Origin of the sequence: Gordonia sp. SCSIO 19800 (genome assembly GCF_018132775.1) — a bacterium.
Lineage (GTDB): Bacteria > Actinomycetota > Actinomycetes > Mycobacteriales > Mycobacteriaceae > Gordonia > Gordonia hongkongensis.
Genome location: NZ_JAGRQM010000022.1, coordinates 1 through 57,207 on the forward strand (window position 1 = coordinate 1; position 57,207 = coordinate 57,207).

Consider the following 57,207-nt stretch of genomic DNA (forward strand, 5'->3'; position numbering starts at 1 on the left):
CGCAAACACGCTGCCGGTGCACTCATCAACCCAGCCTACCGAACAACGAGCTAGACAATTGCGAGACACACCACTAGCTCGGCCCCGATCGAGGCCGACGCGATCCGCGGCGCGATCGAAGAGGCCGGCTACCACCTGGCGCAGTAGCCGACGAGGGGCTGAAGTGTCTGCCCCACTGGCGACTTCAGCCTCTCCCGGGCGGCGTGGGTGTCGCCACCACCGATGACAGGAATCCAGCGATGAATGTTCCAACCAAGCTCGGCGTCTTCGCCGCGGCCCTGCTGATAGTTTTCGCTGCGGCGTACGCCATCGCCGCTGGTGTCGCTCCCGACAGGGCGTCGACCTCCCCGGCTGAGTCCGCCCATGCCGATCACAATGCTGCACCACAGTCGCGAACATCCGCCTCGTCTCCGGGGGCCGATCAGGTTCGCGGAGTTTCGATGGCAGCAGCCGGCTTCATCCTGGGGAATGTGGTGGCACCCCATGCGTCCGGGGTGCAGGCACCGCTGAGCTTTGAGATCCTCGACGCCGCCGGGGCCGCGGTCACCGACTTCGCCGCCGAGCACGACAAGCAGCTGCACCTGATCGTCGTCCGCGCGGATGGCACCCACTTCCGACACGTGCACCCCACTCTCTCGCCCGAAGGGCGCTGGACGCTGCCCTGGCAGTGGGCGACGGGAGGCAGCTACCGGATCTACGCCGACTTCGTGCCCGCCGCCACCGGCCAACCCCTCACCCTCACCAGCACCGTCGAAGTCAGCGGTGACTACCAGCCGGCCCCACCCGCCGCCGAATCACGACAGTCATCCGTCGACGGGTTCGACATCGGGCTGGCCGGTCATCTGCGCGCGGGCGTCGAGTCCGAACTGACCGTCACCGTGCGCCGAGCAGGACAACCGGTCACCACCCTGCAGCCGTATCTGGGCGCTTTCGGTCACTTGGTGGCCCTGCGACAGGGTGACCTGGCCTACCTGCATGTTCACCCTGAGGGCGCGGCACCGACTGCCGGTCAACTCGCGGGACCACAGGTCCGCTTCGCCACCACCGCCCCCACCCCGGGCCGCTATCTGCTCTACCTCGACTTCCAGGTCCAGGGCGCTGTGCATACCGCCACCTTCGTTCTCGACGTCCCCACCGGCGCCCCGGCCCCGACACCTGACTCCACGGCCCCCTCGGCCGATCCGCACGCCGGACACTAACTCGCTGACCAGCGCCACCCCGGGGCATTGCGCCGAGGCATTCACCCAACGAGGAACTCCCCCATGACCACCTCAGCTCCGATCCACCCACCTGCGGCCACCGCCGAGCAGACAGGCGCCGTCGATGTCGAACTCGCCGTGTCGGGCATGACGTGTGCATCGTGCGCGGCACGCATCGAACGCACACTGAACAAACTCGACGGAGTGAGCGCCTCGGTGAACTACGCCACCGAAAAAGCTCACGTCAGCGCACCCGCCGGTGTCGACCCACACCTGCTGATCGAGACCATCGAACAGGCCGGATACCACGCTGCGCTGCCCGCCACTCCCACCAAAGGTGCCGCCCCCGACGATGACCCTTCGGACGACGACGGGGAGCTCGTGGCCTTGCGTCACCGACTGATCGGTGCGGTGGTTCTCTCGGTACCGGTGATCGCGCTGGCAATGGTCCCGGCGTGGCAGTTCACCTACTGGCAGTGGGCGTCGTTGACGTTGGCCGCGCCAGTGATCGTGTGGGCGGCATGGCCGTTTCATCGCGCCGCGTTGCTCAACCTGCGCCACGGTGCGGCCACCATGGACACCCTCATCTCGGTCGGCACCACCGCGGCGCTGTTGTGGTCGTTGTATGCGTTGTTCTTCGGCACCGCCGGACAACCAGGCATGACCCACGGATTCACCCTGACGGTCAGCGCTTCTGACGGTGCAGGCAACATCTACCTTGAGGTAGCCGCGGGGGTCACGATGTTCGTCCTGGCCGGCCGATACTTCGAGAAGCGGTCCAAACGGCGCGCCGGTGCGGCGTTGCGGGCCTTGTTGGAGCTGGGCGCCAAAGACGTCACAGTGATCAGGGACGGCCACCAGCATCGGATCCCGATCGGCGAGCTCGCCATTGACGACGAGTTCAATGTGCGCCCCGGCGAGAAGATCGCCAGCGACGGTGTGGTGGTGTCCGGGACCTCGGCAGTCGATGCCAGCATGGTCACCGGCGAGTCGATGCCAGTCCAGGTCGCCCCCGCCGACACCGTGACCGGCGGAACGGTCAACGCCGGCGGGCACCTGCGGGTGCGGGCGACCCGCGTGGGAGCGGACACCCAACTCGCGCAAATGGCCGCGATGGTCGAACGCGCCCAGACCGGCAAAGCCCACGCCCAGCGACTGGCCGACCGGATCTCAAGTGTCTTCGTGCCGGTGGTCATCGCCGTCGCCATCGCTGTCCTCGGCGCGTGGATCGGCGCCGGCTATCCCCTGCAAGCGGCGTTCACCGCCGCGGTCGCTGTGCTGATCATCGCCTGCCCCTGCGCTCTGGGACTGGCCACCCCGACCGCACTTCTGGTCGGTACCGGCCGCGGAGCCCAACTCGGCATCGTGATCAAAGGCCCCGAAGTCCTCGAATCCACCCGAACCGTCGACACCGTTGTCCTCGACAAAACCGGCACGGTCACCACGGGACAGATGACACTCGTCCAGGTCACCACTGCTCCCTCCACCACTCGCGAAGACGTGCTCGCCCTCGCGGGGGCGGTGGAGAATGCCTCCGAGCACCCCGTCGCGGCCGCCATCGCTGCTGGTGCAGCCGCCGAAGTCGGGCCGCTCGACCAGGTCGACGACTTCCGCAACTTCGAAGGTCGAGGCGTGCGCGGTCTGGTCCAGGGACGTGTGGTCACCGTCGGGCGTCCGACGCTGCTGGCCGAACACCACATCGCCGTTGATGACCCCCACCTCAACGAGGCGCAGACCGCCGCCGAAGAAGCCGGACAGACCGCCGTACTCGTCGCCTGGGACGGCCGCGCCCATGCGGTCCTGGCGGTCGCCGATGCGATCAAACCCACCAGCGCACACGCCATCGCCCGGCTCGCCGCACTGGGTATGACGCCCATCCTGTTGACCGGCGACAACCAGACCGTCGCCGATGCCGTGGCCGCTGAGGTCGGTATCGACACCGTCATCGCTAACGTCTTGCCGGCCGACAAAGCCGCCGTCATCACCGACCTGCAATCCGACGGCAAGGTTGTGGCCATGATCGGCGACGGCGTCAACGACGCCGCTGCCCTGGCCCACGCCGATCTCGGGCTGGCGATGGGCACCGGCACCGACGCCGCCATGCATGCCGCTGACATCACCCTGGTCCGCGGCGACCTCAACGCTGCCGCCGACGCGATCGCCTTGGCACGCACCACTCTGAAAACGATCAAAATGAACCTGTTCTGGGCATTCGCCTACAACGTCGCCGCGATACCGCTGGCCGCGCTGGGACTGCTCAACCCCATGCTGGCCGGGGCCGCCATGGCGTTGTCCAGCGTGTTCGTCGTCAGCAACAGCCTGCGGCTGCGCGCCTTCACCAGCCCGCCCCACTCATCGTCCACAGTTCCACCCACCAACCCCTCGACGTATACCCCCAAGGGGTATAAGGTAGCGGCATGAACGAGCACTCTTCCCCTGAGCACGTCGGTCACGACGCCGCCGATGAACGCCACCACGGCCAACTCGCCGCAGCGTCACACAACCACCACGATCACCATGCTGAGCGCGCCCGCGCAGACCATGATCACGCTGGGCATGGGGGGCATGGTGATCACGCCGGGCAGTTCCGGCGGCTGTTCTGGATCATGGGTGCCCTGGCTGTGCCGGTCGTGGCCTTTTCGCCCATGTTCGCGATGCTCATCGGCTATGACCTACCCGATGGTGAAGTGTTGAAGTGGGTCTCACCGGTGCTGGGTACGGTGATGTACTGCTGGGGTGGGCGGCCGTTCCTGGTAGGCGCCTATTCAGAACTGCGGTCGCGTGCACCGGGAATGATGCTGTTGATCGCCTTGGCGATCACGGTGGCCTTCGTGGCGTCCTGGGGTGCGAGCATCGGTGTGTTGCACCACGAACTGGACTTCTGGTGGGAACTGGCGCTGCTCATCGTGATCATGCTGTTGGGGCATTGGATCGAGATGCGGTCGCTGGCCCAGACGACCTCGGCCCTGGACTCGCTGGCCGCGCTGCTGCCCGATGAGGCCGAACGCGTCGATGGCGACCAGATCACCACGGTTGCTCCCAGTGAGCTGCAGGTCGGAGATGTGGTGATCGTGCGCCCGGGGGCCAGCGTGCCGGCCGACGGTCGCGTCGTAGACGGCTCGGCCGAGCTCGATGAATCCATGGTCACCGGAGAATCGCGCACGGTGCGCCGCGGCATCGGCGATCAGGTGGTGGCCGGCACGGTGGCCACCGACTCGGGGCTGCGGGTCCAGATCACCGCCACCGGCGACGACACGGCGCTGGCCGGGATTCAGCGCCTGGTGGCAGACGCGCAGAACTCCACCTCCCGCGCCCAGCGGCTGGCCGATTCCGCTGCAGCGCTGCTGTTCTGGTTCGCGCTCGGCTCAGCGATCATCACCGCCATCGTGTGGACGGTCATCGGCCAACCCGACCAGGCGGTGATTCGAACCATCACCGTGCTGGTCATCGCCTGCCCACACGCACTCGGCTTGGCTATCCCCCTGGTGGTGGCCATTGCCACCGAACGCGCCGCCCGCGGCGGCGTGCTGGTCAAAGACCGGTTGGCACTTGAGGCCATGCGCACTGTGGATGCGGTGCTGTTCGACAAGACCGGAACCCTGACCAAGGGTGAGCCCACGGTCATCGAGATCGCGGCCGCCGACGGCGTCGATGAGGACACCGTGCTCACCCTGGCCGCCAGCGCCGAAGCCGACAGTGAGCACCCGCTGGCGCGAGCAATTGTCGCAGCTGCCGGAGACCGCGCGCGGCCGGTGCCGGCGGCCACCGACTTCACCTCGTCACCGGCGGTCGGTGTGACCGCTCGCGTCGAGGGCGCCACAGTGCGGGTGGGCGGGCCCCGCATGCTCGAGGAACAGGGCCATCAGGAACTGGCCATCGCTGATCGCTGGCGCGCCGACGGCGCAATCATCCTGCATGTCACCCGCGACACTGAGCTGATCGGAGCTCTCAAACTTGCTGATGAGGTGCGCGGGGAATCCCGCCAAGCCGTCGAGGCGCTGCACGCCCGCGGGGTCGAGGTTGTGATGATCACCGGCGACGCCGAAGCAGTGGCGCACACCGTCGCTCACGACCTCGGTATCGACCGGGTGTTCGCCGGTGTACGGCCGGAAGACAAAGCCAGCAAGGTGGCCGAACTGCAGCACGAAGGCCGCAAGGTGGCGATGGTGGGCGACGGCGTCAACGACGCCCCCGCCCTGGCCCAGGCCGATGTGGGCATCGCGATCGGGGCCGGCACCGACGTCGCGATCGCCTCGGCCGGGGTCATCCTCGCCAGCGACGACCCCCGCTCGGTGCTGTCGGTCATCGAGCTGTCGGACGCCAGCTACCGAAAAATGAAGCAGAACCTGTGGTGGGCAGCGGGATACAACCTGATCTCTGTACCGCTGGCCGCCGGAATTCTCGCGCCCATCGGGTTCGTCCTGCCGATGTCGGTCGGAGCGATTCTGATGTCAGCCTCGACGGTCGTGGTCGCACTCAACGCGCAACTGTTACGCCGACTCGACCTGCAGCCAGGCGCGAGTACAGTGCGTGCACTGCAGCACAACCGACCGAGATCCATTGAGAAGGTGAGTCCATGACCGCTGCGTCCGCACCGGGACAATCCTCCACCCCGGAAGAATCCTCTGCCTCGGAACACTCTTCCCACGGTTACATCAGCGACAAGGGCAAATACCTGGCCCGCCTCAAGCGCATCGAGGGGCAATCCCGAGGTATCTATCGGATGGTCGACGAGGAGCAGTACTGCATCGACATCCTGACCCAGATTTCGGCGCTGACCAAGGCACTGGAGGGGGTCGCGCTGGGTTTGCTCGACGACCATCTCACCCACTGTGTGCTCGATGCCGCCCACGCCGGCGGGGACGAGGCGCAGGAGAAGATCGCTGAAGCCTCGGCGGCCATCGCTCGCCTCGTTCGTTCCTGAGCCACCCACCACGCCGGGTTCGTCACAGGCGTCGTTCGCCGACCCACTGCGGCACCACCGGCCCCGGCGCGCGGGCGTCTGCATCAGCGGCCATCGCCAGAACCACCCCGCGATCGGCCAGCCACTGTGCCGGATCGACGTTGACTCCCGTCGGGTCGAGAACCTCGAAATGCAGATGCGGGCCGGTCGAGACCCCACGGTTGCCCACTGTGGCGATCGATTGGCCCATCCGTACTCGCGCGCCCTGCTCGAGCAGATTCTCGTCGTTGTGGCCGTAGGTGGTGATCGTGCCGTCATCGTGCCGGATCCGCATCCACAACCCGAACCCCTCGGCAGGTCCGGAGGTGATGACCTCCCCGTCAGCTACCGCGACAATCGGCGCGCCCAGATCATTGCCGATATCAATGCCCTGATGGCCCCGTCCGTCACCGAAGGTGGACGTGATCTCGCCCGCAGTCGGCGCCACCGCACCGCCACTACCGGGCAGCAGCGGTGTCGGCGTTCCGGGTTCCTGCGGCTGGGGGCCATGCGGCTCGTTCGGATCGTGCGGCACGATTGCGGCGATCAGGGTGGCTACCAGCCGAGCCAGCGGTAACGCGTCGATGATCCGGAACCCGTCTATCGGATCAATGAGCGAAAACGTGCCGAAGCACTGCAGTGCGGCTGCACTGCCCGCATCGCCGACGCTGCCCGACTGGGCCTGAGCGCCCAGGCAGGACGCCGTCTGCGTGATCGGCTTCCCCAAATTCGCAGCCGCGGCACCACCCAAAGCGGCCTTCACCGAGTCCTGCACGATCGCGATCAGCTCCCCGGCCACATGTCCATCGGTCGAGGCCGCCGCCGGTGCGGTGGCAATCACAGGCGCAACACCCACACACACCGCCGCTGCCACCCCCAGCGCTTTGGGGCCCCACTGCTGCCCCGCCTTGACCCGTAGCGATGTCAACACCATCTGCATGCGGTCGGACCTTTCCCGCGGACGTCGTAGACCCACGCACGAGTGCCATGCGTGTACCCGCGAGATCACACCACAAGTCACTTGTGCCCCACCAGTCACACGCGGCTCCACTACGAAGCGAACTAATCGGGCATTGGTGGCTTTGTTTGCGCAGTTCACCGCCCGTTTTGTGGGTGCGGGCAGGCGACTAACTACTATCGGTGTTAGTAGAATTGTTATCGAAGCGCCGCCGGGCGGTGGCGAAGTATCACTCTTGAGGAGGAGATCGATGAGAGTCACACGAACCGGTGTCGTCGTTGCTGCCGCGGCGGCTGTTCTGACAGTGGTGGCCGCGTGTTCGGACACCTCGACTGAGGATCATTCCTCGATGTCGGGGATGGGTACCAGCACGGTCAGTACCGAATCGTCAGCGGCGGCCTCTGCCGAACACAACAGCGCGGACATCTCGTTCGCCCAGCAGATGATCCCGCACCACACCCAGGCGATCATGATGAGCGGCATCCTGTTGGAGAAGGACAACATCAACCCCCAGGTCGTCAGTCTGGCCCAGCAGATCAAAGACGCTCAGCAGCCTGAGATCGAGCAGATGCAGTCGTGGCTGAAGCAATGGGGAGCCCCACTCGAGGGCCAGGGACACAACATGGACATGGGTACGTCGATGGCGCCGGGTTCCTCCCCGATGCCGTCGATGATGGGCATGATGTCGCCAGAACAGATGCAGCAGCTACGCGACGCGCAAGGAGCCGAGGCGTCGCGCCTGTTCCTGACGCAGATGATCGAACACCATCGCGGCGCCATCGCCATGGCCAAGACCGAGATTCAAGACGGCCAATCGCCCGAGGCGATCGCTCTGGCACGTCAGATCGTCACTGATCAGGAGAGCGAAATTGCGAGGATGCAGCAGCTTCTCAACAACCCCTAGCGGTCGGACCTGCCCGGGTCGGTCTCGGCTACACACACATCGCGATCACCATCGCCGAGACGACACCGGACACCGCTAGCGTGGTCGGCACCGCCACCACACCAGCCACCGCCGCGGCAGCACCCACATGATTACGTCGCGACCGGCACCGGTGACCGGAGTCCAAGCGGCTCAACCGAGGCCCCACCGACGACGAATCGCTGATCGACAACACACCCACCGGGCCCGCTACAGGTCCCGAACGGGCCAACGTTCCCAACGCCGAGCAGACCGCCCGCGCACCCACCAGCTGGGCCGCGCGGGCATCGGCGGCTTGCTCGACCAAGCCGGCGACCTCACGGCCCGCGCGGCTGAACAACGGAATCAGCGGGAACGCACGCCCGAGAGCGCGGGCCGCCAACACCACGGTGTGATGACGTTGCCGCCGGTGTGCGCGCTCATGAGCAACGACGGCATCGAGTTCCTCACCGGACAACGCCGCCTGCAACCCGGTCGTGGCGGCAATGCCGGCATCCTTGCCCGGCAGACAAAACGCCATCGGCCGCCCGTCGGCGAGCCACCACACATCGGGATAGCGCTCACTGCGGGCGCCCACCAACCGCAACGACTGAAGATACTCCTCACGAGCACCACGCATCCGCACCGCCGATCGCACCGCGATCGTCACCGCTCGGACAATCGCTGCCACGGTCACCACCGCCAGCACGCCACCAGAGATCGCTTCCACCCGCGGGGATGCGCCGTGTGACAACACCCGCAGACACGACACCACCTCAGACAACGAATGGATGCCGAAATGACCGGGAACCGCCAGCGTCACAACAGCTCCCACCCACAACAACGCAAACACGACCTGCGCGGCCGGCCAGGCCACCAACACCCAACGAGCATCGATACGGCCCTGCACCCGAACCATCCATCGAGGCCACAGCCAGCCCAGCACACCTGCGGCAACAACTAACACCACCGCTGCACTCATGGATGCTCACCCATCGTTCGCCTCGATCCTCGACGCCCGCCGTCGTGCTCGCTGAGACCCACGCTCAATACACCTTCCCGGCGGTCCGCCACCTGCACCACCAGCCAGTATGCCCCAGGGGCTCGTCCGTGACGCCGCAACTCCAGCACCCACCGCGCCGCCAATTACTAGGCCCTATAGTAGTTAGATGACGCGGGTTGACCCAGCCTGCGCGTACTAGTTCGAGGGATGCGCTGTGACCGAGAACCCGAGGGGGACGCACTCGCCCCCGGACGACCACCGTCGTCAGTATCTGCATGCCATGCGCGACGTCTACCGGGCACCCACGCCATACTCGGCCCACCAGTTCTTCCACCGCGCCCATCACTTCAGCGTCACCTCGAACCGACGCCGCCACCTCGCCGCACACATCGGTCTCGTCCGCCACCTCGCTGCGATCGGCGACCTCGCCGGGGCGCGTCACCACCTCGGTACCGTCCTTGCCTCCCTCGTCCTCCAAAGACATTGCGGCCAACAACCTTCGCAGGCTTCCATCCCCATCCAGAAGTCGTGACCACGACCACGACGCCCCAGAGGGCCAGGGTGGCTCTCTACCGACCCTCGATCCCGGTCTCGCCGCCACACCGAGCACACCATCCAGCGCCGCCACCACCGAACACGGCCCTATCCACACGAAAGTCCTAGCCGCTTGCCTGTCTCGAGCCTGTCCATCCGCACTGTTGCGGTCGTAGTCATCGCCACGCTGACTGTGCTGAGCGGTTGTGCCACCCAGGAACAACCCACATCCCCACCCCCGCCGGCAACCTCACCAGAGATAGTCGCAACACTGACCCCAGAACTCGACCACCTCCACGCCCTACACATCCGCGCCGACGGCACCATCCTCGCCGGAACTCACACCGGCGTAGTCGCCCTCACCGCAGACGGAACCACCAGCCGGGTCGGCGCCTCCGACGACGACTTCATGGGACTGACCGGGGTACCCGGCTCTGACCGGCTCTTCGCCTCCGGCCATCCCAGCCCGCGGAGCTCGGCACCCAACCCGCTGGGACTCGTCGCCAGCGAAGATGGCGGGCAGACATGGACACCGAGATCGGTGGCCGGCCAAATCGACTTCCACGCGCTCGCCACCAACGGACAACTACTCGTAGGCTTCGACGGAATCAACCGCCTGCTCGTATCGACCGACGACGGGACAAGCTGGAACACCGGCGCGTCCCTGGCCGCAGCAGCACTCACGATCACCGACCACGGCGTCTGGGCGACCACCCCCGCAGGGCTGCAACACAGCACCGACGACGCCCAGACCTTCACAATCGTCCCCGATGCGCCGGCCCTAGCCCTCCTGGCGGCCGCACCCGATGGCACGCTCTGGGGCATTGACACCGCCAACACCGTCTGGCGCAGCCCAGACGGCACACACTGGGAACAACGCAGCACCATCAGCAGTGTCACCGCGCTGGTCGCCAGAGACGCCGAAACTGCATACGCCGCAAACGGGCAATCGCTATACACGCTCAGCTAACGGACTCGTGGGGAGCAACGAAGGAAGGAGGCGACTGAGATCCGGAAGAGCGTTTAGATCTCGCCCACTCCTCGCGAGAACCGCCTAGGTCGCCCGGGCACCCCCCTCTGTCAGATCGCCTTGGGCGGGGACGGCCATCGAAGGCCCCGCCAATCGGCTGTCCTGGTAGCTGCAGTGATGACATAACGTAAAATCGGCGATGAACAAGGACGAGTGAAAACAGATGCGAGTCAGCACCTTTGGGTTCTGACCGTTCCCCCGATGCTAAGCAAAGATCACTACCCTGGGTTGGAGTGGCGCCACGTCAGTGGTTGCCGCCTGGCTCCCGAGTCCGTTGTCAGCTGGAACTCACACTGGGCGGGTTCTAGTCCGTAACGTACGGACTGAGCCTGTCTAGGCCCGCCCCCTGTTACTCGTCATACTTCAACACGTCTCGCTACCGGCTGAATGACGCAGGGGGAGAACACCTCTCACGGTGATGTGACATAAGTGTTGCCACTCACGTACCCCTAACCGTTGAAGGGTGGAAGGCCGAAATGTCGAAGCGCAATGAGGGTTGCGATGATCTCCACGATGGCGATGAGAAGCGCCGAGATCGCAATGCCAGCGCCGCGTTCGTACGGCCGTCTTTGGACTTCGGAGAACGCAATGAACGCGAACACAACAGTGACCGGGATCAGGCCCAGGAGCGCGGCGAACAGTGCGAGGCAGGCACAAAGGTTCGTCGTTTCTTCAGGTTTGGGCAAGTGGACTGGGTCCGCGGTGAGGGTGACGCGCGAGCCTTCGCGACGAGTTACGGGCACGCTACTGAGCCGTCCAATCGCCAAACGGCAGACCAACACTGAATAGCAACACGACCACAACCGCTATCTCAACGACAGCGATGACGATGGCAGCGACGGCTAAGCCGAAGCCTTGCTCGTGCGGTCGTCGTGCTGTCTCGCGGATCGCAATCCACGCGAGAACGATCGCGGCCGGCACAATTCCCGCGAGTGCCGCGAATAGTGCTGCGATGGCGCAACCGTTCGTCGTTTCATCAGGGTGATGGCCGTACGGGGTCACCTGCGTGCGTCCACGCGTCAGAGTGCTGCTCATGCGTATGCCGTCAGTGCAGCCGAAGTAGTTCGTCGTGGCGTTGTCATCGACACATAAAAGGGCACGTCTGAGTGTAGGTGCACCGCGCTGAGCCGCAGTACGTCGGATATACAACTCCTCGGCGTGCCGGTGCTTCTCGGCGTACATCGAACAGTTCTAGTTGGGACTGTGTCAGCTGGAGTGGTGGACGAATACCCTCCTGACTTCAGTGTGCCAAGGTCGTACCCCGTCCGACCATCCGCGCCTGGCTTGCCGGTGTCGGCATTCACCACCAGCGCTGCGAGGGAAGGCTCCCCCGCGTGATTGCACTCATCCGACAACGCGTCGAGGACGCGCGGCAACCTATTGCGTAGCTCGACTCCACTCATGCCGATCGCCGTTCCGAGCTCTTTATAAGTCAGCAACGTTCTACGCATTGCCGCGACAGTAAGCGCAGCTCGTGCTCGCGCGACCTCATCTTTCCAGTCTTTAGCCATTCCCCCAATGTAGGGCTGCGGCTAGCTGTGTGTACCGCGTCGGCGACGTCATCCAATGATCCGTGTCCCACCACGGCCCGGCCGGACCTTACACGACCGGTCGCGCGCGGGGCTAAGTTACTCGCCCTACATCAACACGTCCCGTTACCAATTAAGCAGCCAAGGTGCCGGACCTCCGCTGAACCTCGAAGCTGCGACGCGACCCATGTCGTCGTCCGACGAACGCATCGGCAACGACCTTGCCTCACGTTCCGATGAGTTCCTACTTTTACAGCGCAGCGGGCCGGCGTGATGAACATCCAGACGTCTCGTGCGCCGTCCAGTCGGCCGACAGGCGTGACGAACAATTTGGCGTCTTGTCCGCCGAACCCGACGCTAGCCGCTCTTAGGCCGATTCCTTGCCTATGTCGTCAACATGACCGCATGTTGTCTTTCGTCACGTGTGACGAAACGCATGTGTGGCCGCGCGTTGCGGCGAACCACCCGACAGGCTTTGTCGGAGTACAGCATCCGGAGTCTGTCGAGCGATGTGACAGTCGGCGACCAGGATGACCTACCATGCCTGTGGTCGGTCTGGTTCACCGTTCGCCCCGTCCGCCGGGCGTGTGCCCGCACACGAACCCGAATTCCGTTGAAATCAAACGACTGCTGCCGTCAGCAGTCGCCAACGCCACCGGTTCCGACGGTGAGTTTTCGCTGCCGAACCCACAGGGAGGGTAATTCCTATGCCGCACAATGAGTCACGGTCCGACCGGTCGTCGGTGGCGGACAGGGTCGCCCAGACCACCGGGGAAGCCATCCGCGCGGCGCGCGCCCACGACTCCGAGGCGTTCGGTGCCGCGACCGACCTTCTCGCGTTGCACCCCGAGTCACGGGAGGTGCATGCGCTCATGCTGCGCGAACTCCTCGAGACCGTGTTCCCCGATGGGCTGACCGGCGATGATGTGTCCGAGGTGATGACCAGCACCAGCCGTGCCGCCGCCTCGTGGACTTCCGCCGTCAGTCCCACAGCGGTAGCCCTCGTGCTGACCGGCGCGTTGGGAGTGGGCGACACCGCCGACCCCGATGCGCTGCCGTCCGCCGGCCTACTGGACGCCGAGACCACCGCCGCTGCCCTCGTGGTCATCACCGACCTCACGGCACGTGCCGATGTCGACCCGATGGAGTACGTGACCCGAGCTGTGGACGAGATTCGTCGCACCCAGACAATGGAGATGCCTTGATCGGTGGTCACACGGTGACCGCGAGCCGCCTGTCGTGTTGGATGACGACCTGCACGCGGGACCGACTGCGAGGGCCCAGCGGGGTCGAACGCACCTACGTGCAGAGGCGAACCTCGACTAGATGACCTGTGCTGTCATCAGCTCGCGACGCGTATGACGACCTTGCCGCGCACGTGACCGGACTGGCTCCGCTCGTGCGCGTCGGAGGCATCAGCGAGATCGAACACCTCCGCGATCTCCGGCGTGAGATCGCCTGCGTCGGCGAGTCGGGCGAGTTCGGCAAGATCCGCGGGGTCGGGACGCACCCAGACGCAGTGGCCGCCGAACTCGTCGCGCGCCCGCGCGTCGGTGATCGAGGCGACCGTGCCGCCGTCGCGCAACACGTCCTCGACCGAGTCGAGTGCGTCGCCGCCCACGTAGTCGAGGATGACGTCGACACCCTGGGGCTCGAGTGCCCGTACCCGGTCGGTGAGGCCCTCGCCATACGTCGTGGGCTCGGCGCCCAGACTGCGGAGATAGTCGTGGTTCGACTCCGAGGCCGTCCCGATCACGCGTGCGCCCAGGGACCGGGCGATCTGCACGGCGAACGTTCCGACTCCGCCCGCGGCGGCGTGAACCAGCACGGTGTTTCCGGACTGAACTCCTGCCCGGCGGATGGTCTGCAGAGCGGTGAGACCGGCCAGCGGGAGCGCCGCAGCCTCTTCGAAGGACCAGTTCGACGGCTTGTGTGCCAGGGTGCGCACCGGGGCGGCGACGAACTCGGCGAACGTCCCGCCCGCCACTTCCCCACCGACGACGTCCTTACGGACGTAACCGAACACTTCGTCGCCGACCTGGAACTCAGGTGTGTCCAGGCCGACCTGCTCGACCACTCCCGCGACGTCCCAGCCCGGGACCACCGGGAAGACGGTGTCCATGATCTCGGCGAGATAGCCCTCGCGAACCTTCCAGTCCACGGGATTCACACTGGAGGCGCGGACGCGCACCAGCACGGAGTCGGGTCCGACTTTGGGCGTGGGCAGGTCGGTCAGTTCCAGGACGTCGGGACCGCCGAAGCGGTCATAAGTGATTGCTCGCATGGTGGCACCAACGGGACGCTCGTCGGAATGATTCCAACAGCTCGGCGATGTCTGCTGACGTCCCATCGTCGTGATGCGTACCGAATGCGCCCGTTATCCGGCAGGCCGGGACGTGGTCCATCGCGGGAACAACCAGCGCAATCCCGGCCCGAGCCTGCTGGACGAAGCCCGGTCGCAGCATGAAAAACATTGTGCCGTAGTGTTTTCACCCGTGAATTTCGCTGCTGCCGACGCCATCGTGACCGACTCCACTACCCACGCCTGCGTGTGGTGCTCATCCAGCGACGACATCGCCGAACTCCGCGGCGAACCGCGGTGCGGGCGCTGCCGCGCGGCAGAACAGACCATAGCGGCGGCCCGCGAGTTCGTCGGCTTCTATGGTCTGCGACCCTTGGGCGCGTCAATGACGTCGGACGACGACGAAGAACGCGAACACCGGGTGGCGGCCCGTGACGCCTGGGCAGTGCTGAATCGGACCCGCACACAGCCCCCACCGCGCGTCCGGTCCGGCCGGCGCGGTGTCACACGATCCGCGTCCACCACCACAAACAAGGACGGCAGCACAACGGCTCGCAAAGCCAAGAACGTCGGGGCCGGAAGCGCCCGCCCTGCGGACGTCTCCCGACCCGACCACGAGGAGCTCATGAGCCGCGCGCAGTCCTTGCTGGCGCAGCTCGCCGAGATCGAGGAACGGCTGGCAGTCGCGCAGACGGACCCCGGACTGAGCGGCAAGGCCAAGGCGAGCGACTTGACCGCCAAGCGCGATTCGGTGCTGCGTACGCTCGCCGCTCTGGAAAAGGCCAAGCGGGCCCTGGAGCCGGCCTGAGTTCTCACGTGCCAGGACGGTTGTGATCCGAAAGGCGATGAACCGTTCCCCGATCCTCCTCACGGAGTAGCGAACGGGAAAGCGCGGTCCACAGCGATTCCACCGTCACCGCCACAGCGACACGATCAGGACGAGGGTGAGCAGCTTCAGGGCCCAATCCCCGAGGTGTACAGCTGCCGCGGACAGGGCCGTTCCCTCGTGGAAGACCGCGCCCGCGAACAGTACCAACGGGATGAGGAACAGCCCCGCGGCGAGCAGAAGTGCACCGGTGGCATCCGGATCGAGTTGCGCGACCAGACCGGCGACGAGGAGTACGAGCAGTGCGTTGCGGATGAGTTCGACAACCGGCGTCGCCCAGGTCGGTCGGTGTACTTCCGCCGCGGCGGGTGCACCCACGACGCCGTAGTACACACCGCTCACCAGGAACGCGGCGACCGCTGCGGCCACGCACGCCAGTACGTTCACGCTGCCCAATGTCTCATCCGATCGGTAGGTGCAGGGTCTGACACCACCCCGATACAACACTCATCGGTGGTAGAAGTGTTGCCCCGACCCAAAGCCCACGCGTGCGTCGGCTTCTCAGTCGGCACCGACTCCGGAGAAGAACGTCCGGACGGCGACATCGGCGGCGCGGCGACGCGACATCACCCCGCCGGCGATCGAGACCGCACCGACAAAACAGAGTGAATAGAACACCCCGGCCAGCCATCTCGTTTCGAGATCACCGGCGATGGCACCGTCTTTCTGCGCCCGAGAAAGGACCTCCGGAAGCATCTGGTCCTCTTCCTCAGCCCACTCCGGGTGGCCGTCGAACCGGTGTGGGTCGGCGAACAGGAACACGATGACGTCGTCGATGCCGATGATCACCCGCATCAGCGATTCGAGTGCTGCGCGAGCCGATTCGCACCCGTCGACCGCTTCGCTCGCCTGCCGCTCGAGAACGCTCCTCGCCTCGACGAGCGCCGCATCGACGAGAGACTGACGGTCGGGGAAGTGGCGGTGCAAGGTGCTGCGGCTGACGTCCGCCCGGTCGGCGATGTCGCCCAGGGACGTCGAGAAATCAGTTGCCCACGCCGCGATGGCGGCTGACACTATGGCCTGTCGGGTGCGCAGGCGCACGCCCGAGACGGCAGCCGGTTCCGGCGCATCGTTCACCTGGCCGAGACTATCCACCACACTCGGGTCTCTGCAACACACTTGATTGAAAATGGGACATCGATGTGTCATTGTAGAGCTTGCATGTTCCGCTCGGGAGGGCTCACACCATGACGACTTCGACAACCGCGGCCGATCCCGGGCAGACCCCGGATATGCCCATGCGCGCCAAACTCGTGATCCTCTGGGACTACATACGCCCCTACCGGGGCGTCCTTGCCGTGGGCGTCGTCCTCGGGTTGCTCGGCACCGCTGCCGAACTCGCGACCCCGCTGGTCACGAAGTGGGTGCTCGACGGTCTTGCCGTGTCGGAATCTCTGGCGGCGCCGATCACCGTGTTGGCCGTGTTGCTCGTCGCCGGGTCGGTGATCGGTCTGATCCAGACGATCATGCTGGGGACCCTGGCCGAACGCATCATCCTCGCCACCCGCACCGGACTGATCGGTCACCTGCTCCGCGTCGAGGTCCCCGAGCTCGCCCGTAGGTCGAGCGGCGAGATGGTCGCGCGCGTCACCTCCGACACCCTGCTGATCCGCGAAGCGACGACGTCGAGCATTGTCAACGGTGTCAACGGTTTCGTCGGTATGGTCGGCGCGCTGGTACTGATGGCGTTTCTGGACCTCCCGCTGTTCGCGACCACGATGGTCGTCGTGGTCATGGTCGGGATCGCCGCCGCCGTACTGATGCCGGGGTTGGCGAAGGCGCAGCAGGACGCGCAGGCCGAGATCGGTTTCCTGGGTGGCCGATTGGAGGGGATTCTTCGATCGATTCGCACCGTCAAGGCGAGTCGGGCCGAGGCGCGGGAATCCGACCGGATCGGAGAGTTTGCGCACCGGTCGGCGAGCAAGGGAATCCGGGCCGTGCGTATCGAAGCATGGGCCTGGACGATCACCGGGTCCGGGATCAATCTGGCGGTGATGGTCGTCCTGGCGTTCGGGGCCTGGCGCGTCGCCGACGGTTCGATGGCCGTCAGTACTCTGATCGCATTCCTGCTCTACGGATTCCAACTGATGATGCCTGTCTCGCTGCTCACCCAGAGTGTCACGGCCTTACAGTCGGGATTGGCCGCGGCTGCGCGGATTGCCGAGATCTCCGACCTGCGAACCGAATCCGACGACGAGGTGGTGGCGAATCGCACGTCGGCTCGGGTCGACCGGACCGCGTCCGCACTCGAACTGCGCGACGTGGTGTACCGATACGCACCAGACTCCCCCGCTGCGCTCAACGGCATTGACCTGACGATCCCGCGCCGCGGACACACTGCCATCGTCGGACCGTCGGGTGCCGGGAAGACGACCATCTTCTCCCTCTTCCTGAAGTTCCTACGACCGGATCGCGGCGAGATCGTGCTCGACGGCCGGGCGCTCGACCAGTGGACACTCCACGACCTGCGAGCACGCATCGCCTACGTGGAGCAGGACACCCCTCTGGTCCCCGGAACGGTCCGCGACAACCTCGTCTACGCGGCGCCCGAGGCGACAGACGACGAGGTGTGGCGTGCCCTGTCGGCCGTACGGATGGATGAGCGTGTCCATTCCATGCCCGACGGCCTACTCACCGACGTGACCACGTCAACGCTGTCGGGCGGGGAACGGCAACGGATCGCGCTCGCCCGCGCGCTGGTGGTCGACCCAGAACTCCTCCTGCTCGACGAGGTGACCGCGCAACTCGACGGGTTGACCGAGGCGGCTGTGGCCGAGGGCATCCGTCGACAGGCCACTCGCGGAGCCGTCGTCACCATCGCGCATCGGCTCTCGACGATCATGGACGCCGACCAGATCGTCGTCCTCGAAGCCGGTCGGGTGCGGGCGGTCGGCAACCATCGGAGCCTGCTCGCCACCGATGAGCTCTACCGAGAACTGGTGGCCGCCATGCGTATCGACACCGACGTGGACGCTGCCGAGCTGAATTGATCCGACACCCGCCCACCCGGCACAGGCCGGGTGGGCGGGTGTCGGGCCGGCGGGTCGGGTCAGAACCGCCCGACGACCACGTTGGTGGTCTGGACCCGTGCCCGGCAGTCGCCGTCGGTGAATCGGACCCGGGTGAACACCTCGTCAGCACCGTCCCGGTCCTCGTTGAGAACCGAGCTCGGAACGACGAACTCCCGGAGATACTCGAGCCCGCGGTCGGAAGCCCGGAGGAACCCTTCGGTCCCGACCGAGGTGCCCGGGAAGTTGCGGTCGTAGAGGTACTGCTCCCGGCCGTCGTCGCCCAGCACGATGTAGTGCATTCCACCGCAACCCCGATCGTTGATGTGGGTGACGAATCCGACCGCGTCCGCTCGTGTCATCGGATACAGGCCCTGGATGATGATGCGGTTCTTGCCGGCACCGGTGATGTTCTGGTCGACGATCGTCAGCGTCGCGCCCGGTGTGCGCGCGGGTGCTGCCGAAGCCGTCGTCGCAAGCGGCGCGGCGACGCCGATGACCGCGGCGATCGACAGTGTCGCGCCGAGGCGAGCGATGACCTTGCCACGACTCCGGGGCGCGCTCATGACCGCACCGCCTCGACGACGCGGTACTCCCAGTCGATGGAGATCCCGCCGGGGACCGGTTGCTGCCGAGACTCGGCGAGGGAGATCAGATCGGCACGCAGTGCGTGCTTGCCGCCCTCGTCGAGCTTCGACGCCGCGGAGAACGTCGGACCGTAGTAGCCGAGGAACAGGTCCGCGAAAGCGGCCGCGTCGACGAACCGAACGGTCAGCACGGCGGTGTGCGAATCGACCGAGTGCACACGATCGCCGAACAGCGATGCGACGTACTGCTGATCGCCCCACCGGGTGGCGGGACGCGCGCCCGGCGGCGGCGTCACGTGGCGGCCGACCGCGGCGAGCATTCCACCGACGAAACCGTCTGCGGTCCAACTCGTGACCACGATCTTTCCGGCCGGGCGGACGACTCGGGTCAGTTCGCGCGCGGCCTGCTCGTGATCGGCGGCGAACATGATGCCGATCGACGAGATACCGGTGTCGAACGCGGCGTTGCCGAACGGCAGGACCTCGGCCGGGGCTTCCACGAAGTCGACGTCGAGATGTTCTGCGGCTGCCCGACCCCGGGCGATGTCGAGTAGTGCCGGCACGTAGTCGATCGCGGTGACGTCGCCACCCTGGCGGGCAGCGGCGAGCGCGGAGTGGCCGGTGCCGGTCGCGACGTCGAGGACGCGTTCGCCGGGGATGACCGATGCCGCGACCACGGTCGCTTCATTGACCGGCACGGTCAGCGCGGCGATACGGTTGTAATCGCCGCTGCGCCAGACCTTCTGCTGCTTCTCCCGCAGCGATACCAGGTCTGGTGAGAGAGATGTCGTCATCGGATTGTCCATTTCTGTGTGGTGGGACGACTGGCCGTCGGTGACCGTTGTCGGTACCGGCGCACCACAACAGTCGGTCACCGGGCGTACGGACGGCATCGGTGAGGACCTCCCATCTTTCGCCGAACGTCCTTCCCATGAATGGGTAGACCCACCTATTCGAGCGTCGGGCGGCCTACACTCGGACGGTGCGATTGTTGGAGAGAACCGAGCAGTTGTCGCAGATCAGCGCGGCATTTGACCGGTTGCCGGTGGGTTCGGCATTCTCCATCGCCGGCGAGAGCGGTGCAGGCAAGACGACGCTGATCGCGCAGGTGTGTGCGACCGCCCGGGACGTGCGTGTGCTGCGGGTGGCCTGCGATCCACTCGACACACCACGTCCACTGGGTCCCGTCAAAGACCTGGGCATCGGTGTGCAACCGATGATGCTCGCCGACGTGTGCGAAGCCGCCTTCGCTCATCTGGAGGCTGAACCGACGCTTCTCGTGGTCGAGGATCTGCACTGGGTCGACGCCGCGTCGACCGATGTGCTGAGGTTCATGTGTCGACGCATCGAGTCGATGCCGCTCGTTCTGCTCCTGACGCATCGAGAGCTCGAGCCCCAGGCGGCAGCGCGTGCCCTGCTCGCCGAGGGCGTGTGCCGGATAGAGCTGCCGCCGCTCAGTGTCGAGGCGATCGCGGAATTGGTCGAGGGTACGGGTCTCGATCCCGTGCGGGTCCATGCCGCGACCGGAGGTAACCCCTACTTCGCGACCGAGGTCTCCCGCGAACCCGACCTGCCGATCCCGTCGTCGGTGCGCGATGCGGTCCTGGCGCGGACGACCAAGGTCAGCGCGGCCGATTTCGAAGCCCTCCAACTGATTGCGGCGTCGCCGGAACGGGTGTCGGACACCGCGCTGCCGGTCCTGCGGATCGGTTACCCCACTCTGCAGCGTCTCGCCGACACGGGACTTCTGGAATGGGGGCCCGACGGCATCCTCTTCCGACACGAATTGGCCCGTCGGGCAATCGAATCCACGATTCCGCCGGGTGGGGTGGCCCATCTGCACGCGCAGCTCCTGGACGCACTCGAGCAGCTGGGCACCGTGCACCCGTCGGTGTTGACCCACCACGCCGTCGCCGCCCGGGACTCCGACCGCGCCGTCCGTCATGCCTGCGCCGCAGCCGAGGACGCCATCCGCGGCGGAGCGCACACCGAGGCCGTCGCGTACTACGAGATCGCCAAGCAGCACCAAGTCAATGCTCCGGCTCGCGAGCGTGCCGAACTGTTGTTGGCGCTGGCCAACGAGCAGTACATGGTCAGCCGACTGCGCGATGCGATAGCCAGTGTGAACGAGACCTTCCCGTTGTGGACCGAACTGGGTGACGACACCGGGTTGGCCACGGCACATGTGGCCGTCGGGGTCTACGAGTACTACAGCGCGAACCGGCAGAGCGCGGAATCGCACCTGGGCCGTGCAGCGGAGATCGCCTACGGGACAGGGGCGTCGACGGTGTACAGCGAGGCCCAGATCCACCGCGCGTTTCTCGCGTTCATGCGGGGCGACGTGTCGGGAACGGCGTCCCTGCTGGCCGACACCGCGTCGGCATCCGACGAGGAACTGCGGCTGTGGAACAAGGTCGTCTCGGACTCGGCTGCGCTGTCCACCGGCGAAGTCGACTCTCGCAGAAGACTTCTCGATCACATGGAAACCGCCCGCACCCTCGGCTTCGACGAACTCGCCTCAACCGTCTATTCACAGGTGGCCAGTCTCGATGTCGAACAGGGAAGGTACCGGGCCGCCGACCGGATCCTCGACGCGGGTCTCCCGTTCACGGTGGAGCGGGACATCCAGATCTGTCGCCACTGGCAGACCGCGGTGCGGAGTCGCCTGCATCTGACCCGCGGGCACTGGAACGGAGCCCTCGAGGACGCCGGGGCGGTCATCGACGCCGACGGGATGCCGATCGCCACGCTGTGGCCGCTCCTGGTCACCGTGCTGGTGCCGCTCCGATGCGGCGCGTCGTTCGACATCGACGAGATCGAGGACGCCTGGACTCTCGCCAACCAGATCGACGAACCCCTCCGACGGCTCGCGGTCCTGACCGCCCTGGCGGAGATCAGTTGGATGACCGGGGCCGAGGACGCCCGGGTCACCGCGGCGCACACCCTCGACGATGACGGAACAGAATGGGGCACAGGGAGCCTCGCCGTCTGGCGTGCGAGGCTCGGGTTGTCGACGCAGACCGGGCCGATCGCGGCGCCGTACCGGTTGTCGCTCGACGGTCGGCACGCCGATGCCGCGCGCTGGTGGTCGGACGCGGGTGACCCGTTCGCATCGGCGATGTGCTGGTTGGATTCCGACGAACCAGCCCGTGGTGTGACGATGCTCGACGGACTCGGCGCCGCGGGTACCGCCGATCGTGCGCGTGCGTTGATGCGCGAACGGGGTTGCGCCACCGTCCCGCAGCGACCTCGGCCCACGACACGCGTGAACCCCGGTGGCCTGACGAACAGGCAACTCGAGGTCGCCCGCCTGGTGGCGGAGGGACTGTCGAATTCGGAGATCGCCAAGCGGCTGTACATCTCGTCGAAAACCGCGGACCATCACGTGTCCGCGGTCCTGGCGAAGCTGGGTATGACGTCGCGTCGTGAGGTGCTCGCGCAGGGCGCCGCGTTGGGGCTCCGGTAGCGCGAACCCGCGGAAGAAAAAGGAGTGGTGGGCATCGCCGGACGGTGTTAGCGTGAGCCGCGCTGTCCGGAGGGGGCAGCACGAGACCTGGAGGTGAGTCGATGGTTGCCGTCGAGATCGCTGGCATCGTCAGCATCCGAACCATCCCTGTTCCTCCAGCCCGTTGCTGATCCTCGAACACCGTTCTCGCACAACCGACTGAGCTGCGAGTCGGATGACACCTGGGGTCGCGGGCATTCCTCGAAAGTCCCCAACAGTGAATTCTGCAAGTAATTCGTCCTTCCCCGTCGAGCTCGCCGCTCTCGGCTGGGACGAGCATTTCTCGGCCCTGTACACCGACCGCGCGTCCGACGACGAGCTGCCTGCTCGCGTCGTGCGGGTGGATCGCGGAGGGTGCGACACCATCACCGCATCAGGTCCGGTCCGCGCCATCCGCGGTGTCGGGCGGACTGCGGAGCGCGAACAGTCCGTGTGCACCGGCGATTGGGTGGTGCTGCGCCGAGACGACGGGCAGGCCCGGATCGTGCACCTGTTGCCGCGCCGGACGGCGATCGCGCGCGCGAGTTCGGATCGGACATCGGAACGGCAGGTACTCGCCGCCAACGTCGACACGGTGATCATCGCGGTGTCGGTCGCGGACAGGGTGAATGCCGGTCGCATCGAACGCCTGCTGACGTTGGCCTACGACGCCGGCACCCGGCCGATCATCGCGTTGACCAAGTCGGATCTGGTTGACGATCCTCTCCCGGGTGAGGCGATGGTCGCCGCGGTCGCTCCGGGCGCCGACATCGTGACGACGAGCACGATCACCGGCGCAGGCGTTGATCTCCTCGAGTCCACCATGACCGGCACCGCCGTCCTGCTGGGCTCGTCCGGCGCCGGCAAGTCGAGCCTGGCCAACGCATTGCTCGGTCGTGAACAGATGGCGGCCAACGAGATTCGTGCGGTCGACGGAAAGGGTCGGCACACGACGGCGCACCGCGAGCTGCTGCTCCTGCCGGGAGGCAAGGTACTCATCGACACACCTGGCCTGCGTGGGATCGGGGTGCAGGATGTCGCTGAGGCGGCCGGACGAACGTTCGCCGACATCGAAGAGCTGGCTCGTGAGTGCGCGTTTCGCGATTGCGAACACCGCAGTGAGCCGAGATGTGCCGTACAGGAGGCGTTCCGGGACCGCCGACTCGACGCCGGCCGGCTGGAACGCTATCGCAAGCTGCTGAGGGAAAGTGAGTGGTCGGCCGCTCGGGGCGACGCCCGACAGGCGAGCAAACGGAGCAAGCGGGACAAAGCGATCACGCGAGACATTCGCGCGATGTACCGGTTCCGGGACCGGCAGGCCTGACGGGGCCCTTCGTGACGCGCCCTCCGCAAGCTCCGGGCGCTCCTCAGGGAGCAGGGTGGGTCGCCCTCCGCAAGCTCCGGGCGCTCCTCAGGGAGCAGGGTGGGTCGCCCTCCGCAAGCTCCGGGCGCTCCTCAGGGAGCAGGGTGGGTCGCCCTCCGCAAGCTCCGGGCGCTCCTCAGGGAGCAGGGTGGGTCGCCCTCCGCAAGCTCCGGGCGCTCCTCAGGGAGCAGGGTGGGTCGCCCTCCGCAAGCTCCGGGCGCTCCTCAGGGAGCAGGGGGTCGCCCTCGCAAGCTCCGGGCGCTCCTCAGCGAGCGAGGCCGCGCTGGTCGTCGACGGACCCGTCGAGGTTGGCCAGCGCGGCCCGCGCGGCTTCGAGTTCCTGACTGAGTTCGTCGATGCGGCGTTGCGCGGCCGTTCGGGCCGATTCGATGACGGCGTCGACCGCGGCGATCGCGGTCTCGTCATCGAGCTCCCGCATCGCCCGGGCCACCCGGTCGGCGGTGATCTCGACGGGTTTCGCCAGCTTTCTGGTTCCGACCGCAACCGACAGCGTCCACATGCTCTCCCCTGCCGCGGTGATGGTGACCGTGGTCGGCGCGGTCGCCGTCTTCGCCTTTCGCGACGACCTGGTCGTCGCAGGAGCCGGCGCCGACTCCGCCGCCCTCGGCGGGGCATCCGTCGCAGGACGCGCCTTTCGGGACGGGCGGGCGGAATTCGATTCCTCGACATCTGTTTTCGATGACGACGTCGGTTGTGGCTTCGGGGGCGCCGGTTCCGTTGTGCGTCGACGAACCGCAGCGGTCGCAGTGGTTGCGGCCGCCGGTCGGTTACGTCGCAGTTCGTCGGCTTCGAAGGGCAACTGGTCGTCGACGCCCCTCGGGCTCACCGTCACTGTCGTACCGTCGATCGACACGACTCGCGCCGAGGCGCCGGCCTCCAGGTTCAGCGATGGCATCGCATCGCGCAGATAGACCGTGGCTCGCTTACCGGCCGCGAGTGCCGCGGACAGCGACTCCAGGTCGTCGGGACTCAAGCCGGCCCTCGTCTGTGAACTCACCGCGCCATTGTCGCACATGCGTGCGAATCCGCGTTACCCATCACTGCGTCGCGCCATTGGCGCTTCGCCGTTTGCGCAGTTCAAACCTAGTAGCTATGACCGTTATCGTTTCGTGACCCTTCGCATCGGTGTGGCCTCGAACGTCGCCGCCGGGTCTCTGCGAAACGTTCGCGGCCCTAATGTTCTCGGGGAAGGTAACGGGTCTTCGGAGGGACAACTTGTGACAGAGGCCAGCACCCCGACACGCACATCGTCGGTCAAGGCACGCGAGACCCCGATTGCCGATCACGCGTATGCAGGCGTCACGATCGCGGCGCTGCTGTGCGCGACCTCGGCAGCGACATTCCTGACGCTCTTCCCCTGAACCTGCCGTCCCTCAGACCTCAAGTGGAAAGCACCACAAGTGCTCATTGCCGGTGTGTCACCTGCGTCGACTTCGGTCCGCAGGTGGCACACACCACTTGACGATCGCACATCGGCGCCAGGAGGCCCGTCTTCAGCCCGCTGTCACCCGGGTGAGCTGTTCAGACATCGCCCACAGACGCGATGCCGCTTCGCGATCACGGAACGGTTGCCAGGGTTGCCGTAATCCGGGCGGCCCGCCGGCGTCACCGGGCCACCGTGGTCCGAAGAACGCATCATCGGGCGTCTCCGGCTGCGTCGCCGCCATCAGTGCTGGGAGGGCAGCGGTTTCGACGGTGCCCACACCGACGCCGTGCCGCGACATCCACTCGATCACCCGCCGGCCGCTCGTCGGCGCGGTCCTGCCGACCTCAGGACGAGCGGCGAGAAGGCTGGTCGGGGCGACGCCCGGATGGGAGATCACGCTCGTCACATCCCAACCGGCAGCGCGACTTCGGCGTCCGAGTTCGAGTCCGAACAGCGCGCACGCGATCTTGGACTGGCGGTAGGCCTTCATTGCGTCGTAGTGGCGCTCCCAGTTCAGATCATCCCAATTGATCGAGCCTCGTTTTGCCGCGATGCTCGTCTGCGAGACCACCCGTGCCTTCCCGGACCGGAGCAGCGGAAGCACCGCGACGGTCAGGGCGAAGTGTCCTAGGTGGTTGGTGCCGAACTGGACCTCGAATCCATCGCCTGTGGTCAGGCGTTTCGGCGGAGTCATGATCCCGGCGTTGTTGATCAGGATGTCGATCGGTGTGCCGTCCGCCCGGAGCCTGCCGGCAAGCGCCTCGACCGATGCCATCGATGACAGGTCGACTTCCTCCATCGTGAGTGTGGCGGCGGGGTGACGATCACGAATGCGCTCGACCGCCCTCGCCCCCTTGTTCGGATCACGCACCGGCACGACCACTTCCGCACCGGCGCCGGCGAGCGCATTCGCGATCTCCCACCCGATGCCGTCACTCGCGCCGGTCACGACCGCTCGACGGCCCGTGAGATCGGGGATGGACAGGCTGTATCTGCTGTTTCGTGTCATGCGGAGCTCCTGACGGACTCGGAATGTTCTCGCTTCCAGTCTTGTGGCGGGTCGCACCGTTATCCACGGCCTGTCGATCCGTGGCTCCGCGGTTCCGGGCGCGCAAGAATGGCCGAATGATCGATCGACCCGGTCTCGCTGGCTTCCTTCGGGTGAGGCGTGCCGCCCTTCAGCCCGAAGACGTCGGACTGCCTCGCGGGCAGCGCCGTCGCACAGGTGGACTCCGTCGCGAAGAGGTGGCTGCCCTGTGTCACATGTCCGCCGACTACTACTCACGACTCGAACGCGAGCGCGGCCCGCAACCGTCGCCACAGATGGTGGCCGCCATCGCACAGGGCCTCCACCTCTCCGTCGAGGAGCGAGACCACCTGTTCCACCTCGCCGGCCACCGGCCGCCCGTGCGCGGACCCGACCGCGAGCACATCTCCCCGGGCATGATGCGGATCTTCGACCGACTCGCCGACACCCCGGCCGAGATCGTCACCGAACTCGGCGAGACGTTGCGCCAGAACCGACTCGGGGCGGCACTGGTCGGCGACCTCATGCGGTTCGACGGGCCGGCGCGGAGCATCGGCTATCGGTGGTTCACCGATCCGCGGGCTCGCCAATTGCATCCGTCCGACGACCACGACTTCTACTCACGAATGTACGTATCCGGACTACGAGGAGTGGCTGCGCTACGAGGCCCGCAGTCGTATGCGGCGTCGCTCGCGGAACGGCTCACAGGCGAGAGCGAAGAGTTCCGCGAGATCTGGGCACGGCACGAAGTGGGTATAGCGCCTCGCGAGATCAAGAGGCACGTGCACCCCGACGTGGGATTGCTCGAGCTGAATTGCCAGATCTTGGTCGACCCGCGGTGTTCGCATTCGCTGCTCGTCTACACCGCGACCCCGGGCAGTGCGAGTGCCGAGAAGCTCCGGTTGCTGTCCGTCGTCGCGGCACCCACGGCGACCTGACACCCGGCAAGCGAAGCCGAGTCACGCGGAGGGCGGCCGCTCAGAACCCCCCGAAGTCGCCACCGCCGAAGTCGGCTCCCCCGCCGAAGTCGCCGCCACCGAAATCTCCCCCGCCGAAGTCGCCGGAGTCACCACCGCCGAAGTCGCCGGAGTCACCGCCTTCCAGGGCGCCACCGTCGGAACCGTCGCCGGCGCCACTCTCGAAGGACTGCGCGTCATAGGGGACGCCCGCCATGCCGGAGAACATCGCCGAGAACAGGAACATCGATCCGAGTCCCCAGGCGCCGGCGACCAGAGCCGGTTTCCACCACGGCTCGGAGTACCAGCCGGCGGGTACCGGCCTGCCGGCGACGCGGCCGCCGGGATAGTAGTTGGGCGTCTGCTCCGACGGGTTGGGCGATGCGGCGACCTTTCGTCCCTCGAACTCCACGGTCCGGTCCTCGGTGACCGCACCGGCACTCTTCTGCCCGTCGAGCTCGGGTATCGCCGGACCGGGGTCGAGGTCCATGGCGGCCCGAGCCGCACGGATGTAGTAGAGCCCCTCGATCGCAGTCTGTTTGGCCAGCCGCGCCTGAACCGGCGAATTGGCCTGCTCGATCTGAGACCCCGCCGCGGTGTATCGCTCCCCCGCGTCGGCCAGCGCCTGTTTCGATGCCGGGCCGTCGCCGACCAGCATGAACACCTGGCCGCCCAGACGTTCGATCACCTGTCGTGCGTCGGCTTTCGCGTCCTCGAGGGTGCGGGCCGCGGTGGCGCCGGAACGCTGTTGGGCGAACACCACCACCCCGACGACGATCACGACGATGACGGCGATCAGGATCAGTGCTTCCATGCTTCCATGCTTCCCTCCGGTTTCGCGAGTCCGCAGCCCGGTGGCGGTGAGTCAGGCCGACAAAACGGACACCACCGAGCGTACCGATGCCCGCCGACCCGATGCGTGTCGACAGATGGCGAGGACCTCCGGCCTCGTCCATTCTCCGCGAGGCCGGCGGTGGCCGCGGAGTTTCTGCGGTGCCGCACGCGCAGCCGCAGACCGTCATCGGTCACCCTGGGTGGGTGACCGGTCGACACGCGGTACGAATTCAACCTTCGCAGAACTCCCACCTTGTGGCCGAGCTCCGCTGGGAGTGGGCGTACGAAGATGATCGCTCCGTAGGGCCGTGGCTTGGCGATACCGCCTTCGCCGCCGCAGTTGCGAGTTGGTTGGACGATGGGCGACGAACGGTCTGGACCGCGGGCATGGACGACATGACCGTGGGAATGGTGTGCTTGACCGAACACGCCCGGATGCCGAGTCCCCGACAGGGCGCCGGCGGACGATGGGGTTATCTCGGTCATCTGTACGTCCGCCCGGCGTTCCGCGGTTCCGGGATCGGACGTGAGCTGGTCCGGCATACCGTCGCGACCGCGGACGGCCGTGGATACGCGAAGGTGGTGCTCAACCCGACCGAAGCATCGACAGACCTGTACAAGCAAAGCGGTTTCACAGCCGAGAACGACCTCTTGGTCCGCCGCCCGTGATCGACTACCGCGGCGCGTGACCGGCCGCCGCGAGCCGCGAACTCTACGATGGCGGCGTGTTCTTCTTGTTCGGATATGGCCGTAGGCAGAAGCATCTCGGTGCGGGTCAGACCCGCACCTGTCCCCGCTGCCACAACACCACCCAGTGGGCGCGGATGCGTGAATACAGCCAGTTCAGCGTGTTCTTCATCCCGATCGCCCGGTGGAATCGGCGCAACTTCGAGGCCTGCGGCATCTGCGGCGCGGCGCTGGCGGCCTGATCGCCGTCCGGGGTGAGTGAGGTGGACACTCCTCCCTCGCCCCTTCTGCGCCGCCGGTTTGCCGGTCCGGAAACTGGTTACCCTCGAAGGGTGTCCGTCTCTCCCGATACTCCCGCCCGCACGAGTGCTGCGATCACCGGCTTCGAGCGCACCTTCGTCGACGAGCTGACGCCCTTCACCGTGCCGTGGCAGGGTGCCGAGACGCCTGACCCCCGACTGCTCGTCGTCAACGAGTCACTCGCCGACGACCTGGGCCTCGACATCGCGGCACTGACATCCGACGACGGTGTCGCACTTCTGTCGGGTGCGGCCGCGCCCGCCGATGCCGTCCCTGTCGCCACCGCGTACTCGGGGCATCAATTCGGCGGGTACACACCGCTTCTCGGGGACGGCCGGGCGTTGCTGCTCGGGGAGCTGATCGACCGCGGCGGTCGACGAGTCGACCTACAGCTCAAGGGTTCCGGGCGTACTCCGTTCTCCCGAGGTGGCGACGGATTCGCGGTGGTCGGGCCGATGCTGCGCGAGTATCTGATCAGCGAGGCCATGCACGCCCTGGGGATCCCGACCACGCGTTCGCTGTCGGTCGTGGCCACGGGGCGAGACATCCAGCGCACCGGGGCCGAGCCCGGCGCGGTGTTGGCGCGGATCGCCGCCAGCCATCTTCGTGTCGGCACCTTCGAGTACGCAATCCGGAACACCGACCTGACGCAACAACTCGCCGACTACGCGATCAGCCGTCACTACCCGGAGCTCGCGAAAGCGTCGGAGGCCGGCGACGGTAACCGGTATCTCGCGTTCTTCGAAGCCGTACTCGAACGTCAGGCCGCACTGGTGGCCCAGTGGATGCTGGTGGGGTTCGTGCACGGTGTGATGAACACCGACAACACGACGATCTCGGGTGAGACCATCGACTACGGGCCCTGCGCGTTCCTCGACTCCTTCGACCCGTCGGCGGTGTTCAGCTCGATCGACCACGCGGGCCGATACGCATACGGAAATCAGCCCGCCGTCCTGAAGTGGAATCTGGCGCGGTTCGCCGAAACCCTGCTCAGGCTCATGGCCCCGACACCCGATGAGGCGATCGCTGCGGCGTCGGACGTGCTCGCCACCTACGAGGCGCGGTACGAACACCATTTCGCCACCGGCATGGCGTCGAAAATCGCTCTGACAGAATCGCTTTCCGAACCCGAACTGGTCGCCGACCTGTTGACCCTGATGCGTGATCATCGCGCGGACTGGACAGGCACCTTCCGGGCACTGGCCGACGAACTCCGCGGAGATCAGGTCCCGATCATCAGCCTCATGCCGCGCGAGCAGATCGGTCCGTGGCTGGAACGATGGCGCCGTGAACTCGCCCGTCTCGGTCGCGAGCCGGCTGCGGTCGCCGAGACGATGGATACCGTGAACCCGGTGTACATCCCGCGCAACCATCAGGTCGACGCCGCTTTGCGCGCCGCGACCGACGGCGATCTGGAACCGTTCACGCGGCTGATGGATCCCGTCACGCATCCGTTCGAACGCCGCACCGAATGGGCTCACTACGCGGCGCCGGCCCCGCAGGCGTTCAGCGACAGCTTCCAGACCTTCTGCGGCACCTGAGCGAGACGACGTCGGTGGGCCCACGGTGACCTCGAGCCAGGACGACGAGTCGCGGGATGCGCTGCTCGCAGAACGGGAACGAACCGCCGCGCTGATCGAATCGTTGTCGTCCCGGCTGGCCGCGGTGCTCGAGGCGACGAGCGACGCGGCGGCCGACGACGAGCACGACCCGGAGGGTTCGACTCTCGCGGTGGAACGCGGCCATCTGGTTGCGCAGCTGGAACGGTCGCGAGTCCGGCTCGACGAGATCGGTGCCGCCCTGGACCGGGTCGGCGCGGGTGCCTACGGCCGGTGCGAGGACTGTGGCGAACCCATCGGTGCCGAGCGCCTCGAAGTCCTGCCGGCCACCCGGCAGTGTGTGCGGTGCGCCGCTCGGAATCAGTCGCGACGATGGTGACCCGGAGTCGCAGCGTTGTCCGGTCCACCCGTACTCCAGAGTGCATCCGGTCCTCTTCCGCCTCCGGTTGTCGTCTCGGCTGATTGACTCTGCCCCAAGATGTTTGATGCACCCGACACGCCGCGACATCGAACTCCGTGGTCCGTCCCGGCTTCTGATCGGCTAGTCCACCTGTGCCGCGGTTCAGCAGGAATTCGCGTCTGGTTTCCCGCCGACGTATGCGCGTATCGCCATACGCGGGTAGACCGGAGGGCGGGAGAGCACGCAAACGACTCGAACCGAGAGGTGTCCGGCATGAAAGCCATCCAGATCGTCAAGCCAGGAAGTCCGCCCGAGCTCCGCGAGGTCGACAAGCCGACACCCGGCCCCGGCCAGGTGTTGTTGAAGGTGACTGCCGCCGGTGCGTGCCATTCCGACGATTTCGTGCTCAACATGCCCGCCGAGGGTTTTCCCTATCCGTTACCCATGACGCTCGGGCACGAGGGAGCCGGTGTGGTCGCCGAGATCGGCAGTGGTGTGACGTCGCTGACCGAGGGAACCGCGGTGGCGGTCTACGGCCCCTGGGGTTGCGGGACCTGTCACTTCTGCTCACGTGGGTTCGAGAACTACTGCAGTCGTGCGGCCGAACTCGGCATCACTCCACCCGGGCTCGGCAACGAAGGTGCGATGGCCGACTACATGATCGTCGACGACGCCCGGCACCTCGTTCCGCTCGGCGACCTCGACCCGATCGCAGCGGTGCCGCTCACCGACGCGGGGCTCACGCCGTATCACGCGATCAAACCGTCGCTGCCGAAGCTCGTCGGCGGCACCACGGCCGTCGTCATCGGTGCGGGCGGATTGGGGCACATCGGGATTCAGCTGTTGCGCCATCTGACCCCGGCGCGCATCATCGCCCTCGACCTCAGCGAGGACAAGCTTGCGTTCGCACGCGAGGTGGGCGCCCACGAGACCGTTCTCAGCGATGCCGACGCCGTGGCGAATGTCCGGAAGATCACCGGAAACGACGGCGCCACCGCGGTATTCGACTTCGTCGGCTTGCAGCCGACCATCGACACCGCGATGGGAATCGTCGGCACATTGGGCGACGTCGTGATCGTCGGCATCGGCGACGGTGTCGCCGCGGCGAAGGTCGGCTTCTTCACCCAGCCCTACGAGGTGTCGGTCCGGGCGCCGTACTGGGGCGCGCGGCACGAACTGATCGAGGTCCTCGACCTCGCACGCGACGGTGTCCTGGAGGTCGCCGTCGAGAAGTTCTCCCTCGACGACGGGCTCGAGGCCTACCGGCGGTTGGCCTCGAACGAACTGCGTGGCCGGGCGGTCGTCGTCCCCGATTGACCTCGGAGCTGTTACCCGGGCTGTCATGCGGAGTCCCGTTGCGGCACCGCGGCCTCGCAACCTACGGTACCGTAACTTAGGTGAAGGTCGAGCTGTCCGAGGCACAGGCGGTATACGAGCACTACCTGACCCATCAGCAGGACCGGGCCCGGGCGCGAATGATGTACGCCGTGCTGGCCGCCCGCATCAGGCCGGTAGTCCGCTTCCGGTCGCGGGACCGGCTCGCGGACCTCGTCCGCGCTGGTGTGCCGCTGCTCATCGCGGCAAACCACGTCTCCGAACGGGACCCACTGGTACTGGCAGCGGCGGGCTTCCGGTCACCGCTGCGGCGCCGGATAGGCAGCCTGCGTGTCCTCGCGAAGGACGAGCTGTTCCAAGACGCGGAGCAGCGGAAGAAGATCGACACTCTGGGCGGGATCCCGGTGTTTCGCAGCAAGGACCACGGAGTGCGAGCTGCGGCCGACGCCGGGCGTCAGATGATCGCCGTCTGCGTCGAACGAATGGCGCGCGGGGACAGCATCGCGGTGTTTCCGGAGGGGACCTGCAACGAGGGCGACCCGACGGAGGTTCAGCGGCTCGGCACCGGGATCGGCCACATCGCCCATCGAGCCCTGCGTGACGGTGTCGGACTGTGGTTGGTCTCCGCCGGGATCGCCTACCCGGCCGGTGGTGGCCGGCCCGTTGTCGCTCTGGGCGAACCGGTGGACCTCGGCGCCCATCGAGACGACACACCCGCCGCCGTGACCCGGTGGATCCAGCGAGATCTGCAGGGCGCGGTCGACGACGCCTGCGGCCACGTGCGCTGACCCCACAGGTGACGGGTGCGCCGACGTCGGCCGGGTTTGGCTTGCGCGTTCGCCGGTTAAGCGTAGGGGATGAAACGAGATGACGCCGCTGAACGAGCTGACAAGGAACCCGCCTCAGCTGAACCGGACGTTCGCGACGACCCCGGATCCGCCGACCCCGATGACCCGCGCAAGCCGGACTCCCCCACGGACCTGACCAAGCCGTCGCTCCTTTTCGTGCTGAAGAAGACCGCGCGGGAGTTCTCGCGCGATCAGTGCACCGATCTGGCAGCGGCGCTCACCTACTACTCCGTGCTCTCACTGTTCCCGGCGCTCCTCGCGCTGGTCTCGCTGCTCGGTGTGTTCGGTCAGGGCGAGAAGACGACCGACGCCGTCCTGCAGATGGTCGACGACCTCGGACCGTCGTCGGCCGTGGACACGTTGCGGGGCCCCGTCGAACAACTCGTGGCCGCCCCCAGCGCCGGTTTCGCCCTCGTACTCGGTCTGCTCGGCGCGCTCTGGTCCGCGTCGGGTTACGTGGGGGCGTTCGGACGCGCGATGAACCGGATGTACGAGATCGACGAAGGCCGTCCCCTCTGGAAGCTGCGGCCGATCATGCTGCTCGTCACGCTTGTAGCACTCGTCCTTGCCGCCGCAGTGGCACTCATGCTGGCGGTCAGCGGACCGATCGCGAAATCGATCGGAGACGCCATCGGTTTCGGCGAGACCGCGCTCACCGTGTGGAACATCGTCCGTTGGCCCATCCTCCTCCTGTTCGTGATCTTGATCGTCGCCATCCTGTACTGGGCCACCCCGAACGTGCAGCAGCCGAAGTTCCGGTGGATCAGCGCCGGAGCGGTGCTGGCCATCGTCACCTGGATCGTCGCGTCGGCGGCATTTGCGCTGTACGTCTCGAACTTCGGCAGCTACAACAAGACCTACGGCGCACTCGCGGGGGTCATCGTCTTTTTGCTGTGGCTGTGGCTGACGAACCTCGCGCTGCTGTTCGGGGCCGAGTTCGACTCCGAACTCGAACGTGGCCGACAGCTACAGGCGGGGATGCCGGCCGAAGAGCACCTGCAACTGCCGCCTCGGGACACCACGGCGTCGGACAAGAACGACGAGAAGGACCAGAAGTACATCGAACAGGCTCGGGCCCTTCGTAACTCGCAGGGGAAGTGAGCGACCGGCCGGCACCCCCGTAACGTCAGTGGAACCGGCCGGGCACCAGTTCGGTCGATCGGCGGAAGGAACGTGGCGCGATGAGCCGCAATCAAGTGACCGGCGCGGTCGACCGCGCCACCGACAGCCCGTGGTTCGAACGCTTGGCGCGTGCCGGCCACGCGGTCAGCGGCCTGCTCCATCTGCTGATCGCCTACATCATCCTGCGCCTCGCGTTCGGTGGGGGCGGGAACGCCGACCAGTCGGGTGCGTTGGGGATCTTCGCCGACTCGTCCGGCGGCCGCGTCGTCCTGTGGGTGGCCGCGGTCGCGTTCGCAGCACTCGCGCTGTGGCGACTCGCCGAGGCCGTCGTCGGACCCCACGCCACCGAACCGGGCGAGGACAGTGATGGCGCCGAGCAGTGGTTCGATCGCGGAAAAGCGTTGTCGCTCGCCGTGGTCTACGTCGGGTTCGCTTGGTCGGCAATACGTTTCGCGACTGGCCAGGGCAAGTCGAGCGGTCAGGAGAACGCCGGACTGACAGCGCGACTCCTGCAGTCCGGTGGCGGCAAGTTCGTCCTCGTCGCGGCCGGCCTGATCATCATCGGCGTCGGCGTCTACCACGTCTACAAGGGAGCCAGCCGGTCGTTCCTCGACGATCTCAAGATCTCCGACGACAAGGCGGCGACAATCGCGGGCGTGATCGGTTACTGCGGCAAGGGTGTCGTTCTGGCCGGCACCGGCATCCTGGTCATCGTGGCTGTTGCGACTGCCGATCCGTCGAAGGCCACGGGGATCGACGGAGCGGTCAAGACACTGGCCGGCCTGCCCGCCGGGCAGGTGCTGATGATCCTGGCCGCGGTGGGTATCGCCGCCTACGGCGTCTACTGCTACTGGCTGGTGCGGTTCGCGCGGATGTGACTCAGCCCGCCGTCCGGCGAGTCGTCACCGCTACCCGACCGTCGACCGCACCCGCTCCCCCGCCCGCGCGAATCGGACGTTGTCGTCGGCGACGTCACCACGGAACAACTTGCGGTCGGCGTAGTAGCTCATCGACATCACCCAGGGCTCCTCAGCTCCCTGCTTGGGCAGGGTGTCGAGGGCTCGTTGGACGTAGCCGGCCCCGAAGTCGAGCAGTGGCCGAGTCGGCATATCGGGGTCCGCGACCGCCCACACACTGTCGAATCCGTGAGAATCCATGTGCGCCAGAAGTTTGCAGAAGTACTCGCACAACAGTCCGATCTTGAGGGTCCACGACGCATTGGTGTAACCGATCGCCAGCGCGAAGTTCGGGACACCGGACAGCATCATCCCGCGGTAGACGACGGTGTCGGGAAGGGACACCGGTTCACCGTCGACGCTCAGCTCGATGCCGCCGATGATCTTGATGTTGAGCCCGGTGGCGGTGACGACGATGTCGGCCTCGAGTTCCTCCCCGCCCACCGTCCGGATGCCGTTCTCGGTGAAGGTGTCGACCCGGTCGGTGACGATCGAGGCCTCCCCGGAGCGGATGACACGGAACAGGTCGGCGTCGGGCACCACACACAGCCGCTGGTCCCACGGGTTGTACGGGGGGTTGAAATGCGTGTCCACCGGATAGTCCTCGGGCAGCTGAGATTCGTTGATCTTGCGGATCACCCGACGGGCGACCGATGGGAATCGGTGGCACAGTTCGAAGAGCACCCGCTGCTGCGCGACGTTCTTGTGTCGGGTCAATGCGTATCCGCGTTCGGTGCCGAACACTTTCTTGAGGGTGTTGGCGATGGCGTCCTCGCGGGGCAGCGGGAGGATGTAGGTCGGTGTGCGCTGGAGCATGGTCACGTGCGCGGCCTGTTCCGCCATCGCGGGAAGCAGCGTGACCGCCGTGGCGCCGCTGCCGATGACCACGATGCGCTTGCCCGTGTAATCGAGGTCCTCGGGCCAGTGCTGCGGATGCACGATCTCGCCACGGAACGTCCTGGTGCCGGCGAACTCCGGCGCGAACCCCGCGTCGTAGTCGTAGTAACCCGAGCCACAGAAGATCCATCGCGCACTGATCTGGCTTCGCGTTCCGGTGTCGGTGTGTTCGACGTCGACCGTCCACCGCGCGGTGTCCGACGACCACGCGGCCGCCACCACCCGATGCGCATACCGGACCAGCGGAGCGAGATCGTTCTCGTCGATCGTCTCGTGGAGGTAATCGAGGATTCGCGGGGCGTCGGCGATCGCCTGTCGATCGGTCCAGGGCTTGAAGTCGTACCCGAAGGTGTGCAGGTCCGAGTCGGACCGAATCCCCGGGTAGCGGAACAGGTCCCACGTACCGCCGGCGGTATTCCGGGCCTCGAGAATCGCGATCGACTTGCCAGGGTGTTCGGTTCGCACCCAGCGGGCCGCACCGATGCCAGAGATCCCGGCACCGACGATGAGGACATCGACTTCGTCTGGGATCGTTGTCACCCGGCACTCCTTCGGTCGGTCTGTCGGTGATCGGCATCCAGGATGCCTCGCCGGTCGTTGTCGGCGCCAGACCGGGTGGCGACGCTATCCGTCGGCCCGCCGCGCGGCGTTTGCCGTAGCCGGTCGTGCAGCCGCTGCGTCGTTTGCGACCGCTGCGCCGAGCAGTTGTCCACCGCTGGTCAGCAACGCTCGACGCCACGGCGCCACGCCCTCGATCTCGATTTGGATGGACATCGACAACACGGTACGGATGAGGACGATGAGCCCGAGGATGAGCGCATCCTCGATCGACGGTTTGGACGTGATGGTGCGGATGAGATCCGCCGCGACCAGGACTTCCAGCCCCAGGAGAATGGCTGCTCCGAGTGTGTTGCGCAGTACCGAGAAGGCAGTGTTGCCACCCTCTCCCCGACGGAGCGAACGTGCGCCCAGCACGCACGCGATGATCGCTCCCACGATCATCGCGAAAGCGCCGACTGCCTCGAACCCGACCGCTACCGCTGTGAAGAGTTCCTCACCGCTCATGCGGTGGAGAGTACGGGACCGGGGCGCAGCCGGTGTCCCGTGTAGTCAGTCGTTGTCGGACTGCCGTCCGGGTAGGAACTGGCGGATTCCCTGTCTGGCTGCGTTCTTGGCGACGGCCCATGCATCGTCGTCACCCTTGACCAGCGCCTCGCCGAGGGCGAGGACCTGCTCGCGGGTCGCGTGCGGCGGGACGGGAGGCACCGTCGGGTCGCAACGCACGTCGAGCAACGCCGGTCGATCGGCGGCCAGGGCGGTGTCCCATGCGGTACCGAGACCATCCGGGTCGTCGACGTTGATCCCGACGAGTCCGATCCCCCGCGCGAAGGCCGCGTAGTCGACGTCGGGGAGTTCCTGTGAGGCGGCGAATTTCGGCGATCCTGACATCGCGCGCTGTTCCCACGTGACCTGGTTCAGGTCGTTGTTGTGCAACACCACGACGACGAGCCGCGGATCCGTCCACTGCTGCCAGTAGTGCGCCACGGTGATCATCTCGGCCAGGCCGTTCATCTGCATCGCACCGTCGCCCTCGAAGGCCACCGCGGGCCGGTCGGGGTGCGCCCACTTCGCGCCGATGGCATAGGGCACCGCCGGCCCCATCGTGGCCAGCGTCCCGGACAGCGACCCCCTCATCTCGTCGCGGAAGACGATGTGCCGTGCGTACCAGTTGGCGGCACTGCCCGAATCCGCGGTGATGATGCAATTCGACGGGGCGCGTGGCGAGAACTCGTGAAAGATGCGCATCGGATTGACCGGATCCGCGTCGGTCATCGCCTGGCCGGCCGCGTTCGTCCACCAGCGCTCGACGTCGGCTTCGACCTTGTCGCGCCACGAGCGGTCGGTCTTGGGTTCGAGCAGCGGGATGAGAGCTTGCAGCGTGGCGCGTGCGTCGCCGACGACATTGAGCTCATTCGGGTAGCGCATGCCGATCATCTCGGGTGAATGGTCGATCTGCACTCCCCTGGCCTGTCCGAACGACGGAAGGAACTGCGAGTACGGGAAATTCGATCCGACGGTCAGCAGGGTGTCGCAGCCGGTCATCAATCGATGGCTGGCCGTCGTGCCGAGCAGGCCGATGGATCCCGTGACCCACGGCAGCGTGTCGGGGAGGACATCTCGCCCGAGAAGGGCTTTCGCGCAACCGGCGCCGAGGATGTCCGCAACCGTGATGAGCTCGGGCGCACATCCCCGTGCGCCCTGGCCGACCAGCATCGCGACCCGCTCCCCGGAGTTGAGAATCTCGGCGGCACGCGAGACCGCGTCTGGGTCCGGCGCGGGAGTCGCCGACGTGACCCCGAGGCTGGACGGGACCTGCTTGAAGGCCTGCTGTGGTGGCTCGTAGGTGAGGTCGAGAACATCCGAGGGAGAGATCAGGGCCGTCGGCGCGCGTTCGGCGAGCGCGATCCGGATCGCCCGGTCGATGAGTGGATGCCGCCGGGACCACTGGTCGCGGCACATACACCGACCTCACCGGAGAATTTCGCGTACCCGACGGCTTGGAACGCGCTCATCTCCTCGTGGCGCGACTGCACGAACTGCGGATCGTCCTCCGCGCGAACCCAGGCCGACAGCAGGCCGTTGATGCCGTCGCCGGGGTAGCCGAAAACCTGCCGGACCCCCCACTTCCGAAGGCGTTGCAGCACGATGTCGGCGACGGTCTCGGACATCGGTTCTCCTCGGGACGACGTCCCGGACGGTGACGGAGACCGCCGGGCTGTCGCTCGACTACCCGGGGAGCCCGCCGACACCCGACGGGCTGGGCCGACCGAGCACTAGCCCGTGGGTCACCTCGATCCGTGCCACACGGCGTCGAACGGTGCGTTCGAGGCGAGCCGGCCGACGATGCCGTCGTGGGTGAACTGCTTGGCGGTCCGGATCGCGTCGAGGACCCCTGCGCCCTTGGTGAGTTCGGCGGTGGTGGCGGCCGCGAACACGCAGCCGGCTCCGGAGACCCGCTCGTCGCCCACCTTCGGGGCACGCAGGACGGTGACCTCGGAGCCGTCGAAGACGACGTCGATCGCCTCCTCGCCGGGGAGTCCGACCCCGCCCTTCACGACGACGACCTTCGGCCCGAGATCATGGATTCGCCGCGCCGCCTCGGCGAGGTCGTCGGTGGACGTCAGTTCGTCCATGCCGGCCAAGGTCGCGGCCTCGAACAGATTGGGGGTCACCACGGTGGCCAGCGGCAAGATCTCGGAGCGGAGGGCGTTGTCGGTGTCGAGTGCGGCGCCGGGCTCCTGGCCCTTGCAGATCAGCACCGGGTCGACGACGACGTCTCGCCACTGTCGGGAGCCGAGCGCCTGCGCGACCGTGGAGATGGTGGCCGGGGTGCCCAGCATGCCGATCTTCACGACCTCGGGTTCGTGCGCGGCTGTGGCCACCTCGATCTGATCGGCGATCACCCCGGAGTCGATCGGTACGAACCGATGGGACCACTCGTTGTTCGGGTCGAAGGACACGATGCAGGTGATGGTCCCGACACCATAGGTACCCAGCTGTGCGAAGGTGCGCAGGTCGGCCTGGATGCCCGCTCCCCCGCTGGCCTCCGAACCGGCGATCACATAAGACACCATTGACATCGACGATCTCCTCCCGAGGACTGTCCTGGATTCGGGTTCCTTTTCTACACCCCCGCGCGTGACACCGGTCTGCGCGCACCGCGCCGCCGGCGCGGTTAGTACCGCATTTGTGGGGTACCCGAACGCGCATGAGTCCAGACACGATGTGCGCGATGGTCTACCGCGGCCCCGCGGCCAAGTTCCAGCTGCAGGCGGGTCACCGATCGCCCTCAACTGGGCCATCGATGCGGTCCGCAAAGGCGGCACCGTTTCGGTCATGGGTGCGTACGGGCCGATGTTCAGCGCGGTCAAGTTCGGCGACGCCATGAACAAGGGACTCACCCCGAACATGAACCAGTGCCCGGTCAAACGGCAGTGGCCGAGACTGTTCGACCACATCCGCAACGGCTATTTCACACATTGTCACGCATCGAATTCCGCTTCGAGCACATCGCTGAGGGCTACCGCATCTTCTCCGAGGAGCTCGACGACTGCATCAAGCCAATCATCGTTGCCGACGCCGGCTGAGGAGGACCCGTGCCCGCTATCCCGCAGACCGCCCCCACGACCCCGACACCGCCGCACTGGTCGACCGCATACCCGGATGGGGCGTCGACCTGGGCCCCGCAAACCGCCCCGCGGTTCCGCGCGAACTGCCCGTCGAACCGGCCCCGGGCGTCCACTGGACCGTCCCCGAAGACCAGCCCGAGCGTCAGCCCCGCGAGCGATCGAACGAACATGCCTTTCTGCCACCGGTTTTCGGCACGTCCACGCTGCCGCGCGGGCTGTCCGGGGTGATCCGACGCTCCGCGTCCCGCTACAGCGAGGGGCGCGCGGCGCATTGGCTGATCCTGCTGGGCGCCGATCGCGTGGCGTCCATCGAGGCGCACCTCGCGTCGTTCGCGACCGGTCGGCCCCGACAACCCGGTGACCGAGACGGGCATCCGGTCCGAACTCTCCCACCACGGATGGTCGTCCCGCCGTGGCCGGAAACGCGTCGACGGCAACCACTCCCGGTTCGACCCGTTGCTGGTGGGCGGGCCGCGGGTGATCACCGGGGCCGCGGCGGGTGTCGCGGTGGGGTGGGCGCGCCCGGTTCGACGATCATGTTCATCGGCGAACAGCCCGGTGACCAGAAGGATCGTGCCGACGAACCGTTCGTCGGTCCGGCCGGCCGCTGTCGTGTGTCTGGGTGCCACGGCCGCACAGGCCTTGCTGGGCACCAACTTCCGGCTCACCCCACACCGTGGCGAGCGCTTCGATCTCGGCGCCGACGGAGACCTCGGCCCCGACCATTCCGAGTCCGTGGTGGCGACCGTGCACCCGTCGTCGATTCTCCGCGGACCCACGGATCAGCGCGAGCGGGCCTTCGACGCCTTCGTCGCCGACCTCCGCGTCGTCCGCGACCTCGCAGCATCGACCTGACTTGCGGCACCCGCTCCGGTGCGGTTTCGCTGACAAGCGTCTGGACTGGTGTCTATAGTCGGCGGCGACGGCCGGTCTCGGCGCTGCCACGACGGGCTGCCCGTACCGATACCGGTGGACGGGAGAACGATGGACCTGCAGGAGATCAGCGACCGGTTCGGCATCGCGGACACGTTGTACCGGTACTCACGAGCGGTCGACACCAAGGACTGGGAACTCTGGCGCTCGGTGTTCACCCCGGAGGCGGTGGTCGACTACTCGTCGACGCCCTACGGTCAGGCGGGCACTCGGGACGAGATCGCCGCGTGGCTGGAGGAGAGTTTCGCGTTCGTGTCGGTGAGTCAGCACTTCATCACCAACATCGAGTACACGTTCGACGGAGAACGGGCCGACGTGCGCGCCATGTTCTACAACCCGATGCGTTTCGTCGGCATGCCCGAACTCAGCACCTGCGGCGGCAACTACCACCATTCGATGGTCCGGACCGCGGATGGCTGGAAGAGCGCGGGCCTCCTGGAGGAGTGCCTGTGGTTCGAGAATTCGCCGGCGGGCGCGAACGACAGCTGACGGGCAGACCTGAACTCGACCGCCAGACTTCGATCAAGGTCTGGCTGTCGGATTCAGGTCTGGTGGTCTGGGTTCGGTCTCGGCCAAACGTGCCGTTATCGAATCGTGGCCACGGAGAACGATCCGGCACCGACCGCGCCGAGGCGACGGCGCCGAGCGGCTTCGCTCCATAGCCTGGGAGGAACACCCCAGAGCGGAGGAGTCAGGTGGACGAGTCGCGAACCTGTCTGGTCACCGGAGCGACCGGTTACGTCGGCGGCCGATTGGCGCCCCGGCTGTTGGCACGCGGGCACCGTGTGCGCGCACTGGCGCGGACACCGGAGAAGCTCGCCGACGCACCGTGGTTGTCTGATCCGACGGCCGAGGTGATTCGGGGTGATCTGTCGGATCGCGATTCGCTGGTCAAGGCCTTCGCGGGTGTGGATGTCGTCTACCACCTGGTCCACTCGATGAGCACCGACGCGGACTTCGCGGCCGAAGAGCGGCGTGCCGCGGAGAATGTGGTGGCCGCGGCTCAGCAGAACGGCGTGTCGCGCATCGTCTACCTCGGCGGTCTCCATCCGTCGGGCACCGACCTGTCCGAACATCTGGCCTCACGCGCCGAGGTCGGCGACATCCTCATCGACTCACCGATCGAGACCATCGCGTTGCAGGCCGGGACGCTGATCGGCTCGGGGTCGGCCTCGTTCGAACTCATCCGGCACCTCACCGAGCGACTGCCCGCGATGACGACGCCGCGGTGGGTGCACAACAAGATCCAACCGATCGCGGTCGACGACGCCCTGCACTACCTTGTGGAAGCCGCCACCGCCGCCGTCCCGTCGTCGAGGACCTGGGACATCGGCGGTCCCGACGTCCTCGAGTACGGCGACATGATGCAGGTGTATGCCGAGGTCGCGGGTCTTCGCCCCCGAGTCATGGTGGTGCTGCCGTATCTCACGCCGGCGCTGGCGAGCCGCTGGGTCCGGTTCGTCACGCCGATTCGCGGCAAGATCGCTCGACCGCTGATCGAGTCCCTCGAATGCGACGCCGTCTGTCGCGACCGGGCCGTCGACGCGATCATCGATCGTCCGGAAGGGGGGTTGACCTCCTACTCGGAGGCGGTTGCCCACACGCTCGAACGCTCGGCGCGCGGCGATGGCCGTGCCTCGTGGGCCAACGCGTCCGTAGACGTGTCGCCGGCCGAACCTCTTCCGACCGATCCACAGTGGGCCGGTGAGGAGATGTTCGAATCGGAGACCCGGGTCAGTGAGCGCGCGAGTAGTGCGACGGTCTGGGAGCGGCTCGAGCGGGATGCGCGGCACCGCGGTGAGATCGTGCTCGCGCAACGACCGGATCGAGTTCGTATTCGTCTGCGCGACAACCGGTTCGGCAGATCGTATCGCGAGTACCGCCTCCAGGATGCGGACGACGCGGACGGGTCGGTGACGGTCACGACCACCGACCGCTACTTCCCGCGCGGGCTGGCGGGGCTGGCCTATTGGCGTCTGGGAACACCCTTCCGCGCCCTCGGCATCCCGGGTTTCGATCCGTTCCGGTGAACATCCGATCCGATGACGTGTCCCGAATCGTCTCGTGCTCGGGTTAAAGTCGGCACGACCGTGGTACCCCCGGTGAACGACTCGTTCAACGGAACGGGGAACAGGCACGGTCCGGCGAGGAGAAGGATGATCGGGTGTCGTTGACTGAGCGGGTCGACCGTTTTCAGCGGCGTCATCCGGCGACCGGCTTTCCGCTTGCCGTCATCTACAAGTTCGTCGACGATCAGGGCGCCTATCTGGCCGCGCTCTGTGCCTACTACGCGTTCATCTCGTTGTTCCCACTGTTGCTGCTGTTCGCGACCGTGCTGGGGATCGTCCTGGCCGACAACCCCGACCTCCAAGACCGCATCCTGGACTCGGCGATGAGCCAGATCCCGGTGATCGGTGGGCAGTTGGGCGAACCCGAGAAGCTCAGCGGCGGGGCCACCGCCATCATCATCGGGGTTGTCGTGTCGCTGTATGGCGGCCTCGGAGTGGCCGTCGCCGCCCAGAACGCGATGAACACGATCTGGGCAGTGCCGCGCAACGAGCGTCCCGACCCGATCTTCGCCCGTTTGCGTGGCCTTCTGTTGTTGTCCACGATCGGTGTTGCGGTCATCGGCCTGACCGTCGTCAACGGCGTCTCGGCCGCCTTCGAACTCGGCATCGTCGGACGCTGGCTGGCGATCCTCGGATCGGTGGCGTTGAGCACGCTGGTCTTCACCGTGGCTTTTCGGATCGGCACGGCCCGCGACGTGTCGATCCGGGACGTACTGCCGGGCGCCTTCGGGGCGGCGGTCTGCTGGCAGATCATCCAGACCTTCGGCGCGGTCTATGTGCAGCACGTCATCGGTAACGCCAGCTCCACCAACGGCGTCTTCGCAATCGTGCTGGGCCTGCTCGCCTTCCTCTACGTGTCGTCGATCGTGATCGTCATCTGTCTCGAGACCAACGCGGTTCGCGTCGACCGGCTCTATCCACGTTCGCTGCTCACCCCGTTCACCGACAACGTCAGTCTGACGAAGGGCGACGAGGCGGCGTACTCGGCGCAGGTTCTCGCGCAGCGCAACAAGGGTTTTCAGGAGATCGACGTCTCCTTCGACAATCCGCGTGACGTCGAGTCCGGCGCTGAGGCGGGCCCGCGCTCCCCCGGTCCAGAACGCGGCTGACCGTCGGCGCTCGCGGCGCGACATCAGCGAAGCCGGAACTCAGTGCATCGCGCCCAGTTCGACGAGCAGCACACCGACGATGATCACCCCGATGCCGGCGACCATGCGTCGGTTGAGGCGTTCGCGGAACAGGAAGTGCGCGGCAACGGCCGTGGCTGCGACCCCGGCCGCCGCCCAGATGCCGTACGCCACACCGAGGGGTACGCCGTGCCGCAGCCCGAGGGTCAACGCGACGAATGCCGTCAAATACCCGAGGACGACGACTCCGTAGAAGGCCGGTCGACCGGTCGCGGCGGCACGCAGCGCGAGGGTCCCGGTGACCTCGGCGACGATGGCAGCGACGATGAAGACATATCCCACGGTCAGACCCCCGAAGCGGCGGAGTCGGTGCCCTCGTCGACGGGTGGCCGGTGGCCGGTCTCGACGAGGAGAACCCCGATCATGATGCACACGATGCCGATTCCCATCAGGAATCCGAAGGGCTCGTCGAAGATCCAGGTCGCCAGTACCGCGGTGAGTGCGACGCCCGACGCCGACCAGATGCCGTAGGCCACGCCGATGCCCATGCCGCGCTTCAGGACTGCGGCCAGGAGTATGAACGCGAACGTGTAACCGACGGCGACCACCGCGTACAGCATCGGTTCGGTCTGTGAACCCTTGAGTGACAACGTCGCCGCGACCTCCGAGGCGATCGCCGCGATCAGCATCAGCCAGGTCATATCTCTCATTCCACTCGACGCCCTGCTGGGACTGTAGGCGAGGACCGCGGACGGCGAACGCCCCGGTCCGCAGGGTGGGCGGACCGGGGCGCATGAACCGGGCTCCGGGAGCGGAGCGAATGGGTCAGCGCGAGGTGCCGACCAAGTCGCGCGACCGGGTGTCGTCGGCGGCGAGCCAGCGCAGCTTCGACCCCAGCACGGCGTCCACGCTGAAACGTCCGGCGCCGATCACGGCCAGCAGCAGTGCGCCGGCACCGAGGGCGAGCACGAACTCGTAACCACCGTCGGAGACCCAGATGCCGTTGTCGACGTGGGCGATGAACAGCGCGCCGATCATGTCCAGCGTGAACAGGGCGGCGACGATCGGGGTCAACAGCCCGACGATCAGGGCGATGCCACCGAGGATTTCGAGCCACGTGACGACGAACGCCGAGAAGGACGCGGCCGGAACACCCATCATGTCGAACCCGGTCTGCGGTCCGGTCCAGCCGTTCTGCTGGAACTTCTGCAGGCCGTGAGCCAAGAAGATGACGCCGAGTGCGACGCGTCCGATGAGGATGCCCGCGTTGCGGACGATGGGGTTGGTCATGACTGAGCCGCCTCACTAGATGATTGTGACTTGAAGTATCAAGTGAAGGCTAGGTGCTGACACTTGATGCGTCAACCTGATCACGGACGTGTTCACTTCGTATACACTGCGCAGATGTCCACTGCCCCAGAGCCGAACTGGCTCGACGACGAGGAAATGGACGCCTGGATCCAGGTGGCAACCGCGCTCGCCCGTCTCCCCCACGCCCTCGACGCCCAGCTTCTCCGTGACGCCCAGATCACCCACTTCGAGTACGAGGTGATGGCAGCGCTGTCCGAGGCCCCTGACCGCACCCTGCGTATGAGCCAGCTCGCCGAACTGTCCTACGGTTCGCTGTCCCGGCTCTCGCATGTGGTCGGCAGACTCGAGAAGCGGGGATGGGTTCGGCGCCATCCGTGCCCCGAGAACGGGCGATTCACGAATGCCGTTCTCACCGAGTCGGGTTGGGAGAAAGTGGTGGCCACCGCTCCCGGGTATGTGACCAACGTGCGTGAGCTCGTCATCGACCGCCTCACGCGTGCGCAGCTTCGCCAGGTATCCGCGATCGGGAGGCGGATCAACACTCGTGGCACCGGTTCGACATAGTCCCCCGGAGCCAGACGGTCAGCGCGGATCGAGTCCGAGTTCTTGTGTGCCGAGCACGTTGAGCAATTCGATCTTTCCCGCTGCGTCCGTTCGCGGCGCTGCCGTCAGCACGAGCAACACCTGGGTTTCGTCCTCGGTGAAGAGCGCCTGACAGTCGACCTCGATCGCGCCGACCTCGGGATGGATCAGGATCTTGTGGTCCTCGAAGCGTCGGCTCACGATGTGGGTGTCCCAGAGTGTGGCGAACTCGCTGCTGCGGCGTCGAAGCTCTGTGACCATTGCTCCGGCACGGGAATCGGCGCCCATGACGCCGTAAGCGGCACGGAGCGAGGCGACCTGCGCACGGCTCTGCCGCTCGTGATCGTCCGCCGGGTAGCGGCCGCGTTCCTCGTCGGGGTACACGAACCACCGGTAGATGGCACTGCGGTCCATTCCGACGAGATGGTCGATGTCACCGAACAGCGCTCGCGCGCAATGATTCTGCACCAAGGTCTCCCCCAGTGCCGAGAGGATGAGGGCGGGGGTGTCGGTGAGTCGGTCGAGTACCCGCAGGAGTCCGGGCGCGATGTGGTCCGAGGCCGCCATCCGGTCCGGCGCGCTGTGTCCGGCGACCCGGAACAGGTAGTCCCGCTCATCGGCCGTGAGGCGGAGTGCGCGAGCGAGCGCCGCCAGCATCTGGGTGCTCGGTTGTGGGCCGCGTCGTTGTTCGAGTCGAGTGTAGTAGTCGGTCGACATCGTGGCGAGCTGCGCCACCTCTTCGCGTCGAAGACCCGTCGTGCGTCGCCGGGCGCCGCCCGGCAGACCGACATCCGATGGTTGCAGACTGTTGCGTCGGCTCACGAGGAACCCGGCCAGCGCATCACGATCCATCAGGCCAGTATCACGGCGTCGGTACCGCGTTGCCAGGGATCGGCGATCCCCCGATGGTTGCGCTCTGGATGACTCGCCCGCCGGATCCGAGACTCGATGACATGAACCTCACCGGAAACACCATCTTCATCCCCGGAGCGACCAGCGGGATCGGCTTGGCACTTGCGACCCGTCTGCACGACACGGGCAACACCGTCATCGTCGGCGGGCGGCGCACCGAACTCCTCGACCGTATCCGTTCGCAACACCCCGGGTTGCACACCGTCGCGATCGATGTCGCCGACCCGGCCAGTGTCGAGTCCGCCGCACGGAAGGTCATCGCCGAACACCCGAACCTCGACGTGCTCGTCGCGATGGCCGGCATCATGCGGGCGGAGGATTGGTCGTCCCCGGCAGGTTTCCTCGATGCCGCGGAGGCAATGGTCACCACCAATCTCCTCGGTCCGATCCGGCTGATCGGCGCGTTCATCGACCACCTGCGGTCTCGACCGTCCGCCACGATCATGACCGTGTCCTCGGGCCTGGCATTCGCCCCGCTCCGGGTGACGCCGACCTACAACGCCACGAAAGCGGCGATCCACATGCTGAGCGAATCGTTGCGCCTACAGTTCGCCGATACCGGGGTCGACGTCGTCGAACTCGTGCCGCCGGCGGTTCGCACCGACCTGCTGCCGGGTCAACGGGACAGCGACTTCGCCATGCCCCTCGACGAATTCGTCGATGAGGTCGTCCATCTCATCGGCACACAGCCCGCCGCCACCGAACTGCTCGTCGAGCGGGTGAAGTTCCTGCGGTGGGGTGAGGCGCGCGGCGACTACGTCGACGTCGTGGCGACGCTGAACGAGCAGGACCCGCACTGAGGTGGGAGGAGCGCGACCCCTTCGCTCCCGATCACCCGAGCCGGGCGATGGTATCGACGGCCGACTCCTCGACGGCGTCGCGGTATCCGCTCCCGGCCCAGAGGTTGATCCCGTCGGGGTCGTTGCTGGCGGCGCGTCGGATGCCACCGGTCAACGTGTTGACGGCCGGGTACTCGGCCACCGCGGCGTCGGAGAACCTGTCGGTGAACAGGTTTCGCAGGGCGCGTGCCGGTCGGCCGCTGAACGCCCAGGTGACCACGGTGTCGGTTCGGTCCGGATCGGCGAGAGCCGCCCCGTGCGCGGGTTTGGTGCCGGCCTCGGTGGTCCGCAACAAAACCGTACCCACCTGCACCGCAACGGGTCCCGCGGATCGGACCTCGTCGGCCCGGGCCGACGTGGAGATCCCACCCGCCGCCACGATCGGCAGCGGCACCCGGTCGGCGACCGCGCGGATCAAGTCGTCGAGCGGCTCTGTGGGAGGAGGGGTCCGGCGGTCGAAGACCGATCGATGGCCACCGGCGTCGGGACCCTGCACGCACAGCCAGTCAGCACCGGCTCGACCGGCGATCTCGGCGTCCGTGGCCGTGGTGACCGTGACCCCGACACTGCACCCGTGCCGGTGCAATTCGGCGACGACCTCGGGTGCGGGACACCCGAACGCGAAAGACACGAGCGGGATCCGCTCGTCGCACACCAGCCGGATCTTGTCGTCGAAGTGGTCATCGTCCTCGCCCAGGTCCTCGACCTCGGGAAGCGTCACGCCCAGACTTCGCGCATACGGGACGAGTTCGGCGCGGTAGCGGGCGAGGTCGTCGCGGTTCACCGGCTCCGCCTCGGGAACGAAGATGTTGACACCGAAGACCTCGGTGCCGGCCGTCCGCACGGCCGCGATGTCGGCGCGCACCTTGTCGGGAGTCTGGTACCCCGCGGCGAGCTGGCCGACACCGCCGGCCGATGCCGCGGCCACCACCAGTTCCGGGGTGCTCGGACCACCGGCCATGGGGGCGGCGACGACGCGGCTGGAGAGCTCACGCAGATCGAACATTCAGGCTTTGTCCTTCGCCGCACGGACCGCAGTGAACTGCGACAGTCGCGCCTCTGCCACCGAATCCATCTGCTCGAGCTCCATCCCCTTGGTCTCCTCGACCTTCCGGAGGACGTAGAAGAACGAGGCCGCGGCGCAGAAGGCGAAGAAGCCGTAGATGATTCCGAGTCCGACGGCTTCGGTCATCGGCGGGAACAGCATCGAGATGGTGAAGTTCGCGACCCAGTTCACGGCCGTGCAGACGCCCAGGGCGACACCGCGGATGCGGTTGGGGAACATCTCCCCCAGCATCACCCACATCACCGGGCCCCACGTCGCGGCGAAGGCGACCACGAACAGGTTGGCGCCGATCAGTGCGACCACACCCCACGGGTCGGGCAGCGTGATGTTCTCGCCCTCGCCGATCTGCTGGGTGAACGCGATACACGCCATGAGCAGGCCGATGAACATGCCCACCGAACCGCCGAGCAGCAGTTTCCGCCGCCCGATGCGGTCGACGAACAGGATCGCCACGAAGGTCATGACGACGTTGATGACGGCGGTGATCACCGATGTCTTGAACGAGTCGGCCTCGGAGAAGCCGACGGACTGCCACAGCGTCGTCGAGTAGTAGAAGATCGCGTTGATACCGACGAACTGCTGGAAGACTGCCAGCCAGATGCCGACCCAGACGAGCGGGTGCAGCCCGAATGACGGTCCGGCGATGTCCCTGATCGACGACTTCGCCTCGCGCTTGACCGTCAGCTTGATCTCTTTGACCCGCTCGAGGGGGTTCTCCTCGCCCGTCACCTCCTGCAGGATCCGGGCCGCCTCGGCATCACGGTTGCGGCCCACCAGGTATCGCGGCGACTCCGGGATCAGCAGCGCCAGCACACCGTAGACGACGGCGGGCACGACACCGACGAGGAACATCCACCGCCACGCCTCGAGGCCCCACCAGAAGTCGTTCGACGCGCTGCCGGCGCTGTCGGCGAGCAGGGCGTCGGAGAGGAGTGCCGCGAAGATGCCCATCGTGATCGCCAACTGCTGCAGAGACCCCAGGGCGCCGCGGAAGCGGGCCGGAGCGATCTCGGCGATGTATGCGGGAGCGATCACCGATGCGATACCGATGCCGATACCGCCGAGCACACGCCACAAGAGCAGGTCCGGGATGGTCTGTGTGAAACCGGTGCCGATCGAGTTGATGATGAAAAGCGCGGAGCCGAGCAGCATCACGCGCTTGCGGCCCCACACGTCGGCCAATCGGCCCGCGAACCATGCGCCGAGCGCACAGCCGAGCAACGCGATCGCGACGGCGAAGCCGGTCATCAGCTTGCCGAGGGCGAAGTCCGCTTCGATCGAGTCGACGGCGCCGTTGACGACCGAGCTGTCGAAACCGAACAGGAAGCCACCGACCGCCGCGGCGACCGTGACACCGATGACCTTCGCCGTGTGTTGCTCGGCGACTTGCCGCTCCGCGTCGGTCATGACGCCGTCCAGAGCGTTGCAGGAGTCCACCGCAGAATGTGTGTCATGTCCGTGACCTCGCTGTCCGGTTGCATGGACGCCGGGTAATCGACGTGGCGATCAATCTACTCGCGTGCATCGCCGAGTCTGACGGTAACGGACACAGTCGCATGCATAGCGCAGATACGCCCCACGGTATGGCGTGGGACGCCTCGGTGACAGTGTTGGTCTGGCGCGGACAGGTCAGCCGGTCTCCCAGACACCGGGATTCGCCCGGATCCGGACTCCGGACCCGATCACGTCGGCCAGCGGGGCGGGACGCCCGAAGTGATAGCCCTGCGCGAGGTCGCAACCGACCTCGGCGACCGTGGCGGCCTGCGACTCCGTCTCCACTCCCTCGGCGACCACCCGCATCCCGGCCGCGTGCGCCATGGTGACGATGCCGGCGAGGATCGATGTGGCGCTCGGGTGCTCGTCGAGAGCGTCGACGAAGGACTTCGCGGTCTTCAGGACACTGACCGGCAGGCGGTAGAACTCGCTCAACGACGACGCACCGGTCCCGAAATCGTCGAGCGACACGTGTGTTCCGAGTTCGCGCACGTTGCGCAACAGGGTGAGCAGGTCTCCGTCGAGCGGGTCCAGTGCACTCTCGGTGATCTCCAGGCAGAACGCGGCGGGGTCCATGCCCGAGCGGGTGATCGTGTCCCGGAGCCGGTCGGGGAACTGGCCATTGGTGAGCTCCCGTCGGGAGACGTTGACGCACAGCATCACCCGACGGAGTTCGGCGACAGCGGCCACCTCGGCGGCCGCTGTCTCCAGCACATAGTTGCCCACCCGGTCGATGAGATTGGATCCTTCTGCGAGCGGGATGAACTCGGTGGGCGAGATCGACCCCAGTTCCGGGTGACGCCAGCGTAGAAGGCTTTCCAGGCCCACCAGGGCGCCGTCGACGGTCGACACGATCGGCTGATAGTGGATCTCGAGTTGATCGGTGTCGGTGTCGAGAACGCGCCGCAGTTCCTCTTCGATGCGCTGCCGGCGCTGCAGTTCCTCCCGATGCTGCGTCTGGAAGCGGACGTAGCGCGCACGAGAAGCCTTGCGTGCTTGATACAGCGCGATGTCGGCATCGCGCAGCAGGTCGGTGGCGGTGTAGTCGTCACCGGCCTTGACCGTCGCCACGCCGATGCTCGCCTCCACCTTGAGCGGTTCGGTGCGGGTGCTCACCGCGATCGGCTCGTACACCGTCCCCCGGATCTTGTCGATCTGCTGCTCGATCTCGTCGGCCGAACAGGCGATCCCCAGGGTGGCGACGAGAACGAATTCGTCCCCACCAATCCGGCCGACCGAGGCCTCGTCGGGCGTTGCCGCCGCCAATCGCTGTGCGACGGTGTGCAGCACCTCGTCACCCACGGCATGGCCGAGCGAATCGTTGACCAGCTTGAAATTGTCGAGATCGATGTAGAAGATCGCGACGCAGAAGGCGTTGTTTCCGTCGTCGAGTCCGGCCATGTGCGACTCGAGTTCGCGGATGATCCCCGAGCGGTTGTACAGACCGGTCAGCGGATCGTGTACGGCTTCCCACGCCAGCTGGGTGCGTTCGCGGTAACGGTCGGTGATGTCGGCGAACGACACCAGGACGACCACCTCGGCGCCGTCGTCGTCGATCGGCCGGCAACTGCACGAGAGCCAACGCTCGCCGGCGGGCGTGGTGATCGTCGCGGTCGCGTCGGTGACCGCCTCACGGGTGCGCAGGCAACGTGCGATCGGTGATTCGTCGCCGTCGAAGTCCAGCGGCAGTTCGTGGACCCGGGCACCCGGGACCGCCTCGGAACCGAGCATTGTCCCCGCGGCCGGGTTGGCGAGTTCGATGTCGCCGTCCTCGCGAACGACGATGACCGCCTGGTGCAGCGCGGCGAGGATCGTCCCCAGCCGCTCGATGAGGGGACGACGGGTGGGTTCGGCGACGATGAGGAAACCGTCATCCATCGTCGTCACCGAGGTGTGGGCGAGAAACGATCGCCCGGTGTCGGAACGGCGGTGCAACTGATCGACGGTGCCGCCCAACGACACCGCCGCGTGCGGGTCCACGTGCGCTCCGACGACGTCGTCGATATTTTGTCCGATCGCCTCGGACGCCCGCAGGCCGTACATCTGCTCAGCGGCCGGGTTCCAGGAAGTGACCGTCATGTGGTCGTCGACGGCGATCACCGCGTTGCTGACGTGATCGAGGAGCGCCGCCTGTCGTCGCAGGGCCGATTCGATCGCTTTCTGAGCTGTGATGTCCCGCAAGATCACCTGATACGCAGGCTTGTCCTGCCAGACGGTGCGCACCGACGTCACCTCCATGGGGCGGGTGACCCCGTGCGCGTCGACCATCACCACTTCTTCGGGCACGGTCGACGCGCCGGCCTCCTCCCCCATGCCGATGATCCGATCGAGCATATGTGGCAGTTCGTCGGGATGGACGAAGTCGGCGATGGACCGTCCGAGCATGGCGTCGCGTTCGTCGACGCGAGCGAACGCCAGCGCTGCCGAGTTCACGTAGACGATCAGGCCGTCTTGATGGACCGCGATGGCGTCCGGGCTCAACTCGAGGAGTAGGCGATACCGCTCGGCGACGGCGGCGTCACTGGGACGGGCCATGGGTTCGGCATCCGGCGCGACGAGTCCGGGCCGGTCATCGCCGTCAGCCCTCGGTCGTCCCACCGCGCCGCCCCCTCCGATCGTCATCCCCCCGATGCCCATCCTCCCCCACGCGGCTTCGAAATATGGGCGCTGCGTGATGCAAGTGTGCGCCAACTGGGTATTCGAGCGTCGAATACCTGCGTGAACTGGTCAAATGTCGGGTTTGCGCGGGATCCTGAGGGCGGGTCGCCCACGAGGGCTGCCGCGATGGATCTCACTCCATCGCATATCGCACAGAAAGTTCACGATCATGACGATTCAGCGCTCGACCATTTCAGGCCTGGGAGCCGTGAGTGGCTACGGATGGGGCCGCGATGCACTGTGGAACGGTCTCACGTCCGGGAAGTCGGCAGCCGCGTTGCACCACGGTTTCGGCTTCGTCGGCGGGCAGCCTTCCGAGACGCGCGAGGGCGTCGGCGAATCCGGTCGGGATGAGCCCGGGTGGATCGTGCGGGTACCCGACGGCGGCGACCCGTTCGACGGACGCACGCGCTTCTCACGCGCGATGCGTGCTGCCGCACGAGAGGCCATCGAGGACGCCATGGCTCGGGGCTGGAAGCCGGGTGTGCGGGTGGGACTCGTACACGCCTGCGTGCTCGGCGATCTCGACATGTATCCGATGGTGACCTCGGGCGTCGGCCGGTACACCGGACGGCAGTACCTCTCGGTGACCCCGTCGACGCCGGTCTCCCTGCTCATGCAGGAGTACGGATTTCGCGGACCCGCGATCAACGTGTCGGCGATGTGCACCTCGGGCTCGGCAGCGATCGTCACCGCGAAGTCGTGGCTGGACTCCGATCTCGTCGACGACGTCGTCGTGGTGGCCACCGATTTGTCGGCCAAGCCCGAGGTGGTCGCGATGTTCGTGCAACTCGGCGTGGCGATCACCGACACCGATGCGCTCAGCGCCTGCCGCCCGTTCCAGGAGGGCAGCCGCGGATTCACCTTCGGTGAGGCCGCCATCGCGTTCACGATGACGAACCGGTCCGGTGACGGATACGCCGACGTGCTGGGCGGCGCGATGTCCCATGACGCTTTCCACGTCACATCCATCGACCCGGAGCTGACCAACGTGCGGTCGTGCGTGGAGCAGGCGCTGTCGATGTCCGGTGTCGACGGCGCGAGCATCCGCTACCTCAACGCGCACGGCCCGGGGACCCGCCAGTGCGATCACGCCGAGGCCACCATCGCCGAGACCATGCTGCCCAACGCCGAGGTGTTCTCGGTGAAGCCGCTGGCCGGGCACTGTCAAGGCGCTGCCGGGGCCGTCGAACTCGCTGCTTCGCTGCTCGGATACGAGCGGGGTGAGGTACCGGCGACCCCGCGCACCGCCGACGCGATCATCCCGCAATTGCTCGACGGACGAACCGATCTGGTCAGCGGGTTGACCCTCAAGACCTCCCTCGGAATGGGCGGACACAACGCGGCGGTCGTCCTCGCGCCCAATGCGTGAATGGTGTGACGAACCGCCGACCTCGATGCGGCCCGGGCTCGCCGCTCGGGCCGCATCGAACCGGAAATGCTGCGGAATACCGCGTCGCGTCCCACAATTCAGCAATGAGCAACGAACCCGATCCTCCGGTGGGCGATTCGACGCGGACTGATCCGCCGCCGACGTCGGGCGCTCGTCGGGCACTGACCCTGTTCCTCAACTCGCCGTTCGCGGGTATGTCCCCGTGGATCCTGATGGCGCTGCTCGCCGGACCCGGTAGGTTCGAGGAAGCCGCGGCGACGGCATTCGCGCTGTCGCTGTTGCTGGTGATCGGCGGCCACAAACGGGGTTCGAGCGTCAAACTGCTCGAGGTCTTCGACGTCACGTACTTCGGTTCGATGGCGCTCATCGCGTTGTTCGCCTCCGACGGCGTCATCAACTGGCTGGAGCGGTGGGGCGGGGAGATGACGAACATCGCCCTCGTCGCGTTCGCGTTCGGCTCGATCGTGATCCGTCAGCCCTTCACGCTGCAGTACGCGCGGGAGAGCACCGAGAAGGAGTTCTGGGACAGCCCGCTGTTCATCCACATCAACTACGTCATCACCTGGGCGTGGGTCGGCGGCTTCGGCGTCGCCGCGATCTCGGGCGCATTCGGCGATCTGGTGCTCGACGACCCGAACAACTTCTGGACCGGATGGATCATCCAGATCGGCGGCACGATCTTCGCGATCGCCTTCACCGAGTTCTATCCCGACTACGCGACCTACCGGGCTGCGGTTCGTGAGGGTTGGGCCACCGACGAGAAGCCCGAGAGCATCATGCATCTGTTCGGTTGGGTGCCGATCTACGTTCTCGCGATCGGCATCTCCGGACTGGTCACCGACTCCCTCGGGACAGTTGCCGGCGTCGTCCTCATCGTCGCGGGCGTCGTCGCGATCAACGTGTTCAAGCGGATGACGGCCGCCATGGACGCACGACTGGAGGCGACGGCGGGACGACCGACACAGAGCTGACTCGGGTCGGACGCTTCGGCGCGGCCCGATCGCTCGATCGGTAGTGTCGACGGCATGAAACTCGACGGCGTAGGAATCTGGAGTTCACCGCTACGGTACGGAGACACCGGGGAGGCCGCCGAAGCGGCTGCCGAGCTCGACGACCTGGGATTCACGGCCCTCTGGATCCCCGATGTGGGGGGTCCGGTGCTCGACTCGGTCGAGAACCTGCTCGGCGCGACGCGGAAGGCCGTCGTCGCCACCGGCATCCTCAACATGTGGATGCACGAGCCGCACGATGTCGCGGCCGCGCATGTGCGCCTCACCGAGCAGTTCGGTCCTCGCTTCCTCCTGGGCCTCGGGATCAGCCACGCGCCGTTGATCGACGCCCAGGAAGCCGGTCGCTACCAGAAGCCGCTCGCGACCACCAAGGCGTTCCTCGACGGTCTGGACGACGCACCGCAGCCGGTGCCGGCCGATGCACGAGTACTGGCCGCCCTCGGGCCGAAGATGTTGCAACTCTCGGCCGACCGGACCGCCGGTGCCCACCCCTACCTGGTGACCCCGGACCACACCAAAGTCGCCCGGGAGACCCTCGGCGACGGTCCGCTGCTCGCACCGGAACAGACGGCGATCTTCGCCACCGACCGCGACGAGGCGCGCGCCGTCGGCACCAAGTGGCTGAAGGGCTACCTCGCGATGCCTAACTACGCGAACAACCTTCGACGCCTCGGGTTCTCCGAGGACGACCTGAGCTCGGTGAGCGACCGCCTGTTCGACGCTCTGATCGTCTGGGGCGACGACGCGGCGATCCTCAAGCGGATCGACGAGCATCGGTCCGCCGGCGCCGACCACGTGTGCGTCCAGGTGCTCCAAGCCGACCACCGGGGCTTCCCGCGCGAGCAGTGGCGTCGCCTCGCGGCGGCGCTGGGCTGATGCGTACGGTCCTTGCGGTGCGAGCCACCCTCTGCTCCCTCATCCGAAGGAACGACATGACCATTGCTCCCTGAGGTGCGAGGAGCGCCAGCGACGAGCCACGAAGGGCCTGGTGAGACAGGTTGCGGAGCCCTTCGTGGCTCGCTTCGCTCGCACCTCAGGGACCAGTTATTGGGCTCGCACTTCAGGGAGCAGCTGTCGGGCTCGCACATGAGTAAGGTGCGGCGTCTTCACGGGATGTCCCGCCGGCGGAAGCCGGCGAACCCCAGCGCGACGAGCAGCACCACGACGACCCCCACCCAGACCAGTCCCCACCAATCCGGCTGGGCAGCAGACACATCCGGTACGTGATGAAACGGGCTGAAGCCCAGCGCCCAGTCCGGGAGTTTAAAGCTCGGGCCCAGGATCGTGAGCACGAAAGACGCCAGGACGCCCAGCCAGATCGCGGGCCGCACGCGGGGTCGGGCGCCGATGACGGCGACGGCGATGCCGACGACCGCCCACACGGCGGGGATCGTGGCGATGGACTGGAGGAACACGTCGCCGAAGCCGAGGCCGAGATCGGCCGTGGCGGCGAAGACGCCGACGACCAGCCCGGCAATGGTCACGAGCGCGGCGGGGACAACGAGGGCGACACCGGTGACGGCGCCGAA

53 protein-coding genes and 4 pseudogenes (1 of these 57 only partly in view) are annotated in these 57,207 nt (G+C 66.7%); 33 read left to right on the plus strand and 24 right to left on the minus strand.

The annotated features are described in order from the left end of the window. Positions 1 to 239 precede the first annotated feature (239 nt). From KB201_RS20130 to KB201_RS20145, 4 genes are all read left to right on the plus strand, one after another. Positions 240 to 1,199, plus strand: a complete 960-nt coding sequence (locus KB201_RS20130) for a hypothetical protein (protein ID WP_005195302.1) — start codon at positions 240 to 242, stop codon at positions 1,197 to 1,199. A 63-nt stretch (positions 1,200 to 1,262) separates the two neighbouring features. After that, entirely contained in the window at positions 1,263 to 3,620 is a 2,358-nt protein-coding gene (locus KB201_RS20135; RefSeq protein WP_211540215.1) for a cation-translocating P-type ATPase, read from the plus strand. After that, positions 3,617 to 5,779, plus strand: a complete 2,163-nt coding sequence (locus KB201_RS20140) for a heavy metal translocating P-type ATPase (RefSeq protein ID WP_211540217.1) — start codon at positions 3,617 to 3,619, stop codon at positions 5,777 to 5,779. The genes KB201_RS20135 and KB201_RS20140 overlap by 4 nt, the downstream gene beginning before the upstream one ends. Then, complete coding sequence (locus KB201_RS20145) at positions 5,776 to 6,123, plus strand: metal-sensitive transcriptional regulator (RefSeq protein WP_005195356.1); 348 nt, start codon at positions 5,776 to 5,778, stop codon at positions 6,121 to 6,123. The genes KB201_RS20140 and KB201_RS20145 overlap by 4 nt, the downstream gene beginning before the upstream one ends. A gap of 22 nt (positions 6,124 to 6,145) precedes the next feature. On the opposite strand, the gene KB201_RS20150 is transcribed toward KB201_RS20145, so the two are convergent. After that, entirely contained in the window at positions 6,146 to 7,081 is a 936-nt protein-coding gene (locus KB201_RS20150; RefSeq protein ID WP_159372045.1) for a M23 family metallopeptidase, read from the minus strand. A gap of 268 nt (positions 7,082 to 7,349) precedes the next feature. On the opposite strand from KB201_RS20150, the gene KB201_RS20155 reads away from it, so the two are divergent. Further along, a complete protein-coding gene (locus tag KB201_RS20155; RefSeq protein WP_078114157.1) occupies positions 7,350 to 8,003 on the plus strand; it encodes a DUF305 domain-containing protein in 654 nt (217 codons plus the stop codon). A gap of 28 nt (positions 8,004 to 8,031) precedes the next feature. Here KB201_RS20155 and KB201_RS20160 read toward each other — a convergent pair whose 3' ends face one another. After that, positions 8,032 to 8,982, minus strand: coding sequence for a M56 family metallopeptidase (locus tag KB201_RS20160; RefSeq protein WP_074848797.1), 951 nt, complete (start codon positions 8,980 to 8,982; stop codon positions 8,032 to 8,034). A gap of 235 nt (positions 8,983 to 9,217) precedes the next feature. Between KB201_RS20160 and KB201_RS20165 the strand changes: the two genes are divergently transcribed. Together KB201_RS20165 and KB201_RS20170 are read left to right on the plus strand one after the other, a co-directional pair. Continuing rightward, on the plus strand, positions 9,218 to 9,535 hold the full coding sequence (locus tag KB201_RS20165) for a hypothetical protein (protein WP_058252957.1): 318 nt from the start codon (positions 9,218 to 9,220) through the stop codon (positions 9,533 to 9,535). Positions 9,536 to 9,670: 135 nt separating this feature from the next. After that, complete coding sequence (locus KB201_RS20170) at positions 9,671 to 10,507, plus strand: F510_1955 family glycosylhydrolase (RefSeq protein WP_074848798.1); 837 nt, start codon at positions 9,671 to 9,673, stop codon at positions 10,505 to 10,507. 509 nt (positions 10,508 to 11,016) lie between these two features. Here KB201_RS20170 and KB201_RS20175 read toward each other — a convergent pair. Together KB201_RS20175 and KB201_RS20180 are read right to left on the minus strand one after the other, a co-directional pair. Further along, complete coding sequence (locus tag KB201_RS20175) at positions 11,017 to 11,253, minus strand: hypothetical protein (protein ID WP_074852728.1); 237 nt, start codon at positions 11,251 to 11,253, stop codon at positions 11,017 to 11,019. Between the two features lie 58 nt (positions 11,254 to 11,311). After that, complete coding sequence (locus KB201_RS20180; RefSeq protein WP_084811750.1) at positions 11,312 to 11,749, minus strand: hypothetical protein; 438 nt, start codon at positions 11,747 to 11,749, stop codon at positions 11,312 to 11,314. 1,054 nt (positions 11,750 to 12,803) lie between these two features. Here KB201_RS20180 and KB201_RS20185 point away from each other — a divergent pair. Next, positions 12,804 to 13,301 (plus strand): hypothetical protein, encoded by a 498-nt coding sequence (locus KB201_RS20185; protein ID WP_058250554.1) that lies wholly within the window; start codon positions 12,804 to 12,806, stop codon positions 13,299 to 13,301. 137 nt (positions 13,302 to 13,438) lie between these two features. On the opposite strand, the gene KB201_RS20190 is transcribed toward KB201_RS20185, so the two are convergent. Continuing rightward, on the minus strand, positions 13,439 to 14,380 hold the full coding sequence (locus KB201_RS20190) for an NADP-dependent oxidoreductase (RefSeq protein WP_058250553.1): 942 nt from the start codon (positions 14,378 to 14,380) through the stop codon (positions 13,439 to 13,441). Between the two features lie 238 nt (positions 14,381 to 14,618). Between KB201_RS20190 and KB201_RS20195 the strand changes: the two genes are divergently transcribed. Next, a complete protein-coding gene (locus KB201_RS20195; RefSeq protein WP_175404278.1) occupies positions 14,619 to 15,206 on the plus strand; it encodes a hypothetical protein in 588 nt (195 codons plus the stop codon). A 105-nt stretch (positions 15,207 to 15,311) separates the two neighbouring features. Here KB201_RS20195 and KB201_RS20200 read toward each other — a convergent pair whose 3' ends face one another. Together KB201_RS20200 and KB201_RS20205 are read right to left on the minus strand one after the other, a co-directional pair. After that, positions 15,312 to 15,671: a hypothetical protein gene (locus KB201_RS20200; RefSeq protein ID WP_223258902.1), complete on the minus strand. Its 360-nt coding sequence runs from the start codon at positions 15,669 to 15,671 to the stop codon at positions 15,312 to 15,314. Positions 15,672 to 15,785: 114 nt separating this feature from the next. Continuing rightward, positions 15,786 to 16,361 carry a TetR/AcrR family transcriptional regulator gene (locus tag KB201_RS20205; protein WP_058250550.1) on the minus strand — a complete coding sequence of 192 codons (576 nt, stop codon included), beginning with the start codon at positions 16,359 to 16,361 and terminating at the stop codon, positions 15,786 to 15,788. Positions 16,362 to 16,471: 110 nt separating this feature from the next. Here KB201_RS20205 and KB201_RS20210 point away from each other — a divergent pair, with 110 nt between their 5' ends. Then, positions 16,472 to 18,274, plus strand: a complete 1,803-nt coding sequence (locus KB201_RS20210; protein ID WP_068970859.1) for an ABC transporter ATP-binding protein — start codon at positions 16,472 to 16,474, stop codon at positions 18,272 to 18,274. 59 nt (positions 18,275 to 18,333) lie between these two features. Here KB201_RS20210 and KB201_RS20215 read toward each other — a convergent pair whose 3' ends face one another. After that, complete coding sequence (locus tag KB201_RS20215; RefSeq protein WP_065629969.1) at positions 18,334 to 18,858, minus strand: hypothetical protein; 525 nt, start codon at positions 18,856 to 18,858, stop codon at positions 18,334 to 18,336. After that, complete coding sequence (locus tag KB201_RS20220; RefSeq protein WP_068970861.1) at positions 18,855 to 19,673, minus strand: class I SAM-dependent methyltransferase; 819 nt, start codon at positions 19,671 to 19,673, stop codon at positions 18,855 to 18,857. The genes KB201_RS20215 and KB201_RS20220 overlap by 4 nt, the downstream gene beginning before the upstream one ends. A gap of 188 nt (positions 19,674 to 19,861) precedes the next feature. Here KB201_RS20220 and KB201_RS20225 point away from each other — a divergent pair, with 188 nt between their 5' ends. Together KB201_RS20225 and rsgA are read left to right on the plus strand one after the other, a co-directional pair. After that, positions 19,862 to 22,345 (plus strand): LuxR C-terminal-related transcriptional regulator, encoded by a 2,484-nt coding sequence (locus KB201_RS20225; RefSeq protein ID WP_307848095.1) that lies wholly within the window; start codon positions 19,862 to 19,864, stop codon positions 22,343 to 22,345. A gap of 256 nt (positions 22,346 to 22,601) precedes the next feature. After that, positions 22,602 to 23,687, plus strand: a complete 1,086-nt coding sequence (rsgA, locus tag KB201_RS20230) for a ribosome small subunit-dependent GTPase A (RefSeq protein ID WP_211540219.1) — start codon at positions 22,602 to 22,604, stop codon at positions 23,685 to 23,687. Positions 23,688 to 23,991: 304 nt separating this feature from the next. On the opposite strand, the gene KB201_RS20235 is transcribed toward rsgA, so the two are convergent. Then, positions 23,992 to 24,762, minus strand: a complete 771-nt coding sequence (locus KB201_RS20235) for a DUF6319 family protein (protein ID WP_211540221.1) — start codon at positions 24,760 to 24,762, stop codon at positions 23,992 to 23,994. A gap of 202 nt (positions 24,763 to 24,964) precedes the next feature. Between KB201_RS20235 and KB201_RS20240 the strand changes: the two genes are divergently transcribed. Next, positions 24,965 to 25,108, plus strand: a complete 144-nt coding sequence (locus KB201_RS20240; protein ID WP_156422431.1) for a hypothetical protein — start codon at positions 24,965 to 24,967, stop codon at positions 25,106 to 25,108. A gap of 132 nt (positions 25,109 to 25,240) precedes the next feature. Here KB201_RS20240 and KB201_RS20245 read toward each other — a convergent pair whose 3' ends face one another. After that, positions 25,241 to 26,182: an SDR family oxidoreductase gene (locus KB201_RS20245; RefSeq protein WP_211540223.1), complete on the minus strand. Its 942-nt coding sequence runs from the start codon at positions 26,180 to 26,182 to the stop codon at positions 25,241 to 25,243. A gap of 116 nt (positions 26,183 to 26,298) precedes the next feature. Here KB201_RS20245 and KB201_RS20250 point away from each other — a divergent pair, with 116 nt between their 5' ends. After that, positions 26,299 to 27,138 (plus strand): helix-turn-helix transcriptional regulator, encoded by an 840-nt coding sequence (locus tag KB201_RS20250; RefSeq protein ID WP_211540225.1) that lies wholly within the window; start codon positions 26,299 to 26,301, stop codon positions 27,136 to 27,138. Between the two features lie 40 nt (positions 27,139 to 27,178). On the opposite strand, the gene KB201_RS20255 is transcribed toward KB201_RS20250, so the two are convergent. Then, a complete protein-coding gene (locus tag KB201_RS20255) occupies positions 27,179 to 27,970 on the minus strand; it encodes a DUF1542 domain-containing protein (protein WP_211540227.1) in 792 nt (263 codons plus the stop codon). A gap of 101 nt (positions 27,971 to 28,071) precedes the next feature. Between KB201_RS20255 and KB201_RS20260 the strand changes: the two genes are divergently transcribed. The 8 genes from KB201_RS20260 to KB201_RS20295 all read left to right on the plus strand — a co-directional run bounded on the left by KB201_RS20260 (position 28,072) and on the right by KB201_RS20295 (position 35,119). Next, positions 28,072 to 28,659 (plus strand): GNAT family N-acetyltransferase, encoded by a 588-nt coding sequence (locus tag KB201_RS20260; RefSeq protein WP_211540276.1) that lies wholly within the window; start codon positions 28,072 to 28,074, stop codon positions 28,657 to 28,659. A gap of 56 nt (positions 28,660 to 28,715) precedes the next feature. After that, positions 28,716 to 28,919 (plus strand): zinc-ribbon domain-containing protein, encoded by a 204-nt coding sequence (locus KB201_RS20265; protein WP_068972513.1) that lies wholly within the window; start codon positions 28,716 to 28,718, stop codon positions 28,917 to 28,919. A gap of 90 nt (positions 28,920 to 29,009) precedes the next feature. Next, positions 29,010 to 30,518 (plus strand): YdiU family protein, encoded by a 1,509-nt coding sequence (locus KB201_RS20270; RefSeq protein ID WP_211540229.1) that lies wholly within the window; start codon positions 29,010 to 29,012, stop codon positions 30,516 to 30,518. A 25-nt stretch (positions 30,519 to 30,543) separates the two neighbouring features. Continuing rightward, complete coding sequence (locus KB201_RS20275; protein WP_058250540.1) at positions 30,544 to 30,915, plus strand: TraR/DksA C4-type zinc finger protein; 372 nt, start codon at positions 30,544 to 30,546, stop codon at positions 30,913 to 30,915. A 294-nt stretch (positions 30,916 to 31,209) separates the two neighbouring features. After that, positions 31,210 to 32,253: an NAD(P)-dependent alcohol dehydrogenase gene (locus KB201_RS20280; protein ID WP_078113864.1), complete on the plus strand. Its 1,044-nt coding sequence runs from the start codon at positions 31,210 to 31,212 to the stop codon at positions 32,251 to 32,253. A gap of 80 nt (positions 32,254 to 32,333) precedes the next feature. Next, positions 32,334 to 33,059: a 1-acyl-sn-glycerol-3-phosphate acyltransferase gene (locus tag KB201_RS20285; protein WP_211540231.1), complete on the plus strand. Its 726-nt coding sequence runs from the start codon at positions 32,334 to 32,336 to the stop codon at positions 33,057 to 33,059. Between the two features lie 69 nt (positions 33,060 to 33,128). Continuing rightward, complete coding sequence (locus KB201_RS20290) at positions 33,129 to 34,220, plus strand: YihY/virulence factor BrkB family protein (RefSeq protein ID WP_068972509.1); 1,092 nt, start codon at positions 33,129 to 33,131, stop codon at positions 34,218 to 34,220. An 80-nt stretch (positions 34,221 to 34,300) separates the two neighbouring features. After that, on the plus strand, positions 34,301 to 35,119 hold the full coding sequence (locus KB201_RS20295; protein WP_078113861.1) for a DUF1206 domain-containing protein: 819 nt from the start codon (positions 34,301 to 34,303) through the stop codon (positions 35,117 to 35,119). 30 nt (positions 35,120 to 35,149) lie between these two features. Here KB201_RS20295 and KB201_RS20300 read toward each other — a convergent pair whose 3' ends face one another. The 4 genes and pseudogenes from KB201_RS20300 to KB201_RS20315 all read right to left on the minus strand — a co-directional run bounded on the left by KB201_RS20300 (position 35,150) and on the right by KB201_RS20315 (position 39,735). Further along, a complete protein-coding gene (locus tag KB201_RS20300) occupies positions 35,150 to 36,634 on the minus strand; it encodes an NAD(P)/FAD-dependent oxidoreductase (RefSeq protein ID WP_307848096.1) in 1,485 nt (494 codons plus the stop codon). A gap of 84 nt (positions 36,635 to 36,718) precedes the next feature. After that, positions 36,719 to 37,159, minus strand: a complete 441-nt coding sequence (locus KB201_RS20305; protein ID WP_211540233.1) for a DUF1622 domain-containing protein — start codon at positions 37,157 to 37,159, stop codon at positions 36,719 to 36,721. Positions 37,160 to 37,204: 45 nt separating this feature from the next. Continuing rightward, positions 37,205 to 38,823: pseudogene (locus KB201_RS20310) on the minus strand (pyruvate oxidase). Between the two features lie 117 nt (positions 38,824 to 38,940). Then, entirely contained in the window at positions 38,941 to 39,735 is a 795-nt protein-coding gene (locus KB201_RS20315) for a PfkB family carbohydrate kinase (protein WP_078113858.1), read from the minus strand. Positions 39,736 to 39,925: 190 nt separating this feature from the next. Between KB201_RS20315 and KB201_RS20320 the strand changes: the two are divergent. The 6 genes and pseudogenes from KB201_RS20320 to KB201_RS20345 form a co-directional block, all read left to right on the plus strand. Continuing rightward, positions 39,926 to 40,242, plus strand: a pseudogene (locus KB201_RS20320) (glutathione-dependent formaldehyde dehydrogenase); the annotation flags it as partial. Then, positions 40,239 to 40,794: pseudogene (locus tag KB201_RS20325) on the plus strand (hypothetical protein); the annotation flags it as partial. The pseudogenes KB201_RS20320 and KB201_RS20325, both read left to right, overlap by 4 nt. 2 nt (positions 40,795 to 40,796) lie before the next feature. Next, positions 40,797 to 41,139 (plus strand): annotated as a pseudogene (locus KB201_RS20330) (uracil-DNA glycosylase family protein). 129 nt (positions 41,140 to 41,268) lie between these two features. Continuing rightward, complete coding sequence (locus KB201_RS20335; protein ID WP_078113857.1) at positions 41,269 to 41,706, plus strand: nuclear transport factor 2 family protein; 438 nt, start codon at positions 41,269 to 41,271, stop codon at positions 41,704 to 41,706. Positions 41,707 to 41,912: 206 nt separating this feature from the next. After that, positions 41,913 to 43,247, plus strand: coding sequence for an NAD(P)H-binding protein (locus KB201_RS20340; protein WP_078113856.1), 1,335 nt, complete (start codon positions 41,913 to 41,915; stop codon positions 43,245 to 43,247). 134 nt (positions 43,248 to 43,381) lie between these two features. After that, a complete protein-coding gene (locus tag KB201_RS20345; RefSeq protein WP_078113855.1) occupies positions 43,382 to 44,395 on the plus strand; it encodes a YihY/virulence factor BrkB family protein in 1,014 nt (337 codons plus the stop codon). 39 nt (positions 44,396 to 44,434) lie between these two features. Here KB201_RS20345 and KB201_RS20350 read toward each other — a convergent pair whose 3' ends face one another. The 3 genes from KB201_RS20350 to KB201_RS20360 all read right to left on the minus strand — a co-directional run bounded on the left by KB201_RS20350 (position 44,435) and on the right by KB201_RS20360 (position 45,703). Beyond that, on the minus strand, positions 44,435 to 44,755 hold the full coding sequence (locus KB201_RS20350) for a multidrug efflux SMR transporter (protein ID WP_078113854.1): 321 nt from the start codon (positions 44,753 to 44,755) through the stop codon (positions 44,435 to 44,437). A gap of 2 nt (positions 44,756 to 44,757) precedes the next feature. After that, a complete protein-coding gene (locus KB201_RS20355; RefSeq protein WP_078113853.1) occupies positions 44,758 to 45,114 on the minus strand; it encodes a multidrug efflux SMR transporter in 357 nt (118 codons plus the stop codon). Between the two features lie 124 nt (positions 45,115 to 45,238). Then, positions 45,239 to 45,703 carry a DoxX family protein gene (locus KB201_RS20360; RefSeq protein WP_078113852.1) on the minus strand — a complete coding sequence of 155 codons (465 nt, stop codon included), beginning with the start codon at positions 45,701 to 45,703 and terminating at the stop codon, positions 45,239 to 45,241. Between the two features lie 114 nt (positions 45,704 to 45,817). On the opposite strand from KB201_RS20360, the gene KB201_RS20365 reads away from it, so the two are divergent. After that, positions 45,818 to 46,288, plus strand: coding sequence for a MarR family winged helix-turn-helix transcriptional regulator (locus tag KB201_RS20365; protein WP_068972501.1), 471 nt, complete (start codon positions 45,818 to 45,820; stop codon positions 46,286 to 46,288). A gap of 18 nt (positions 46,289 to 46,306) precedes the next feature. Here KB201_RS20365 and KB201_RS20370 read toward each other — a convergent pair whose 3' ends face one another. Next, positions 46,307 to 47,158 (minus strand): helix-turn-helix transcriptional regulator, encoded by an 852-nt coding sequence (locus KB201_RS20370; RefSeq protein ID WP_068972500.1) that lies wholly within the window; start codon positions 47,156 to 47,158, stop codon positions 46,307 to 46,309. 101 nt (positions 47,159 to 47,259) lie between these two features. Here KB201_RS20370 and KB201_RS20375 point away from each other — a divergent pair, with 101 nt between their 5' ends. Further along, a complete protein-coding gene (locus KB201_RS20375) occupies positions 47,260 to 48,018 on the plus strand; it encodes an SDR family oxidoreductase (protein WP_058250524.1) in 759 nt (252 codons plus the stop codon). Positions 48,019 to 48,049: 31 nt separating this feature from the next. On the opposite strand, the gene KB201_RS20380 is transcribed toward KB201_RS20375, so the two are convergent. From KB201_RS20380 to KB201_RS20390, 3 genes are all read right to left on the minus strand, one after another. After that, the gene (locus tag KB201_RS20380; RefSeq protein WP_058250523.1) at positions 48,050 to 49,063 is read right to left on the minus strand and encodes a nitronate monooxygenase family protein; all 1,014 of its coding nucleotides are present in this window, start codon (positions 49,061 to 49,063) and stop codon (positions 48,050 to 48,052) included. Next, positions 49,064 to 50,530 carry a sugar porter family MFS transporter gene (locus tag KB201_RS20385; protein ID WP_058250601.1) on the minus strand — a complete coding sequence of 489 codons (1,467 nt, stop codon included), beginning with the start codon at positions 50,528 to 50,530 and terminating at the stop codon, positions 49,064 to 49,066. Between the two features lie 222 nt (positions 50,531 to 50,752). Further along, positions 50,753 to 53,152 (minus strand): EAL domain-containing protein, encoded by a 2,400-nt coding sequence (locus tag KB201_RS20390; RefSeq protein WP_231742292.1) that lies wholly within the window; start codon positions 53,150 to 53,152, stop codon positions 50,753 to 50,755. 292 nt (positions 53,153 to 53,444) lie between these two features. Here KB201_RS20390 and KB201_RS20395 point away from each other — a divergent pair, with 292 nt between their 5' ends. The 3 genes from KB201_RS20395 (at position 53,445) to KB201_RS20405 (ending at position 56,554) form a co-directional block, all read left to right on the plus strand. Continuing rightward, positions 53,445 to 54,647: a beta-ketoacyl synthase N-terminal-like domain-containing protein gene (locus KB201_RS20395; RefSeq protein WP_058250522.1), complete on the plus strand. Its 1,203-nt coding sequence runs from the start codon at positions 53,445 to 53,447 to the stop codon at positions 54,645 to 54,647. 104 nt (positions 54,648 to 54,751) lie between these two features. Continuing rightward, the gene (locus tag KB201_RS20400; RefSeq protein ID WP_231742282.1) at positions 54,752 to 55,639 is read left to right on the plus strand and encodes a hypothetical protein; all 888 of its coding nucleotides are present in this window, start codon (positions 54,752 to 54,754) and stop codon (positions 55,637 to 55,639) included. Positions 55,640 to 55,693: 54 nt separating this feature from the next. Next, complete coding sequence (locus KB201_RS20405) at positions 55,694 to 56,554, plus strand: LLM class F420-dependent oxidoreductase (protein WP_058250520.1); 861 nt, start codon at positions 55,694 to 55,696, stop codon at positions 56,552 to 56,554. Between the two features lie 230 nt (positions 56,555 to 56,784). On the opposite strand, the gene KB201_RS20410 is transcribed toward KB201_RS20405, so the two are convergent. Further along, positions 56,785 to 57,207, minus strand: the 3' end of a protein-coding gene (locus tag KB201_RS20410; protein WP_058250519.1) for an ABC transporter permease. It continues 1,167 nt past the right edge of the window; only the last 423 of its 1,590 coding nucleotides appear in the window; its start codon lies beyond the right edge, outside the window; the stop codon is at positions 56,785 to 56,787.

What these genes read in the sequence shown, in the direction of transcription:
- KB201_RS20130 (WP_005195302.1), top strand. Translation starts at nt 240, where the DNA reads ATGAATGTTCCAACCAAGCTCGGCGTCTTCGCCGCGGCCCTGCTGATA.
- KB201_RS20135 (WP_211540215.1), top strand. Translation starts at nt 1,263, where the DNA reads ATGACCACCTCAGCTCCGATCCACCCACCTGCGGCCACCGCCGAGCAG.
- KB201_RS20140 (WP_211540217.1), top strand. Translation starts at nt 3,617, where the DNA reads ATGAACGAGCACTCTTCCCCTGAGCACGTCGGTCACGACGCCGCCGAT.
- KB201_RS20145 (WP_005195356.1), top strand. Translation starts at nt 5,776, where the DNA reads ATGACCGCTGCGTCCGCACCGGGACAATCCTCCACCCCGGAAGAATCC.
- KB201_RS20150 (WP_159372045.1), bottom strand. Translation starts at nt 7,081, where the DNA reads ATGCAGATGGTGTTGACATCGCTACGGGTCAAGGCGGGGCAGCAGTGG.
- KB201_RS20155 (WP_078114157.1), top strand. Translation starts at nt 7,350, where the DNA reads ATGAGAGTCACACGAACCGGTGTCGTCGTTGCTGCCGCGGCGGCTGTT.
- KB201_RS20160 (WP_074848797.1), bottom strand. Translation starts at nt 8,982, where the DNA reads ATGAGTGCAGCGGTGGTGTTAGTTGTTGCCGCAGGTGTGCTGGGCTGG.
- KB201_RS20180 (WP_084811750.1), bottom strand. Translation starts at nt 11,749, where the DNA reads ATGTACGCCGAGAAGCACCGGCACGCCGAGGAGTTGTATATCCGACGT.
- KB201_RS20185 (WP_058250554.1), top strand. Translation starts at nt 12,804, where the DNA reads ATGCCGCACAATGAGTCACGGTCCGACCGGTCGTCGGTGGCGGACAGG.
- KB201_RS20190 (WP_058250553.1), bottom strand. Translation starts at nt 14,380, where the DNA reads ATGCGAGCAATCACTTATGACCGCTTCGGCGGTCCCGACGTCCTGGAA.
- KB201_RS20210 (WP_068970859.1), top strand. Translation starts at nt 16,472, where the DNA reads ATGACGACTTCGACAACCGCGGCCGATCCCGGGCAGACCCCGGATATG.
- KB201_RS20215 (WP_065629969.1), bottom strand. Translation starts at nt 18,858, where the DNA reads ATGAGCGCGCCCCGGAGTCGTGGCAAGGTCATCGCTCGCCTCGGCGCG.
- KB201_RS20220 (WP_068970861.1), bottom strand. Translation starts at nt 19,673, where the DNA reads ATGACGACATCTCTCTCACCAGACCTGGTATCGCTGCGGGAGAAGCAG.
- KB201_RS20235 (WP_211540221.1), bottom strand. Translation starts at nt 24,762, where the DNA reads ATGTGCGACAATGGCGCGGTGAGTTCACAGACGAGGGCCGGCTTGAGT.
- KB201_RS20245 (WP_211540223.1), bottom strand. Translation starts at nt 26,182, where the DNA reads ATGACACGAAACAGCAGATACAGCCTGTCCATCCCCGATCTCACGGGC.
- KB201_RS20250 (WP_211540225.1), top strand. Translation starts at nt 26,299, where the DNA reads ATGATCGATCGACCCGGTCTCGCTGGCTTCCTTCGGGTGAGGCGTGCC.
- KB201_RS20255 (WP_211540227.1), bottom strand. Translation starts at nt 27,970, where the DNA reads ATGGAAGCACTGATCCTGATCGCCGTCATCGTCGTGATCGTCGTCGGG.
- KB201_RS20260 (WP_211540276.1), top strand. Translation starts at nt 28,072, where the DNA reads ATGCGTGTCGACAGATGGCGAGGACCTCCGGCCTCGTCCATTCTCCGC.
- KB201_RS20280 (WP_078113864.1), top strand. Translation starts at nt 31,210, where the DNA reads ATGAAAGCCATCCAGATCGTCAAGCCAGGAAGTCCGCCCGAGCTCCGC.
- KB201_RS20290 (WP_068972509.1), top strand. Translation starts at nt 33,129, where the DNA reads ATGAAACGAGATGACGCCGCTGAACGAGCTGACAAGGAACCCGCCTCA.
- KB201_RS20295 (WP_078113861.1), top strand. Translation starts at nt 34,301, where the DNA reads ATGAGCCGCAATCAAGTGACCGGCGCGGTCGACCGCGCCACCGACAGC.
- KB201_RS20305 (WP_211540233.1), bottom strand. Translation starts at nt 37,159, where the DNA reads ATGAGCGGTGAGGAACTCTTCACAGCGGTAGCGGTCGGGTTCGAGGCA.
- KB201_RS20315 (WP_078113858.1), bottom strand. Translation starts at nt 39,735, where the DNA reads ATGTCAATGGTGTCTTATGTGATCGCCGGTTCGGAGGCCAGCGGGGGA.
- KB201_RS20335 (WP_078113857.1), top strand. Translation starts at nt 41,269, where the DNA reads ATGGACCTGCAGGAGATCAGCGACCGGTTCGGCATCGCGGACACGTTG.
- KB201_RS20355 (WP_078113853.1), bottom strand. Translation starts at nt 45,114, where the DNA reads ATGACCTGGCTGATGCTGATCGCGGCGATCGCCTCGGAGGTCGCGGCG.
- KB201_RS20360 (WP_078113852.1), bottom strand. Translation starts at nt 45,703, where the DNA reads ATGACCAACCCCATCGTCCGCAACGCGGGCATCCTCATCGGACGCGTC.
- KB201_RS20365 (WP_068972501.1), top strand. Translation starts at nt 45,818, where the DNA reads ATGTCCACTGCCCCAGAGCCGAACTGGCTCGACGACGAGGAAATGGAC.
- KB201_RS20370 (WP_068972500.1), bottom strand. Translation starts at nt 47,158, where the DNA reads ATGGATCGTGATGCGCTGGCCGGGTTCCTCGTGAGCCGACGCAACAGT.
- KB201_RS20375 (WP_058250524.1), top strand. Translation starts at nt 47,260, where the DNA reads ATGAACCTCACCGGAAACACCATCTTCATCCCCGGAGCGACCAGCGGG.
- KB201_RS20380 (WP_058250523.1), bottom strand. Translation starts at nt 49,063, where the DNA reads ATGTTCGATCTGCGTGAGCTCTCCAGCCGCGTCGTCGCCGCCCCCATG.
- KB201_RS20385 (WP_058250601.1), bottom strand. Translation starts at nt 50,530, where the DNA reads ATGACCGACGCGGAGCGGCAAGTCGCCGAGCAACACACGGCGAAGGTC.
- KB201_RS20390 (WP_231742292.1), bottom strand. Translation starts at nt 53,152, where the DNA reads ATGGCCCGTCCCAGTGACGCCGCCGTCGCCGAGCGGTATCGCCTACTC.
- KB201_RS20395 (WP_058250522.1), top strand. Translation starts at nt 53,445, where the DNA reads ATGACGATTCAGCGCTCGACCATTTCAGGCCTGGGAGCCGTGAGTGGC.
- KB201_RS20400 (WP_231742282.1), top strand. Translation starts at nt 54,752, where the DNA reads ATGAGCAACGAACCCGATCCTCCGGTGGGCGATTCGACGCGGACTGAT.
- KB201_RS20405 (WP_058250520.1), top strand. Translation starts at nt 55,694, where the DNA reads ATGAAACTCGACGGCGTAGGAATCTGGAGTTCACCGCTACGGTACGGA.